The following is a 57321-nucleotide window of genomic DNA, read 5'->3' on the forward strand; positions in this document are numbered from 1 at the left end:
CCCCGCCGAAACGAAATATTTTAAATTATTATACGTTTATAAAGATATTTTCAAGATTTGTTTTTTTGTGCCTTTTCTTCCAATGAAATAAACAGAATCACCAGAAATAGCGCCATTTGAAACCATAAACGGAACTTCATTTTCTTCATTATCTAAAATTTCCTGATAATCAAAATCTCCATTTTGATTAACACGGATAATATTAAGATTGGCTTTTTTGGGACTGGTTTGCCCAAACTGTATTCTGTCGTTGCTCAGTTTTTTTACTTTTTCACCTGTATTGATAAAGAAATAAGCATCGTTGCCAACAGCAGCTGAAGTGTAAGAAATAAAAGATTCGTCTCCAGCAGTTACCTGTCTTTTATTAATATTTCTTGCCCAAACAATTTCACCATTCGAATTAAGTCTTGCCGTAACAATATCATCATAATGATAATTGGTACGCGAATATCCGCCGCCTTGTGGTGATGAATAATAATATGATCTTATATAAAACTCTTCTGCATTAAAAATAATATCTCCGTTTTGAGTTGTAATTATTTTTCTAAAAGAGAGGTTTTTCAACTCTTTATCTTTGTCTTTTCCGTATTTATCAATCATAAATTGCTCAGTAAACGGATTGTATTTGGCTTTTTTCATTTCTAAAGTGACAGGATTTAGCTCGAAATAAGAAATTCCTTTGAATCTATAATCTCGTAAATCTGAATAAAAACCAAGGCATATTAAACGGTCTTCAAAAACAATTGGATTAAGAGATGCCACAAAATGTTCTTTAGAATCAAAAATCTGAGTTTTTTCGTTATCGCCTGTAATTCGAGTTAATTCATATTGGTATTTTCCGCCTTCTTTTTTCTTCTTTTTTTCATCGCTGTATACTTTCCCGAGAACATAAATTGTTTTTCCGTCTTTAGAAACATCAATATTTTCGTAAACAAATTTTCTATCTTTTATCTCTCTTTTAAAAGTATGATCAATGTTTTTCTGAAGCGATTGATCAAACACAAACATTCGATGTGTTTCTGCATTTTTGTCTTTTATATCTACTGTTACCGCAAATGCAGTACGATTTTCGTTAACAATCATGCTTGCTCCAGAATCACCATCAAAAACACCTGTATTAAAAAAAACAAATTGTTTTATTTCATCACTATTTACCCTGAATAATTCAGCTTTTTTAAAATTAAAATCATTGATATTTGCTGACATTGCAGAGCAGATGTAGGCTTTTTGATCTTTTTCATAAATAAAATCGATGATATTTACCTTGTCACCATCCATAATTACTCCTAAAACAGAACTCTGTCTTACCGCTTTAGAATAATTTATTTCATATTCGAATTCTTTAATGAGTTTAAGATTTGAATCGTAATGTTCAAAATAATAACCCGATCCTGAAGAAAAAACACCACCAACGTAAGAACGAATGACTACCACTCCACCTTTCCCATCGTCTTCCACAAGAACGATTGATGAACGTTTATATTCATCTTTAAAAATATCGCTTTTTTTAATTTCAAATGGAATTTTCTGTGCAAAAGAAATAATACTTAGCAAAGTAAGCGCCAAGCAAAGAAGAGTTTTTTTCATGGTTTTATTAGTCTTTTATTAATGGGCAAATATATTTTTTAAACATAAATTCCACAAACATTTTTATAAATAAACGCAAATCTCATCATCATGAAATGAATTTAGAATATTGAGATTTTGTTAAATAAAATTACATGAAAAAGAATCGGCGCGGTGAAACAAAGGAAACCCCCCCAAAAAAAAAAATATTTAAAAAAAAAATATTTAAAAAAAAAATATTTAAAAAAAAAATATTTAAAAAAAAAATATTTAAAAAAAAAATATTTAAAAAAAAAAAAAAATAACCGGCCCGGAAACAAAACCAAACCCCGCCGAAACACAATATTATTTAAAACTAAATTATTTCTTTTCAGTTTCTGCAACTTCTTTTTTATCAGCCATAGCTTTGTCTCCAAATCTAGTGGCTGTAAACTCTCTTGAGATCGCTGCTTTTTCAAATTTCAGTTTTCCGGAAAGCGTTTCAATAACTACTCCGTCTTCCTGAATCTGAGCAATTCTTCCGTGAAGACCAGAAGTAAGTACTACTCTGCTTCCCACTTTCAGCTCTTCCTGAAATTTTTTCTCCTGCTTCTGCTTTTTCATTTGAGGTCTGATCATCAGAAAATAAAATCCAATAACCATTACTCCCATCATCATCAACATGGTTGTTGAATTTCCCTGAGCAGGTGCTTGTAAAAATAATGTTAACATATTCATTTAATTATGGTTGAATATTAGCATTGAATGTCAATTTTATCGGCGCCTTTTCTACGTTAGCAAAAACATCAGCATATTTTTGTACGCTTCCGTCGAAGTTTGTAGAATCAAAGCTCAAAGTAATTTTACCTTTTTTACCCGGCATAATAGGATCTTTTGTAAATTCAGGAGCAGTACATCCGCATCCAGGCTTTACTTCAGAGATAATTAATGGGTTTGTACCTGTATTGGTTACTTCGTAAACGTGGTTTACTTTTGCCCCTTTTTTAATAGTTCCAAAATCGAAATTGCTTTCAGACAACGCAATTGTTGTGGTAGGTTGGTTAGATTTTACAGGAGCTGCAGTTTCAGTTCCGGCAACTGTAGGAGTTACAGGAGAAACTGTAGAATCAGTTGAAGGTGCTGCAGGTGCATTGGTAGAATCTACACCGATTACTTCTGCATTTTGCACTTCTTTATTTTCTTCTTTTTTGCAAGAAACCAATCCGAATCCGATTACAGACAAAGCAATAATTGATAATGTCTTTTTCATATTAAATTAATTTTAATTTATATTCTATTTAAATCTTTACAATATTTATCTAAAATACCGTTGATGAATATATTTGAACGATCCGTAGCAAATACTTTTGCAATCTCGATATATTCATTAATAATAACTCTTGAAGGGGTAAAAGGAAAATTGTCAAGTTCTGAAATAGCCGTCGTTAAAATAACTTTATCCATCAATGCTACTCTCTCCAAATCCCAGTTTTCAAGACGCTCAGAAAGTTTTTTCTCATTGGTTTCCCAGTTATTCAATGTATCTCTAAGAAGCTTGCTTGCGAAAGTTTTATCTTCTTCATCTTTAATCATTTTAATTAAAGTACGGCTTTCTTCATCTTCTTTCAAAAATCCGATTGTCTTTTGAACCATCGAATTTGCAATGTGAATATCGTCTGACCAAGTTAATTCTCTATCACTGATATAATCATGGAAATCATCATTCTCAGCAACATATCTTAAAAATAATTTACCGATAAATTTCTGATCATCTTCAAAAGAATAACCATCTTCCTTCATAAAATCCTGATAACGTTTTCCGGCAGTCATACGCTGAAAAGTTTTCACCAACATATCATCATGCAAGTCCCACTTCAAGTCTTTATGCTGACCAGAGAAAAATAATCTCTCAGGATTTTCCTCAAGCTTTTTTAAAACCTGATTGTTGATAAATTTTTGATTGGGATTGACATCTGAATCAGTCTTAAAATATTTGTTCTTACCAATTTCCATTTGATGTTCTGCAAGATCTTTCAGACCTACCAAAAAATTCAACTGAAAAATATAGAGATTATAGATTTTCTCTATTCCCGAAAACATGTTTTTTTCTAACACATCAAATTTGATCGGATTTTGGTAGTACGAATACACGGATTCTACTACTTTTTCACGGATTTGTCTTCTTCCTAACATTCAAAGAGCTTTTTATGGGTGCAAAGATATGAAATTTAAAATTTATGAAATTCTCAGTCTGCTTCAATTTTTGTAATTTTGTGAAACTTTATGAAAGCACTGAAAACTCTGAACCCTTACTTTTGGAAGCACAAAATATTATTGTTTTGGGGGTTACTCTTCATCATCGCCAGTAATTTTTTTAATATCTATAAAGTACAGTTTGTCGGAAAATCAGTCGATGAACTGACGAAGCATGGAAATTTGGGCTTTAATAAGCAGGTTTTAATCTATGTTGCCATCATTGTTGGCTGTTCACTTCTTACAGGATTTTTCACTTTTATGATGCGACAGACCATCATTGTTGCCTCAAGAAGGATTGAATATGAGCTGAAAAATAAAATCTACAGACATTATCAGGATTTATCGCTTACAGATTATAAGCAGACAACCATCGGAGACTTAATGAACCGATTAAGTGAAGATATTGTTGCGGTAAGAATGTATTTGGGACCAGGTGTAATGTATGTGGTGAATCTCGTTGTTTTATTATTGATTACCAGTTTTTATATGATTAAAACAGATGTTTCAATGACGGTTTGGACGTTGTTGCCGCTTCCTGTTTTGTCTTACATCATATTTAAAGTAAGTTCGATTATCAATAAAAAATCAAAAGTGATGCAGAAAAGCCAGTCTGCAATTTCCACTTTTGTACAGGACAGTTTTTCAGGAATACGAGTGGTAAAATACTTTGCAAAAGAAAAATATATTCAAAAAAATTACGGTATTAAAGTAAGTGATTACCAAGACAAAGCTTTAGATTTAGCAAAAACAGAAGCGTATTTCTTTACGATTATTTTATTTGTAATCGGATTATTGAATGTTGCGGTCATTCTGATTGGCGGACAAAAATATATCGCAGGTGAACTTACTGTAGGTAAAATTGCAGATTTCTTTATGTACATCAATATTTTGATCTGGCCGTTTTCTATGGTAGGTTGGGTAACTTCAATCAATCAGAGAGCAGAAGCTTCTATGCAGAGAATTAATGAATTTTTGGAAAAGCAATCTGAGATTTATAATAAAAACTTTGAAAATTATCCTATTAAAGGAGATATTGAATTTAAAAATGTGTCTTATGTTTATCCGAACACAGGAATTAAAGCATTAGATAATTTGAGTTTTAAAATTGAAGCCGGAAAATCTTTAGCCATTATGGGGAAAACCGGTAGCGGAAAATCGACCATTGCTTTACTTCTATGCAGATTAATCGATCCTACTGAAGGTGAAATTCTAATAGACGGTAAAAATTTAAAAGACCACAATCTTGAAAATTACAGAAACTTCATAGGATATATTCCTCAGGAAAGTTATCTTTTTTCAGATACTATTGAGCATAATATCGGATTCTCTATCGACAATCCTACTCACGAAAAAGTGGTAGAATATTCTAAAATCGCAGACGTTCACAAAAATATTGTTGAGTTTAAAGAGCAGTACAAAACCATGGTAGGAGAACGTGGAGTGATGCTTTCGGGAGGTCAGAAACAAAGAATATGCATCGCAAGAGCGCTCATAAAAGACCCGAATATCATTATTTTTGATGATTCTCTCTCTGCATTAGACACAGAAACCGAGCAGAATATCCTTGAAAATATTGACACCAAAATCAATAATGCAACTTCCATAATCATCACACATAGAGAGTCTAGCGCACAAAGAGCCGACAAAATTCTTAATCTTAGCGAAATTACCAATTCTGCAACCGCATAGTCAAAACATTTGGAATTGTTAAATAAATCATAAAAAAAATTTTGTGATTAAAAGAAATATTTTATATTTGTTCTTAACAAGATTAAAAAAAAATATCTAATAATGAGTGAATACAAGGAACGCCATGAAAATGAAATTTTCACTAAGGTGTTAAAAGCGGGGAGAAGAACTTATTTCTTTGATGTGCGCGAGACTAAAGCAGGAGATTATTATCTTACGATTACCGAAAGCAAAAAGAATTTCGGAGAGAATGGAGAAGCTACATTCGAGAAGCATAAAATTTATCTTTACAAAGAAGATTTTAAAAGTTTTCAGGAGATGTTTAATGAGTCCACAGATTTCATCATTAACGAAAAAGGTGAAGATGTAATTTCAGAAAAGCATGATAAAGATTTTAAAAGCAGAACTTACACTATAGATTCTGACGACGAAGTTTAAATCAAAACATATCTAAAAAAACACAAGCATCTGAAAAAGGATGCTTTTTTTATGGCTGATTATTTCCATTTTATTTTTGGAAATCCATTTACTCTTTTCTTAAACAAAAAAAACACATTTTCAAAAAGAAAATGTGTTTACTGTGGGGTGAATGAGGGGTCTCGAACCCCCGACCTTCGGAACCACAATCCGACGCTCTAACCAACTGAGCTACAATCACCGTTTTTGGTGGTGCAAATATAAGAAAGAATTTTTAATTACCAAACAATTCCATCAAAATTTTTCATTGCAATTAACTTCTCAGACGTAAATCCCTCAGCATAAGCCACTCCCGAAAGTCTCCCCAAATCCTGAGCACGGTACGTTAAGCTTTCATAAAAGTCTTTTGACGTAATCGGAGTTTCAGGTTCCTTAGAAGTTGGATCATAAAATTGAGTTTTAAATGCCATACAAGCTTCCAGCTTTTTTTCAAGATGTTCAGAGATATCAATAACAAATTCCGGTTGAATATGTTTCCACTGAATATAATGGAAAATTTGTTTGGGTCTCCATACTTCCTGAACTTCACCATTCAAAACAGTTTCAATTTTTCGCAGCCCAGCTAAAAAGCACGCATCCGACACTAATTTTGCAGCTTTTGCATGATCTGGATGTCTATCATCAATTGCATTGGCTAAAACGATTTCTGGCCTATATTTGCGAACCATTTTTACAACCTCCATCTGATATTCTTCAGAATTAACAAGGAAACCATCTTTTAATCCTAAATTTTCTCTTGCAGCAACTCCTAAAATTTTGGCTGCTTCAGTTGCTTCCTCCTTTCTTGTCTGATCTGTTCCTCTTGTCCCAAGTTCGCCTTTCGTTAAATCAACAATAACACATGTTTTTCCTTCTGAAATTAATTTAGCAATTGTTCCTCCACATCCTAATTCTACATCGTCTGGATGAGCACCAAAAGCAAGTATATCTGTTTTCATATTTTAATAATAATTTAAATAATGAAATTGCTTCACTTTTTTGATTTTAAAGTCGCAGTTCATCAATTCAAAGATAAGGTTTAAACAAAAACTTCCCAAACATTACGAATGGGAAGTTTTTATATGAATAATTTAAATTTTAAATTACTTATTGATTTCTGCATTTAGTTTTACAGCATCCTGATAAGAAGGATCTAACTGTAAAGATTTTGCAACATAATCTTTTGCTTTTGCAAGATCTTTATCTTTTTCAAGATATGCCACTGCAAAGTATGCGTAAGCAAGAGTTTGTTTGTTAGCCTCCACATCTGCAGGTTTTACAGTTGAAATAAATTTCTCGTAAGAAATTTTTGCAGCATCATTATTTCCTGCTTGCTGATAAGCATAACCTTGGCTATAATATGCAGGTGCCCAATCTGGAAGCAATCCGATCATTTTTTGCCATGTTAAAACAGCTCCATTCCAGTTTTTAGCATCCTGATAAGCATTTGCTAATTTGTATAATGCATCAGAATCTTGTGCGTTTGCAGCAACTAATTTTTTGAAAGACTCAATTTCCGGAGTGGTTGGTCCTGCATCTACAGAAGCCTGGGAAGCCCCTCCTCCGTTGATTTTAGCCAATTCCATATCCCACTTCAATGTTTCATCTTTAGCAGCTTTAGCCAAACCAATTTTTTGTTGAGCTTCTGCCTGTAAAGCTGATTTTTTAGCTGCATCAGTTTCAGTTTTAGCTAATCCTGCAGCAATTAATCCCATCAAACCCTGGTCAGCAGGCTGAACTCTTGATTTTTCAGCTTTAGACACGAAAGCATCCATATTTTGTTTTGCTTCCGCATATTGACCATCACCGTAATTTACGTATGATCTTAGTTTAAATTTAATAGGATCATCAATCTTATCAAAAATTTTATCTAAAATAGCTTTTGAGTTGGCATAATCTTCATTAGTAAAATACAATTTTGCAATTTCTAATTGAGTATAAGGATCTTCATCTGCATACTTTGTATAATTAATCAAATCCTGAGTTGCCTTCTCATTCTGCTGATATTTAATATCATAAGCTGCTAAAGCTTTGTAAGCCGGTGCATAAGTAGCATCTGTTGAAATTGCTTTATCAATACTTGTTTTAGCTTGTTGCCACTGTTGAGCCGCCATCCATAAAGTTCCTATTCTTGTATAAACTGAAGCTTTATTTTTTGCTAATGGCAATGCATTATCATACGCAGTCATTGCGTCTCCCGGAGCTCTTTTTAGTCTGTATGCATCTCCTAAAGTATAGTAATAATAAGCAGGAACTTCTTTTCTAGAAGCTCTTTCAATAGCTTTATTCAAAAATTGAACTGCTAAATCGGGAGAGTTATTTTTTTCGAATAAAGTCAATGCTTCAGCCGCTCTGAATAATACTGCTGCGTCTTTTTCTCTCGAATCTGAAACTATTTTCTGGATTTCTGCAATAGCAGATTTATCACCTTTACCAAGTTTAACTGTAGCTAAACCAATTTGATTTAAATAGCTTTTTTTATCTGCAGCCAAACCTTTATTAAAGTTTTCTGTAGCCTGAGCAAAATCTGGTTCGCCCTGTCTTAAAAAAGTATTTCCTAAATAGAAATAATTTTCTGCTGTAGGTTCTTTTGCAATCATAGACGTGAAATTGGTTTTCGCAGCAGCAAACTTATCGCTATCCATGCTGTTAATACCATCCTGCAATGTCTGTGCAAAGGCAAAATTGGTAAAAAATACCACTGATGCTCCTAAAGCAATCTTCTTTACATTCATAATCATTATATCTTTCATTATTATTTTTAAATCTGTATTCTAAAAAACCGAATTAGAAATACACAATTTTCAGACCAATATAATAAATCGGTTTGAAACATGGTATTTTTTAATATTTTTTAACGCATCTGTACCTCTCTCGGATAAATGTTATAAGGCTGTAAACCTTCCTTTTGAACGATTTTTTGGCCTAAATGGGTACAAGAATATCTTATAAAACCATTTGCAATATTAAAACCGCCTTCATTGGTAAGAAAATACAAAACTCTTGTAAAGGGATATTTCATTTCTCGAAGACCGCTAAAGTCTGGAGAGTAAGATTGACCTTTACTTACAACAGGAAGAATTTTGATCATTCCTCTTAATTTTTCAGCTTCTTTATCGTAAGGTCTACTGATTGTATTTAAACCGATTACCCCAATTTTATTAGGATATTTGTTTAATTCTTCGATAACATTTACACTTCCAGGAATAATTGAGAATTTCAAATCTTTAGGAAGCTTATTCAGTTTTTGAGCGACAAAGTTTAGGTTACTTGAATTTGTTCCGTCAAATACAAAATTCTTCTCATCAGACTGCAATCCAGAAGTAATTTCTTCCATTGTAATACTTGACTTCTCAGAATCTTTTGGAACAAAAAACACGACAGCATCAGCTGCAAAGTTTGCTGGTTCTATCTTCATGTCTACTTTATCTTCATAGGCTTTAACTTCTTCAGGAGATAATACTTTAGACATTACCGCAATTCTTGCTTTATTATTTAGTAAATCAAGAAATCCCAAGTCTTCTTTCTGTGTAACTACTTTTATTTTAGTATCAGGATAGCTAATCATATATCCTTCTGCCAAAGCTTCAGTAACACTTTTAAAAGATTCGTCTGTTAAAATTGTCATTTCGCCTTTGTTATACGAAACCGTATTTTCTACTTTTTTTGAACAGTTCGTCATCAAAACCATGAAAAAAAGCATTGAAAGAAAAGCATTAATCTTCATCTTCGTCAGTATTTCTGAATTTTGCTATTGCTCTCCAAATCCTGAAGATTCCGTAAAGTATTAATACTGCTCCCAGAGAGTATGCATATATTGGCTCGAGGAATTTGTAAACCATCATTACGATTCCTAAGACAACGTAACAAATTCCTGCGACCAAGGATAACCAATTGAACATCATACAACAAAAATATTAAAAAAAATAAAAAGAGAAGCATAAGCTTCTCTTTTTTAATTATTATTTAAAATAAATTAATAACTTATTCTGGCGGTTGCATTGCTAATGGAAGTCTGTATCTGTAACGTACAGTTTGACCATTAATTTTTGCAGGAGCCCATTTGTTTTTAATAGATTTTACGGTTCTTACTGCTTCAGAATTAAAATCTGAGTTTTTACCCGTTACTTTAACGTCAGTAATACTTCCGTCTCTTTCAACTACAAATGTCACTTCTCCTTTCACCACTCCATCTGCACCTTCAATTGCCGATGAATCAAAGTTTTCAGAAACTTTCTTTCTGAAGGCATTAATCCCTCCTGGGAATTCTGCAGTCTGCTCAACCTCACTATACACCTGAGTATCACTCACTTGAGGCTTAACTTCAGCTGTAGAGGTTTTATTACCTGTAGATGGTGGCGGTGGTGGTGGCGTATAAGCAGGAGCTTTTACCCCTTCCTGATTAACCAAACCAGTAGTTGTTTCTAATTGCTTAGAAATTGGAGGTGGCGGAGTCTCAACTTTGGGAGCTTTCACCGGTTCCGGAACTACGTTTTGGATGATCTCAATTTTTTCCTCTTCCACTGGCGGTGGCGGTGGCGGTGGTTCTTCTTCTTTTGGCTGCTCGATGATAGGATCTTCTTCGATAATTTCAACCAAATCAGATTTCACCTCTACAGCTTCCTTTTCATTCATACTCTTAATAGTCATATAAATAAAAGGAGATAAAGCAGTCACCAAGAATAATCCTGTACCGATGATAAAAGACTTTGTCAGTAATCTAGGATACTGATGTCTTAAATCGTAAGCACCATATTCTTTATTTCTATTTTCAAATACAATCTCGTCTAAAGTAAGATTTTGACTGTAAATATTTTCATCTGCCATTGTATTGCAAATTTAAATGTTATATACTTTGTAGTAACAAATTAGTTACCAACTTTCTTATCGTAAACAGCTTTTTCATAAGGCTTCAGATCGGTAACCCCATATCTTTCGCTTTTTGTAATCGCCATTTCGTCAAGAATATCTACAAAGTTTTTATATACTGCATCATCAGTAGGCTTAATAATCACTGTAAACAGATCTTTCTTTTTAGCCCTTGCTTTTGCTTGCTTAATAATCTCTCTAATTCCTTCTCTATCTAAGCTAGTTTCAATCATAGTCTGATCATTAAGACCTGCTTGATCCTGTTGATGCCAAAAAACTCTGTTGTCTTTTCCTAATAATAAAGTAATTGAATTTGATAAGTCAATTTCAGTCGGAGGTTGTTGCTGATTTTTATCTTTCGGTTTTGCCGGAAGACCCAAATCCATCACATTTGGTTTACTAAAGGTTGATGTAAACATAAAGAACATCAATAGTAAGAAATTAAGGTCAACCATCGGAGTCATATCGACTCTGGGGTTGTTTTTCTTGGATCGTACTTTGCCACCTTTGGCACTCTTATCCTGTACTTGTACTTCTGCCATTTCTTCTTCTTAATTATTCGTTAGGTTTACCTTCTTGAGACGTAATCAACCAAAATTTAAGAAAATCAATATCTCTTAAACCCTCAAATAAACTTTTTACTTTAGGATATTCTGTAGTAACGTCTCCTTTGATTGCTAATTTGTAATCAGGATTAACGCTTAAACTTTGCTCTACCCAGTCTGTTAACTGCTTATTTGTACTATCCATAGGAATCCCGGTAGGACTCTTATAATTTTTCTGCTCATCTTCAGGCAAATCCAAATAGCTTCTCAATTGGTTCATAGGAACACCAATCGCTTGTACTTTTTGGAATGAAGCTTTTTGTTTATCATCAAAAGTAACATTGTACTTTTTGCCCATTTTTTCTAAAAGCTTTAATCTCTCTGTTGCATTTTCTACAGGTTGGAAATAAAATTTCCCGTCCGGTGTAGCATTAATAGTCATTAAACTTGCATCAGGAAGTAACTTCTCTGAGATTGAAGATGGCGGTTTGATCTGCTCCACATCAGGCTTTTTGAACTGAGTGGTCATAATAAAGAACGTAAGTAGTAGGAACGTAACGTCGCACATTGCGGTCATATCCGTAACTACACCATGTCTTTTTGGTTTTATTCTCGCCATTATTTATTATCTAATTATTAAAACTTCTTTTTTTGTGTAAAAACACAGGTTCACTATTTCTTAGTGAAATTCTGCAAAAGACTGCTGAATGCTCATAGCGATCTCATCGATCTTATAAGTCAATCCGTCAATTTTAGAAGTAAAGAAGTTGTAAAGGATAATCGCTACTGCAGAAGTACCAATACCTAATGCCGTGTTGATCAATGCTTCAGAGATACCGATTGATAATGCAGCTGCATCCGGAGTACCACCTCCAGCTCCTAAAGCGAAGAATGCTCTAATCATCCCGATTACTGTTCCCAATAGTGCTACTAATGTTGCAACAGTACCTAAAGTAGAAAGAATCATCATGTTTTTCTCTAACATTGGCATCTCAAGAGTTGTAGCCTCTTCGATTGCTTTGTTTAGAGCAACCATTTTCTGCTCTTTGTTAAGAGTAGTATCGTGAGCTAAAGCTTTGTAAGTAGTAAGACCCTCTTTCACAACATTCCCTACAGAACCTTGTTGTCTGTCGCACTCTTCTAAAGCTTCGTCAACTTTATTGCTATTTAATAAACTTCTTACTTTTACTACGAAGTTATCTACGTTACCTGCACCTGAAGCTTTGTTTAAAACAAAATATCTTTCAAATGAGAAAACAATTACAGTAATCATGAATGTTACCAATAATGGTACAATAATACCTCCCATGTAGATCATACCTAAAAATCCTTCAGGATGCATCTCTTTACCTTCAACATCAGAAAACGCTACTGATGCACCTGCCAATCTTGGATCAGCTTTAAAGTTACCCGGGCTACCCAATACGAATAACCAAATACAAATTCCTATAACTAATAGAATAGGAATAATTACAGCTGGATTAAGACCTCCTGCTTTTCTAGCAACTACTTGCTCATCATTTTTTGAAACATTCATTTCCATATTTAACTAAATTATATTGTTTTAAAATTTTAAAGTTGTAAAATAAAGGCAAAATTAATTAAAATCCAATAGTATCAAATAACATTTTGCCTTTTTTTCATAATGATAAATTAATAAGATTCCGATATCGTAATTATATCTAAAAATTTTATTAATATTTATTAATTTTACAAAATACGTTAGAAAATCAAAAATTTAAAACCTCTAAATTTTTGATTTTAGCAATGTTAAATTTCTTTTAAATTACGATATTAACGATTTTTTTTGGCACAACGATGATTTTTTTAGGGGTTTTACCTTCCAAAAGCATTCCCATTTTTTCATTCTGAAGCACTAAATCTTCAACCTCTTTAGCAGATAATGTTGCAGGAAGAGCAATTTTAAATTTCATCTTACCATTTACGCTTACAGGATACTCAATTTCGTCTTCAATCAAATAATTTTCATCCAAAATCGGAAACCTTTCAAACTCAATAGATTCTTTATTTCCTAATAAACTCCACAATTCTTCACAAATATGTGGCGCATATGGAGAAATGATAACGGCTAAAGGTTCTAAAATATTGCGTTTGTTACATTTTAATTTCTGCAATTCGTTGACAGCAATCATAAATGAAGAAACAGAGGTATTGAAAGAGAAATTCTCGATATCGTAAACCACCTTCTTTATTAAGGTATGCAAAACTTTATACTCCGCTTTTGTAGGTTCTTCGTCTGACACCTCAAAAACCTCACCATTAAAATAAAGATTCCAGAATTTTTTCAGGAAACCGTAAACTCCGCTTAAACCTTGAGTATTCCACGGCTTCGATTGCTCCAAAGGACCTAAGAACATTTCATACAGCCTTAAACCGTCTGCTCCATATTCATTACAGATATCATCAGGGTTTACAACATTGTATTTAGACTTAGACATTTTTTCTACTTCACGACCTGTGATGTATTTTCCGTCTTCTAAAATAAATTCTGCATCTGCATAATCTGGTCTCCACGCTTTGAATGCTTCAGTATCTAATTCGTCAGTTGTCCCTTTTAATAAAGATACATCAACGTGGATTGCCTGAGTTTTATAATCTTTCGCTAAGTTTTTCGATACATATTGATTCGTGCCATCAATTCTATACACAAAAGCACTCATTCCCAAAATCATTCCTTGGTTGATCAACTTTTGGAAAGGCTCATCATGATTAATATATCCTCTGTCTTTTAAGAACATATTCCAGAAACGAGAATACAATAAGTGACCGGTTGCGTGTTCGCTACCTCCAATATATAAATCTACCTGTCCCCAATAATCTGAAAGTTCTTTATTGGTGAAAACCTCATCATTTTTAGGATCCATATATCTCAAGAAATACCAAGAGCTTCCTGCCCAACCCGGCATTGTAGATAATTCTAAAGGGAAAATAGTTTGATCATCAATTAAATTGGTATCAACAATTTTCTGATTCGCTTCATCCCAAGCAAAAGTTTTTGCATTTCCTAGTGGTGGATCTCCATCTTCTGTTGGTAAATATTTTTCAACTTCAGGAAGCTCTAAAGGCAATGCAGAAGTCGGCAATGTATAAGGCATTCCATCCTTATAATATATAGGAACTGGTTCTCCCCAATATCTTTGTCTTGAGAAAATCGCATCACGCTGTCTGTAGTTCGTAGTTCCATGACCAATTCCTTTCTTTTCAATAGCATCAATAATCAATGCTTTTGCCTCGTCGTAATTTAATCCGTTTAAGAAATCAGAATTTACACAAACGCTGGTTTTAGAATCAAAAGACTTTTCCTGAACGTCTTCTTCCGTTTCTACAACTTTTTTTATGTCAAGATTAAATTTCTTCGCAAATCTATGGTCACGCTCGTCGTGCGCAGGAACAGCCATTACAGCTCCCGTTCCGTAACCCATCAATACATAATCTGAAATATAGATCGGCATTTTTTCTCCGCTAAACGGATTGATTGCATAAGTTCCAGTGAAAGCACCCGAAACGTTTTTCACGTCAGACATTCTGTCTCTCTCGGTTTTCTTAGAAGTTTCTTCAATATAAGTATCTACTTCAGCTTTTTGTTCAGCCGTGGTAATTGTTTCCACTAAAGGATTTTCTGGAGCCAATACCATAAAAGTCGCACCGAAAATAGTGTCGGGTCTTGTTGTAAAAACCTCAACAATTTCGTCGTGACCATCTACACTAAATTGAACCTGCGCTCCCTGAGATTTTCCAATCCAGTATTCTTGGGCATCTTTCAAAGGTTGTGGCCAGTCTAAAGTTTTTAGACCTTGTAATAATCTTTCAGAGTAAGCAGAAATCCTCATACTCCACTGCATCATTTTCTTCTGGAAAACAGGGAAGCCTCCTCTTTCAGATTTACCGTCTTTTATTTCATCATTTGCCAAAACGGTTCCTAAAGCAGGACACCAGTTCACCGTCGTTTCTGCTCTGTAAGCTAAACGATAGTTTAATAAAATATCTTCTTTATCAATTTCAGAAGCATTTTTCCATTCTTCTGAAGTGAAGTTTAATTCGTCATTTTGATTGGCATTTAAACCTTCCGTTCCTTTTTCTTCAAAGTGCTTGATCAAAGTATCGATAGATTCTGCCTTGTCTGTATCTTTATTATACCAAGAATGGAATAATTCAATAAAAATCCATTGCGTCCATTTATAATAAGAAGCGTCTGAAGTTCTCACTTCCCTACTCCAGTCAAAAGAGAAACCAATTTTTCTTAATTGCTCTTCGTATCTTGTAATGTTTTGCTCAGTTGTAATCGCAGGATGCGTTCCCGTTTGTATTGCATACTGTTCAGCAGGAAGCCCAAAACTATCATAACCAACCGGGTGAAGAACATTAAAACCTTGATGTCTTTTATATCTCGCATAAATATCCGACGCAATATATCCAAGCGGATGACCTACGTGAAGCCCCGCTCCCGACGGATATGGAAACATATCGAGAACATAAAATTTCGGTTTGTCTGTATTATTGGAAGTCTTGTATGTTTGATTGTCTTCCCAGTATTTCTGCCACTTTTTTTCTATCTGCTGATGATCGTAAAACACTTTTTATTATAGATGTTAGATGTTAGACTTTAGATATTAGAATTAATTTCACTATCAATTCTCAATCTAGTTTCACAAAAATAATGATTATAAAATAAATGTAAATTTAATTTTGAATTAATTACAATGTAATCCTCACAAAACAAAAAAAATCTCACCTAAAAGATGAGATTATATAGTAATATGAAATACTGATTATTATTGCGGAATTCTTTTAAAAGTATACGTTGTAGACTTGTAGATTGTAGGATCTGTAGTGTCTTCAATTTTCAGGTTTAAAGTTTCTGCGTCAAGCAAAGTTACTTTACCTTTATCTGCAACCACAGTTCCCTGGTATTTAATTTCGAAGTTTTTCTCAGAAGAATCGTACACATAAGTGAAGTTACGCTCAGATATTGTGCTACAAGTTGGCGTTATTGCTCCCGCCATATCTCTATTGGTTCTTTTACCCGAAGAATTTTCATTAAAAACCCATCTAGATTCTTTTTGACAGTCTGTGTAAACTATTTCGTCAGAAAATCCGACTCCATCAGCTGGAACCTGAGTTTTAACTTCTTTGGTTGGAGACCACGTTCCTACAATAGGAAATACCTGTTCCGGCGCGTCATCGTCGTTACATCCTGTAAAAGCCAATAATGATAATCCTGCAAATAATGCTAATTTCTTCATAGATCAAATTTTTCAAGCGTTAAAATTATGATTTTTTTTAAAAATTCAATCATTTTTTTTGAATTTTGAAGTATAATTTACATTTCCTTAGAAATTCGCCGAAGAAAATCTATTCGCAAAGCCTTATATTTGCAAAAAAAGCACATGCCCGAAGTTTCCATCATTACTCCTTGTTACAATTCTTCTCTTTTTTTAGAAGAAACCATCAGCTCGGTAATGAATCAAACTTTTACCGATTGGGAATGGCTTATTACAGATGATCAGTCGACAGATAATTCCGTAGAAATTATTCAAAAACATCAGGATTTCAGAATAAAATTAATTGTTGCTAAAAAAAACGGTGGGGCAGGTCACGCAAGAAACCTTTCTCTAGAGCAAGCCTCCGGAAGATTTATTACTTTTCTTGATGCCGATGATTTTTGGGAACCCAATTTCCTCGAAGAAATGATTAATTTTATGAAGTACGAAAATGCAGAAATTGCCTATTCTAATTATGCAAGATGTGATGAAAATTTAATTCCGAAAATTGAAGATTTTAAAGCCGACAAAGAAGTTACTTTTAATAATTTGCTTAAAACCTGCAGACTTTCTCTTCTATCATCCATGTATGATTCACAGAGAGTCGGAAAAGAATTTTTCCCGGAAGGAAGCAAAAGAGAAGATCACGTAATGTGGCTGAATTTATTAAAGAAAATTCCCGAAGGAAAACCGCTTCCGAAAACAATGGCGAAATACAGAATGCGTGAAAACAGCATTTCAAGAAAGAAGCAAAATATCATTAAAGACCAGTATCTAGTTTATAAAGATTTTATGAAATTTTCTACGTTAAAATCTCTTTACTACACTGCAAACTGGGCATTAAACGGATTTATGAAATATTCAAAAATATTTAATTAATGGAGTATTCTAAAGAATTTAAAGCAGCATTAAGTCAACTTTCATCAGTAGAAAAAGACCGACTCATTTTCAGATTATTGAGAAAGGATGAAATTTTATCTAAAAAATTATATTTTGAATTAATCGATGAAGAAACCGTTGATCAGAAACGTGATGCGATGGAAGAACTGATTAAAGAAAAAGTAGAATATGCTTCTAAATACATCAGCAATCAAAAATATTTCATTGTACTCATCCGAAAAATAAGTGCTCAGATTACAGAACACGTAAAAGTAACAACCGATAAATTTGGTGATATTAGTTTAAACCTTTTATTGATCAATGAAATTCTGGAAAGCAACGAAAAACTGAGCAGACAGAGATTCAATGATGTCTACAAACTTTATCTTTACATCATCAATAAAATTGTAAAAGCATTAGCTTTAACTAAAAAACTAGATGAAGATTATTGGATGGAAATCGATGAATACCTTTCAGTTGCACACGACAAAATCACCGCTAATATTTATCTTGAAAAACTATTTATCAATAACGGAATAGATTTCAATTGGTTCAACACCGATAGAATTCCGGATCATTTTGATTTAATTATAAAAGATATTAAGAATCAGGGATTTTTAAAGTGATAAAATTTTTTGAAGAATAAGCTCTGACGAATTGGGTTGCTTAGTCACAAATTGCTCAGCATTTTCAGACATCTCTAATCGAATTTTTTCATTTTTAAATAAATCTAAAACAAATTGAGCCGCTAAGTTTTCGTTCTCAAAAGATTTACCGCCTTTAGCTAAAATTAATTGATCTGCTTCAGGGTTTTTCTTGTAATGATTTCCGAAAATCACAGGAACACCAAAAGTTGCTGCCTCCAAAATATTGTGAAGACCTGCATCATGAAAACCTCCTCCTACAATTGCAACATCTGCATAAGAATATAATTTGGAAAGTAATCCTATGCTGTCGATGATGAGCGTTGGAGAGTTTGAGGGTTGGAGTGTTGGAGAGTTTTGCAATTCGCTGTATAAAATTGCAGAGGGAAAAATTTCTTTTAAATTATCTACTCTTTTCAAATCGTGTGGAGCAATAATTATTTTTAAATCTTCATTTTTTTCAGAGATTATTTTTGCAATTTTCTCTTCCGCTTGCCATGAACTTCCAAAAACAATTGCCTTTTTACCGCCGATAAATTCTTCAACGAAATCTACATGATTATTACGAAGCCTTAGTTGTTTTACTCTGTCAAATCGGGTATCTCCGGTTACCGAAGAATTTAGTAGACCAATATGTTTAGCCAAAACATACGAATGCTGTGTCTGATGAAAAAACCAAGTTACATTTTGTTTCAACTGTCTTACAAACCATTTCCCATACGTTGTAAAGAAAGACTGTCTTTCATAAAACAACGCTGAAATCACAAATATTTTTACATTTTTATGTTTAAGTTCTGCCAAAAGATTATACCAATAATCATATTTAACGGTAAAAAAAAATTCACAATCAAATAGAGAAACAAATTCTTTCACCATACTTTTTCTGTCGAAAGGAAGATAACAAACCGCATCTGCAATGTGTTTTTTCTTAACTACATTTTCATATCCCGAAGGAGAAAAGAAAGTAATAAGAATTTTATGATTCGGAAAGTTTTTTTTGAGTTTTTCTAAAACAGGAAGCCCCTGTTCGTATTCTCCAAGGCTTGCAGCGTGCATCCACAAAATTTTATCAGAAGACAAAAATGCAGACTTCACAATCTCCAAAGAACGCTTTCTTCCTTCAACGCCTTTTTTAGTTTTATCATTAAACAACGACAAAACTTTCATTCCGAAAATGAGAAGATTTACAAATATGGTGTATAAGAAAGTCATTAACTTTTCATTAATCCTCTAAAAAACTGAATTCCTCCAAAAATCACCGCACCGTAAGCAATTGGTCCGCCTTTTCCGCTTCCTAACGAAACCAAAGTAACAGCAAGACCGCCTACAAACCACAATCCGCCATACAAAACATCTTTATTGGCCTGTTTTTTTTCTACAACTTCTCTTTGGAACATTTGATCTCGTCTCAATTTCTCAAGCCTTTTATGGTCGTCATTTGATGTTTCTGAAAATGTAGATAAAGTGTTATAATATTCCTGATAATTGGCTACATTTTTACTTTCAAACAATTCCGTTTCAAGCTGCAAAATCGTTTTTCCCTGAGCTTCAGAAAAAGTTGTAATCAGCTTTTCAATTTCTTCATTAATTTGAATTCCTCTTCTTTTGATTTCAGAATATGCCAGAATCACAGTTTCCTCAGTATAATAAATCCAGTTTACCAAAATTTCTGAGAGCTGAAAGCCTTTAGAACTTGAGATTTGAGCTAATGTTTTTGCGGTTTTCATGATTAGTTTTAAAAATATTTTTTGTTTTTTATTTATAAATATAAGCCGAAATTATTGCAGCCATTACGCTGATAAAAATAAAAGGAATAAATAATAAAATATGAACTCTTGCTTTCGAGTCTGAATTAAAACTGTATCGAATTGTATAATCCTGAATATTTAAAAACATCAATAAAACAAGAAATAAAAGCCATTTCAGCAGAAAAATCATGATAAGAAACTGTGTTTTCTGGTTTGCTTCAGTAATCTCAAACGGAAAATTTCCGGTGTCGGGATGTTTTGTTATAAAAAAGAAAACCACATAAAATATGACCGCTAAAACAGGGAGAAAAAAAGCAAATCTTTTCCCTCCAAAATGATCAGGCTTTCCTTCAAAATCAAAATGAGTGGGAAGTTTTTCAGGAAGTTTTTTAAATATTCTTAAAGTATAAATCCATAAAAACAGAATCAATACTAAATTCAGAATATCAAAAACAGTAAGAATTACAGTTTCCATAAGAGTTTAAAGAATGCTTTTAATCACTCTCAGTTTGTGAGTATGTTTATTCATTTCTTTATTAAAAATCCCGCTGGAATCTAATGTGTCTATTCTCACTTTTCCGGAAGCATGAATAATTTTTTGATTGTCGAGCATAATTCCTACATGAATAATTTTACCTTCAGAATTTTCAAAAAAAGCCAAATCTCCTGGCCGGCTTTCTTCTACAAAAGTGAGAGAATCTCCTACTTCAACTTGTTGAGAAGTATCTCTCGGCATTTTCACATTGTGAATTTTATAAACGAGCTGTACGAAACCGGAACAGTCAACTGCAAAAAAGCTTTTTCCGCCCCACAAATAAGGAATGTTCAGAAATTCTTTTGCCGTTAAAGCAATACTTTCACGTATATCATGACTTCTTCTGGATGCAACTGCAGGAAATTCTACTTCAGAACCCATCGAAAGCAAAGTTTTCCCGTCAAGAGTCATTACAGAAGAAAAATCTTCCGTAATTAAAGTCACTTTTCTGTTGGCAAGATATTCTTCTGTAACAGGCTTGATCTGTTTGGTATCCATCCAGCCTTCATAGCCGTCGTAGTGCATTTTTATTTTCGTCCAGTTTTTATTTACTTCCAAAATATCTGCACTTTCGCCATACAAAATTTCAGTAACGATTTCTGCTCTATCCGAATTTTCAGCACGAACAGGCGCAACAGTCACGATACAAATTCCTTTATCCATCAATTTATATTAAGGTTATAGGTCGAGGTTGAGGCTGAGAAAAATACGCTGTAAAATCTTAACCTTAAACTTAGCCTTATTTTATTTCCTTCTTAAGAAGTTTACTCCGTCACGCAAAGGTAAAATAAGATTTTCAAAATCATCATCTTTTGCTACCAAATCGTTAAGCTCTTTAATAATCTGTGTAGATTTTTGCTTTGGATTTTCTTCTAAAACTTTTCCGTACCAAAGCACATTATCAAAGAGAACTACAGAGCCGGATTTTGTCTTCGGTTTGATTAATCTGAAATATTCAGCATAATTTTCTTTATCGGCATCAATGAAAACCAGATCAAAAACCTCATCAGTATTTCGTAGAAATTCTTTTGCATCCTGAATTTGAAAATCAATCTGATTTGAAAATTTACTTTCAGAAAAATATTTTCTCGGAAGGTAAGCCAAATCTTCATTTACATCAAGCGTGGTAATTTTTCCTTCCGGAGATAAACCTTCCGTAAGACAAAGGGTAGCATATCCTGTAAAAGTTCCTATTTCTAATACGTTTTTAGGATTTAGCATTTTAGAAATAATCGTTAAAAGCCTTCCCTGCTGATAACCGGAAATCATATGCGGCTGAGTGGTTTTCTGAAAAGTTTCTCTTCTTAATTTTTTAAGAATTTCGGGCTCAGACGAAGCATGATTTTCCAGATATCGATCCATTTCTGGATTTTTTTCTTCAAAAAAACTCATTCTTTTTTTTATTTGTTCAAATTTAATTAAAATAATTCTGAGTCCTAAACCAAAACAGAATATCCGTAAAAATACGGATTGTTTTCATGACGATAAGCTGATAAATTTGTGGTACTGCAAAATAAAAGAGGTAAGAATACTCAATGAAGATGATGAAAACAAATTTGTTACCCGTGAATGACGTACAAAATTACACGATTACTCAATCGTCATCCGCAAAAAAGAGCTCCCGAAAAAGAAGACGCAGTTTTTTCTTAGGTCAGATTATAAAGCTTCTTAAAAAAGAAGATGTAGTTTGAAAACAAAAATTCCGATAATCGCTTATCGGAATTCTTTATTTAAATTTTGCTTTATTATTTCTTAGGAGTGATATCCATCAATTTCATAAACTCATCCAGCTTAGGCATGATGATGATTTCAGTTCTTCTGTTTTCAGCTCTTCCAGAAACGCTCATGTTTGTCGCTTTAGGATTGTATTCAGAACGACCGCCTGCTGTAATTCTTGCAGGATCTACGCCAAACTGACTTTGTAATACTTTAGCAATCGCTGTACCTCTCAATGCAGAAAGATCCCAGTTGTCTCTCGGTAAGTTTGCAGAGCTTAATGGCGCATTATCTGTGTTACCTTCAATCAATACAGAATATTTATCATAATCGTTGATTACTTTTGCTACTTTACCCAAAACTTCCTGAGCTGCCGGTAAAACGTTGTAATCTCCCGTTTTGTATAATAATTTATCTGACAATGAAATCATCACAACACCTTTAAGAACTTTTACCTGAACATCCTGATCAGTTACATTATCCAAAGATCTTTTTAATTTGTTTGATAACGCTAAATTTAAACTGTCGTTTTTAGCATTTGCAGAAATCAATTGTTTGATATAAGAGTTTGATGCATTGATCTCACCAACCAATTTATCAATATTTGCCGAGCTTTTTCCGGTGTTTGAAAGACAAGCATCCAAAGATGATTTCAAAGCATCGTGCTGACTTTTTAATAAGTTATTTTCCGCCGTCAATGTAGAATTCTGACCTTTCAGATCCTGAATTTCACGTTGTCTCTCACCAATATTTTCAATACACTGTTTGTAGTTGCCACTTAGAGCATCATACTGCTTCTTACTAACGCAAGATGTCATTCCCAACACCACTACTGAAGCTACTAAAATTTTAAAAATCTTCATAAATAAACTTTTTAAACGATTTCAAAGGTAACAAAATTCATTTTAATAATTAGGATTATCTTTGTACAAAAGAAATTCTGAGCATTATGCTTACACAATCCGCATTTGAAAAACAGCTTCAAAATCTCGCTCAATTATCAGATAACCCAACCTATCTTTTAGCGGTAAGCGGAGGTGCAGATTCTATGGTTTTAGCCTATCTTTTTAACGAATTACAAGATTCTGGATGCGAATTTCAGGTTGCGCATATTAATTATAAACTTCGGGGCGAAGATTCTGATTCTGATCAGAAAGTAGTTGAAGATTTTTGCTACAAGAATAATATTAAATTTCATTTATATGAAGTTTCGAAAAAAGATGAGCAGCCGGAAAATTCTATTCAGCTTTGGGCAAGAGAACTTCGTTACCGATTCTTCAGAGAAATTCAGGAGAAAGAAAATCTGGATTTTTTGGTAACCGCTCATCATCTGAATGATCAGCTGGAAACCTTTATCATCAATCTTTCAAAAGCTTCCGGAATTAATGGTTTAAGCGGAATTCCTGCTAATGAAAATAATATTCTGAGACCATTATTAAATTTCTCAAAAGAAGAGATTTACCAATTTGCTGAAGAACACAACATTAATTTCCGTGAAGATCTTTCCAATAAAAAAAGTGATTACCTGAGAAATAAGATCAGGAATGAATTAGTTCCAAAACTTTCTGAAACCAACGATCAGTTCTTAGAAAACTTCAAAAAAAGTATTTCTTTTCTTAATCAGACCAAAGATTTTGTGACTCAACAGATTCAAATCATAGAAAAAGATCTTTCTGTATTTAACAAAGAGTATAAAATCTTATCAAAAGAAAAGCTGGCTCAGGAAAGTGATTTCGTGCAATTTGAGATTCTAAAAAAATATGGTTTTAACCGACCGGAAGAAATTCAGAAAATTTTCTCTGCAGAAAACGGAAGTTCATTTTTTTCAGAAGATTATCATTTAACTGTCGATAGAAAAGGTTTAATTTTAAAAGTAAAAAACTTTTCAAAAGAAATAAATCCTGAAATAATCTTAGTTGAAAATTTTGACTCTCACCAAGATCAGACATCTATCAATATTAAAAATTATATTGAAGATGGTAAATCTTTTAGTTGGGTTTTTGATACCGACAAACTTCAGTTCCCTTTATATCTGAGGAAACAAAAAGATGGCGATGAGTTTTATCCTTCGGGTTTTTCCGGAAAAAAGAAGGTGTCTAAGTTTTTCAGAGATGAAAAATTATCCGCTTTAACTAAAGAAAAAATATGGATTTTGTGCGATGCCAAAGATCAAATTTTAGGAATCGTTCCGCTAAGACAGGATCGCAGATCTGAGGCAGAAGTTAATACACAAAAAACAACCACAGTACAATGGATAGAAGAACAGCCAATTCTTTAGCCATAGAAGATTTCCAAAAAAACAGTAATGTAGCTTTCGGTATTTTGTACCAAAATTATTTTGTTTACGTAAAAAAATATATTCTTAATAATAAAGGAAATTCTGAGGATGCCGAAGATATTTTTCAGGATTCGCTGCTTATCCTTTATGAAAAACTGCATCGTGATAATTTTGAAGCCTACACTTGTTTGGGAAATTATATTGTAGGAATTTCTAAAAATTTATGGCTGAAAAGATTAAAAAACAGGCATTTTTATATCGAGTTTCCCGATACTTATTTCATAGAAAACCAGCAGGAAATTAACCTTGCGATCGAAAACGAAAAATATTATTGGGAAAAACTGACGGGATATATTAAAGCCATCTCTTCACATTGCCAGAATTTAATTCAGGATATTTTTATAAAAAATAAAAGCATTGAAGAGATTCAGGATAAATATAAATATTCCAGCAAGCATAATGCGCAAAACCAAAAATACAAATGCGTAGAACAGATCCGGAGAATAAAAGATAAAAATTTTCAAACTGAAAATCAATAAATTACAAAAAATCATCTGAAGAACGGGTGATTTTTTTCTTTTTAAAAGAACTTAATAAAAACAATCGTTATGTTCAAAACAATTATATTCAGCACATTAGTGTTTTTAGGGATTTTTGTAAGTGCACAAAAAGAAAAAGGCATCAATTTTCAAAATGTAAATCTTGAAGCCGCAAAAAAAATTGCCCAGAAAGAAAACAAACTTATTTTCATTGATTTATTTACAACCTGGTGCGGACCATGTAAACTGATGAAAAAAAATACCTTTACTGATGAAAAAATCGGAGAACTTTTCAATAAAAGCTTTGTAAATCTTGCGATTGATGCCGAAAAAGATAAAGACGGACTTGAGCTTGTAAAAAAATATAAAATTGTAAATTATCCTTCGTTTTTATTTTTAGATAAAAATGGAGAGTTGATTCAATATGATTTCGGATATTATAATGCACAACAGTTTTCGGGAGTTGGGATGGCTGTTTTAGATAAGGCTTTTTCAAAAAACACGGTTAAAACAATCGATCAGGTAAAAGGAAAAATGGTGGGTGATAAAATTGCCGATTTTTCTGCTAAAGATCATTTAGGAAAAACATTTACTTTATCAAAAGAAAAGGAGAAAATCGTTTTGGTTTTCATTCGTGGGCAATGGTGTCCTTACTGTAACAAATATGTGGAAAGTCTGCAAAATATTTCACCTGAACTGAAAGCAAAAAATGCAAGACTGGTTATTATTTCGCCAGAAAAACTTGAGTTTATTGAAAAAACCATCGCCAAAACAAAAACAGATTATACCGTTTTGTACGATGAAAATTATAAAATTGCCGAAATGTTTGATGTACTTTACACTCCGGAGCAGAAAACGCTTGATTTTTACAATTCAAGATTAAAAGGCGATTTTACAGACAGCAGATCTGATAATTCTGGAAGACTTCCGGTTTCGGCAACGTTCATTATTAATGAAAATAAAGAAATTTCGTGGAGACATTTTAATCCTGATTATAAAGAAAGAGCTTCACTGGAAGATATTCTGAAGCAACTATAATATTGTTTAAATTTACCCTTTGTACATTTGAATCTTTGTCTTTCTAAAATAAGTGAAACGGCTTTGTTTAACTTTATTTCAGTACTTTTTATAATTCCTTGTGTATCCTTGCGTTTTTTAAATCGCAATGAAAGACAAAGTTTTTACAGTAAATATTTTTTTAAGGTTAACAATGGCATTTCATTTAGCAAAGAAATACAATTATTTTATTATAAAATTGTTATGATGTCTGTAAAGTGTGTAACAGGTTTATATTTTAGTTTATCACATCATTTTAATTTATCCCACATGAAAAATCAATATTTCTACAGTTTTTGCTTCCTTTTGTTTGCGATGGCTACAAGTTCATTAAAAGCTCAAGGTTGTAGCGATGCAGGGTTTTGTACTGTAAACAGTTTGAAACCTCATCAGAATGATTCTATTTCTGTGCAAAAAAATCAGTTAAAAATTGGTTTTTCTGTCGGGAAAGCAGATAACGAGATTACGGCTTACAGTCAATACGCAGAATATAACAGACAGATCAATTCTAAATTTGCTATTAGTGCTAAACTTGCCTCTCTTTCACAGGCTGGAAACAATGTAAGCACTTTCGGTTTATCAGACATATATTTGAGTACAAATTATCGTTTAAATAAAAATCTAAGCTTTACTTTAGGTACAAAAATCCCTTTAACAGACGGAAATAAATATAAAAACGGCGGAGCTTTACCAATGGATTACCAAGCCAGTCTAGGAACGTTTGATCTTATTGTTGGAGCGGGATATCAGATAAAAAAACTACAGTTGGTTGCTGCTTTACAACAGCCATTGACCCAAAATAATAATCAGTTTGTTGCAGAGAATTACCCTGTAAGTTCTTCATTGAGAAATTTTCAGACAACCAAAGATTTCAAGCGCAATGGTGATGTTTTACTCAGAGTATCTTATCCTTTCAAAATAACTGACAAACTTCAGATTACTCTTGGATTGTTGAATATTTATCATCTTTCGAATGATCAATTCACCGATACGTTTGGAACAGAACGAGTAATTGACGGTTCTCAAGGTTTAACGGTTAATGGAAATCTGTTTTTTGATTATAATTTGAATGAAGTTCATGCGCTTCAGCTTAGTTTAGGAGCTCCTTTTGCCGTGCGAGACGTAAGACCAGATGGTTTAACACGAAGTTTTATCGCCAATCTTGAATACAGTTTTAAGTTTTGAAACTATATAAAATCAATAAAACTTATACAAAATCTGATATATAAAAACACTTATTATGCAGCTTTTAAAACAAACTTACTAACAAATATCTTTTATACATTAGATTCTTAAGTAAAAAGAAAGTTCCTTAGTTTTTTTAGGGACAAAAAATTAGCTATTTTAGCGAAGCAAAAAAATACGTCGATAATTGATGGAAGCAACGCTGTTTCAGGTATCACTTCCTTGATAAAATAGGCGATACGCAAAAGATGAGAAATCTAGAAAGGTTCTCACAATTTTTAATGAAAAAGTACAATGAAATTTAAAAACTGGTTTTTACTAATTCTCCTGTTTTTTGCAACAGGAATTAATGCACAGATCAAAAATCCTGTAAAATTCAAATTCACGGTCAACGAATTGGGTAATAACCAATACGAAGCTGTTTTGAATGCTACATTGGAAAGCGGATGGCACATTTACTCGAGAGACATCCCTGAAGACACAGGGATCCCAACAGAATATGTGGTTTCAGGAAAAAATATAGAACTGATTGGAAAATTTCAGGAAGTAGGAAAAAAGCATGAAGAATTTTCTGAAGCTTTCGGTGGAACGATTATTTACTATTCAAACTCTGCAGGTTTTAAGCAAAAATTTAAACTAAAAGACCCAACAAAAGCCGGAGATGTAGTTGCAGAAATCACATATCAGACTTGTGATGACAGAGTTTGTCTGGCTCCGAATACTTTAGAATTCAATAAAAAAATTACTCCGACCGGAGCAACAGAAGACGCAACAACTGATGATAAAACAGAAACTGCAAAAGATTCTGTAAAAGCTGTTGAAACTATTGTACAAAATCCTGTAAAAGGAGATTCTACAATCGTTGAGACTGCAAAATTAGATCCTAAACAATTAAAAGTAGCTTCGATTGATATTTCAAAACCATTAACAGATTGCGGAACCGGTTCATCGAAAATTGATGAAAATTATTGGACGTATCTTTTATTAGGTTTCATTGGTGGTTTGATCGCTTTATTGACGCCATGCGTTTTCCCGATGATTCCATTAACGGTTTCTTTCTTTACAAAAGGGAATAAAAACCCGGCAAAAGGAAAAAGAGACGCTTTGGTTTATGGATTTTTTATCCTTTTAATCTTTGTTTTATTAAGTCTTCCCTTCCATTTAATTGATGGAATTGCAGGAAATATTTTCAACGAAATTTCTACCAACGTTTGGCTCAATATCGTTTTCTTCATCATCTTTATTTTCTTCGCAGGAAGTTTCTTCGGATATTATGATATTACTCTACCAAGCTCTATTGCCAACAAATCTTCAAAAGCAGAAGAAGCAGGCGGAATGATTGGTATTTTCTTTATGGCTTTAACTTTAGTAATTGTTTCTTTCTCTTGTACAGGTCCTATTTTGGGAAGTTTACTGGGAAGTGCCATTACAGGTTCTGCAAACGTTCCGATGTTGTTAACATTTGCTTTGGCTGGTTTCGGATTGGCTTGGGCGATTGTTTTCGGATTATTGGCTTTATTCCCGCAAGCTTTACAAAGTCTTCCAAAATCTGGAGGTTGGATGAATACGGTGAAAGTTGTTTTAGGTTTTGTGGAATTGGCTTTGGCTTTAAAATTCTTATCAAAAGCAGATTTAGTTTCTAAAACATTCTTAATTAAAAGAGAGCTTTTCATCTCGATCTGGATCGTAATTGCTATTGGATTGGTTATTTATTTATTCGGATTGATAAGATTTCCACATGACGATAAGAAGCCGAAAATTTCTATTACAAGAAAGATCATCGGAGTTTTAGGAATTGGTTTTGTTGTGTATTTAATTCAGGGATTAATTCCTGCAGAACGACCAAAACTGTCATTATTAAGCGGAATTTTACCTCCATTGAATGTAAGTTATTTCCATGATGAAAAAGACGGAATTCTAGGAATGCATCCTGAACATGATTTCTTTAATGCTATAGAACTTGCCAAAAAAGAAAACAAACCAATTCTGATTGACTTTACTGGTTACGGTTGTGAAAACTGTAGAAAAATGGAAGAATTCGTTTGGAGTGAACCGGATATTTTACCAATTCTTCAGAACGATGTTGTACTTGCTTCTCTTTATGTAGACGACAAAGAAGAGCTTCCTGAAGACCAAAAAACCAAAATCGATTTGGGAGATGGACAGGTGAAAAAAGTAAAAACTATTGGTGACAGATGGAGCTTGTTCCAGACCGCTAATTTTAATAATAATTCGCAACCACATTACGTTCTTCTAACTCCGGATGGAAAAGTGATTAATACTCCGGTTTCAGGTTATATGGAAAAAGAGAAATTTAAAAAATTCCTGGAATGTGGTGTTAATTATTTTAAAAACAATAAATAGTTTCACCAAAATATATTTAAAACTCATGCTGAAAAGTGTGAGTTTTTTGTTTTTAACCAGGCTGAATTCAAGTTTCTAAATTATTCATTAAGATATGAATAAATTTATTTAAATTTGATTAACCAACCTACAATCAATCGCTTATGAAATATTTAAAATTTACTCTTTTATTTTTTTTACTTTCATCTTTTACAAAAGCTCAGATCCCCACAATACAATGGCAAAAATCTTTTGGCGGATCAAATAATGAAACCGCAAAATCTATTGTACAAACCTTGGACGGTGGGTACATCACCGCCGGATTTTCAAAATCTTCCGATGGAAACGCAACCACAAATCATGGAGATAATGATTTTTGGGTAGTAAAAATGGATGCTTCAGGAGCTTTGCAGTGGCAAAAGTCTCTTGGCGGATCTGGCGACGATCAGGCAAACTCAATCTGCACTACCTCAGACGGAGGATATGTTGTTGTAGGATTTACCAACTCCTCTAATGGAGACGTTACCCTAAACAAAGGATCTTCAGACTACTGGATTGTAAAACTAGATGCACTCGGAAATATCGTATGGCAAAAAACATATGGAGGTCAAGCTCCAGACATTGCAACCTCTGTGAAGAAAACTACTGATGGAGGATACATCGTAACCGGATATTCTAGCTCTAGCAATGGAGACATTACCGGAAACCATAGTCAAAACACAACCGATTACTGGGTGGTAAAATTAGACTCTTTAGGAAATTTACAATGGCAAAAATCTCTTGGTGGAGCCAGTAATGAAAGAGCTTTTGAAATTCAACAGACCAATGACGGTGGTTATATTGTAGCAGGAGACACCTATTCTTCAAACAGCGGAGACGTATCTAGTACCGCCTCCGGATCAGGACGAGATTTTTGGATTGTAAAGCTCGGAAGTACTGGTAATATTATATGGGAAAAACGTTTCGGAGGTTCCGGAGAAGAGAATGCTTACTCCATAGATCAAACTTCAGACAGCGGGTACATCGTGTCGGGTACTACCACTTCTACAAACGGAAATATAAGCTTTAATAACGGGCAAGGAGATTACTGGATCATTAAGCTCGATGCGTCAGGTAATCTACAATGGGAAAAAGCTCTGGGAAGCATTACCTATGATCAAGCATATTCAGTAAAACAAACACCTGATGGAAACTATGTTGCTACAGGATACCTCTCATCAAATACCGGCGTTGCAGAATCTGAGCCGTTAGCTTCTACACAATATTGGGTAGTAAAATTAGACACTTTAGGAAACTTGCTATGGCATAAATCTTATGGTGGAAGTGGAAACGAGGCAGCATACAGCATTATTTCCACCTCAGATGGCGGATTGGCTGTAGCAGGATCATCAAACACAAATCCCGATAGCGGAGATGTTACAGGAAACCACGGTCTGCTTGATTTTTGGATTTTAAAGCTAACCGGATCTAAAGAATTAGGAATCATGGAGAATAATACTCCTGAAAAACCAATAATATACCCAAACCCAGCAAAAGATTTTGTGAATATAGATAATCTTCCGTCTGAAAGTACAATAAGCATTACTGATGCATCAGGAAGAAAAATTTCGTCAAAAAAATATTCCGAAAAAAATATTTCAATTAATACTTCTGCTTTAACCAACGGAAACTACATTATACAAGTTGAAAATAAGGGGACAACTCTATTATCTAAGAAAATTATTATTTCAAAATAATACATTTTCAATGAAAACCAGAATTCATTTGTTAAATTTTTAACATTATTATAAATTAGGTACAAACTTTGCATCGAATCATTTTAAAGTGAAATATAATTTCATTGATTCTAAAAATTCGTTCAACATTTTAAAAAACTGAATTATGGCTGAAGTTGTTACAAAAGAAAAATCCGGAGGCAAGCAAAACAAGAAACCTATCAAAATCGATATGACGCCGATGGTCGATTTAAATTTTTTATTATTGATGTTTTTCATGTTTACATCAAGTTTTACAAAACCTAATGTGATGGATTTGGGGTTACCAGCAAAAGGAACTGATGCTCCTATTGGTCAAATAGGAGATCAAAATCAAATTACTTTTATCATTGGAGAAAACAACAGGATTTTTTATCATCAAAGCAATGAAAAAGATCTTACAGAAGCAGGTTTAAAAGAAACAGATTACAACGGATTGAATGTTTCAAAAATAATTTCAAATGCTTATGAAAAAGCTCCTAAAAAAGAAATTTTCACCATTATTGTAAAACCTACCGATGATGCCAATTACAAAAATTTCGTAGATATGATGGATAATATTTCGATCTCAAAAAAAGAACGATACGGAATAAGCGACATCAAACCCTGGGAAAAGAAAGTTTACGAAAACGTAATAAAATAATACTTTAAGCAATATAGCTTCATAGTTTTAAAATAACTTATTTCTATCTTTTCGCCACGAATGCACAAATCTTATTCAGTAAAACATTAGTGTATTCGTGGCGAATAAATTTTAAAACCTTAGAGCATTTTTATAATGCTCTTTTTTTATAAATTTGAGCGTAAATTTCAAACCATGATGAAAAACATTTTAATTTTAGCCGGAATGGGAATCCTGAGCTTTTCATGTTCAAAAAAAGAAACTACAGAAGTCAACAGTAAAGTTGACAGTACAAAAATCGTAGATTCCATCAATGCTGCAAGAACAAAACTGAACGACAGCATTAAAGCCAAAAACAGCGAAAACCGCTTCAAAGATTTCAGCGGAAGTCACAAATTCTTTTACCAGAATGACAGTTCACCTAAATACTCAGGATCTGTAAATTTCACAAAAATTGAAGGTGAAAGAGATAACTATAATGTTTCAGGAAGTATTAAATCAGGAAATAATTCAATTAACATTAAAGGTTTTATACAGGTAGTTTCTGCAAAACATATGAATTTCACCGGAGAAATCACCCAAAAAATCCCTGAAAACGACAACGGAAAACCTTACACAAGAAAAGGTATCAAAACTTTCGCATCTAAAGATGGCGGAAAAACCTACAGACTTCAGGATATGGTAAATGGTTCGGGATTTGTAGATTATATCGACATTCAATATTAAAATTTTAAGGTTATGCTCAATTTTGAAAAAAAAGGACAAGGGAAAGAGACATTAGTTCTACTTCATGGTTTCATGGAAAACATTTCAATCTGGAGCGACTTTGAAAAATATCTTTCCCAAGATTTTACTTTACTAAAAATAGATCTTCCCGGACATGGAAAATCGGATATCTTAGCAGAAGTTCACACCATGGAAATGATGGCTGAAGAAGTAAAAAAAGTTTTAGACCATCAAAATTTAAAAAATATCCATTTGCTCGGTCACTCGATGGGCGGTTACGTTTCTTTAGCATTTGCCGAGCAGTTTTCTGAATATTTAAAGAGTGTGACTTTATTTTTCTCTACTTATTTTCCGGATGATGAAGAGAAAAAAGAACAGCGCAAAAAAAGCTACAGAATCATAAAAGATGCCTTTGCTCATTATGCAAGAGCTGGAGTTCCCAATTTATTTAACCCTAACGAAAGAGACGTTCTGGAAGGTAAAATAGAGACCGCTTTGGAAGTTGCGCTTTCCACAAATAATCTCGGAGCTTTAGCCTGCGTAAAAGGAATGGTGGAAAGAACAGATAAAAAATATGTTTTAGAAAATCTGGATTGCCGAATTTTGGTTCTTGCCGGAAAACACGACAATGCAGTAAAAACTGAAAATACAATCAATCATCTTCCCGATCGTACCAATATCAAATCTTATGTTCTGGATTGCGGACATAACGGTCATTGGGAAAAACCTTCTATCTGTGCTGAAATTATCAATACCGAACTCCTTCATCATTTGCCAAAAAAATTGGTTCTTTAAAAAACATTTATCAATATTAGATACCATTTCTATATAAAATCATATCTTAGTAAGGCTTAAATTTTTCAATGAATTTATTTTCTTTCAAAAAAAAGAAACCCATTATAGGACTTACACTTTCCGGCGGCGGAATGCGCGGAATTGCCCACATTGCCGTTCTAAAAGCTCTGGAAGAATACAATCTTAAACCAGACATCATTTCGGGAACAAGTGCAGGTTCGATTATCGGAGCATTTTACTCGTTTGGGAAAACGCCCGATGAAATGATGGAAATTGTAAGAGAAACTACCTTTTTCTCTCGTTCTTATCTTAAGCTGTCTAAAAATGGGATTTTCAGTTCAAAATTTATTCTAAAACTTTTTACCGATCATTTTCCTGAGGACGATTTTAAAGTCTTAAAAATTCCTGTTTACGTCGCTGCCACAGAAATGACTCATGGTATTGTTGATTTTTTCTCTGAAGGAGAACTTTTCGGCCCTCTTTTAGCCTCTTCAAGCGTACCTTTTGTTTTACCTCCTGTAAAAATTGGTGAAAAAATTTATGTGGACGGCGGAGTTTTAGACAACCTTCCGATAGAACCGATTGTTGATAAATGCGATTTCTTAATTGGCTCTCACGTAAACTCCATCAGTTATGACGGATTGGAAAACATGAGTTTGATGAAAGAATTTGACCGTATTTTACATTTAGCCATTGCAAAATCTGTTTACTCTAAAGCAAGTCATTGCGACATATTTTTAGACCCGCCCAAAATGACAAAATTCAGCCTTTTCAATAAAAAGTTTCTGGATGTGATGTTCCAGGAAGTTTACGAATATACGTGCAATGACCTTGAAGAAAGAGGCTATAAGAAGTTATGAGTTTTGAATTATTAGTTATGAGTTTTTGCAACTAACTAACTACAAATTCTCCTCCGCAATTCTACTTTTAAAAGTCTCAATCGTATCTGGCAAAGATTCCATCGATTTTCCTCCTGCAGCATTGATGTGACCTCCCCCATTGAAATATTTTCTTGAAAACTGATTAACATCTACATCATCTTTACTTCTGAAAGAAATTTTAATAAAATCTTCGTAAAGATCTTCCATGAAAAACGCAGCCATTTTTACTCCAACAATACTCAGCCCGTAATTTACAAAACCTTCTGTATCACCTTTCTGGAAGCCATACTCCTGAAGTTCTTTTCTCGTTAAATACAAAACCGCAACTTTTCCGTCATTCACTACTTCGATTCTTCCTAAAATCAAGGCTAATAAATGCAAACGTGAAACGGTATTCGTGTCCCAAGTATTAGAAGTAATCACAGACGGATCTGCACCTTTTTCAATTAAATTAGCAACAATTCTATGCGTAGTCGCACTTGTAGAACGGAAACGGAAACCACCTGTATCAGTCATAATTCCGGTATAAAGGCATTCTGCAATATCTTGATTAACCAATTTTTCATCATTCATCGCTTCAATGAAATGATAAACCATCTGACAAGTCGCAGGAATAACCGTATCGGAATACACAAAATCAAAATCTTCAGGTTGTTGATGGTGATCAATAAGAATTTTCTTTGCTTTCGCTCTCATCAACCAGTCACCCAAAATCCCGATTCTCGCAGGAGAGTTGAAATCTAAACAGAAAATGACATCTGCTTCATTAATAATATCAAAAGCTACTTTTCTTTTGTACTCACCAATGATATTTTTTTTTGCTTCAGGCATCCATTTCAGAAATTTCGGGAAATCGTTGGGAACAACGACCTCAGCTTCCAAACCTTTTGCTTTTAAGTAATGTTTTAAACCTAAACTTGATCCAATAGCGTCTCCATCCGGATTGTAATGGGTAAGAATAACAATTTTATTTTCCGGTACAAGAAGCTTGTTGATTTCTAAAAGTTCTGAAGGTGTAAACATTTTTTTTTAATTTGAGTTTCCAAAGATAAAGGTTTTAAACGGAATGAATAGTAAATATAGAATAGTACAGAGCTAGTTTTTTAATAAATCTCTTTATAAATTGATTAAAAATATTTCAAAAAAAGAAAGGTAATATTTGTATCTATTAAAAAAATTAATATCTTTGCAACCTGAAAATTAATAGATAATTACGACTTAAACATATAGTAATGAGTAAAAGAACATTCCAACCATCAGAAAGAAAGAAAAGAAACAAACACGGTTTCAGAGAAAGAATGTCTACGCCAAACGGAAGAAGAGTTTTGGCAGCGAGAAGAGCTAAAGGCAGAAAAAGCCTTACAGTAAGTTCTGCAAGAGCTAAGAGATAATATTCTTTAGTCAAAATATACAGATCATGCTTGAAAAGTACTTTTTCAGGCATTTTTTGTTGTTAAAATATATTAATTTTTAGGTTTATAGAATATCTTTTTTTATTTTTAAAATCTGAAAAAAGCGCTTCCCGAAAAGCCTATAAAAATTGAATTTATGCCACATACACATATCACCGGAGACAGTATTGTAAGTCTGCAACATGCAAAGATTGCTCAAAAAAGTTTCACGGTACTTTCTGACGTTAACCTTAATATAAAGAAAGGAAGATTCTGTTATCTTATCGGAAAAACAGGTTCCGGAAAAAGCTCTCTTTTGAAGACTCTTTACGGACATATTCCTTTAGTTGCAGGAAAAGCCGAAGTGGTAGGTTTTGATTTGGCTAAATTAAAAGCATCTGATATTCCTAACCTTAGAAGAAAGTTAGGAATTGTTTTCCAGGATTTTCAATTGCTTTCCGATAGAACGGTTGAAAAAAATTTAAAATTTGTTTTGGAAGCTACAGGATGGAGCGACAAGCACAAAATTGACGAACGCATCAACGAAGTTCTTTCAAGTGTAAACATGAAAGGCAAAAAGCATAAAATGCCACACGAACTTTCTGGCGGAGAACAACAGCGTATCGCAATTGCAAGAGCGCTTTTAAATCACCCTGATCTTATTTTAGCAGATGAGCCAACAGGAAATTTAGATCCTGAAACTTCTAACGAAATTATGACGCTTCTGAAAAAAGTTGCTGAAGACAATCATGCCGCTGTAGTAATGGCGACACACGATTATCACATGATTCAGAATTTCCCGGGAGAAGCAATCAGATGTGAAGACGGAAAAGTTTCTGTATTGGATACGTCTGAATTGTTTGAATAAAATGATTAAAAGATTTAGAAATTGAGAGATTAAGATATTACTAACTTCTAAAATCTAATTTCTAACTTCTTTAAAAACATGAAACTCCTTGGTGAGTTCAAGATATTGGTCCGAGTATTGTCTCGGACTTTTTTCTATAATAAATTCAGATTCTTCCAATTCTTTTTTCGTTAAAGAAAATTCCAGGACTAATCTTTTTACTTTTGAATTTTCGATTCCTTTAACATTGACTTGTCGAACAAGAAATAATTGATTTTCATGAGCAATTCTAACAAAATCACGTCCAGCTTCAGAAGGAATAATCACAGATAAAATACCATTTTCAGAAAGCAATTCTGAAGATTTTGAAATCAGTTGCAAAAAATTTAATTCAACTGTTTGTCGCGCCAATTTATCTTTATCAGAATCAGATTCTTCAAAATAAGGCGGATTTGAAATAATCAAATCAAATTTTTCTTCAGACTGAAACGCTTTGAAATCTTGGAGAATATTTTTTAATCTTAAATGAAATGGTGAATTTTTAAAATTGCTTTTAGTAAGATTTACCGCTTCTTCATTAATATCAATTCCTAAAAAATTTGCCTGAGAATTTCTTTGTGCTAACATTAATGAAATCAAACCCGTTCCCGTTCCTATTTCCAATACTTTAGAAACATCATCCACATTCGCTAAAGAACCCAGCAAAACCCCATCTGTTCCTACACGGAAGACGTTTTGTGACTGCTGAATTTCGAATTGTTTAAATTTAAAAGACTTCACTATAAATTGGTCGGTAAAGTAATCGTAAATGTAGAACCTTTTCCAACGATTGATTTCACAGAAATTTCACCTTTGTAGTCTTCCACCATTTTTCTGACCATCGATAAACCAAGTCCCATTCCACTGTTTTTAGACGTAAAATTGGGTTCAAATATTTTCTCGAACATATCTTCAGGAATTCCGATACCGTTATCCTCAACAGAAATAATAACCCTTCTCTGATGCTGCTCAATATCGACATTCACCAAAAGATTTCGATCATCACTTTGCGCCTGTTTCGCATTGGTAACCAAATTGGTAATAATTCTAGAAAGGAAAACACGATCCATGGTAATCATAATATTGCTCTTATTCGCATGAACGAATATCTGATCGTCGTTGAAAACCCTTAAAATATCTTCTATTTCACTATTCAAATTAATAACTTCGTTATTCTTTTCGGGAAGTTTTGCAAATTCAGAAAAAGCTGAAGCCACAGTTGCAATAACATCGATCTGATCGACCATTGTTTTACTCATCTGCTTTACCCTTTCGGTAACATTCGGATCTTGTGGATCAAATTTCCTTTCAAAATTCTGAATGGTCAATTTCATTGGAGTCAGTGGATTTTTCACTTCATGCGCCACCTGTTTTGCCATTTCACGCCACGCCTCTTCAGAAGCTTTAAAACGAAGTCTTTCTTTCTGATCCTGAATCTGAAGAATCATCCTGTTATAAGCTCTCGCCAAAGCATTCAGTTCATCATTTTTATAATATTTAATGGGGCGCATCTCATTCTCAAAAAGAGTGATACGGGTAATCATATCTGAGAATTTGGTGATATTTTTTGCTAAATTATTCGAAGTAACCCAACTGAGCCAAATACTGAAAACAATAATAATAAAATCTATCAAAAGAATGTAAATCACATACTTATGCAAAACCTCCATATATGCAGACTCATTATGATATAACGGAATATAAATAATCCCCACCGGTTCCCACATATTGTTTTTTAAAACAAGATAAGACGAAGTATATACCGCATCTTTGGAAGCATCGTACCCGCGAATATCGTACCTTGTTTCTTTTGACAAGATTTTGTTCACAATATCCATAGGAACTTTTTTGCGGTCAACGAGATTTAAATCTTTATTTGACAGTAAATAATTACCTTTCAGATCATAAACAATAATATCGTGCTGATTAATATCTGCGATTTCAAATATTTTATTTCCCAAAACTTTCTTTAGGTCTTCGGTTTGTACAGAAGTACGGCTCAAAGCATAATCGAAATACGCCATTACCGCATTGGTTTTTTCCTGCATATCAATTTTGCTCTGTTGCAGGGCATTATTCCGCAACACAAAATAAGGAACCAACGAAGATGCAGCAACACTTAAAAGACATATTAACAAGAATCCGAAAAACACACGGTTTCTTAAGCTATATCCTTTATATTTATCAAATGCCATTCTGCCTGTTAATTAATTTTGAAATGTATTTACCAATAATATCAAACTCCAGATTTACTTTATCGCCCACCTGAAGCGTATTCATATTGGTAAATTCCCAAGTATACGGGATGATTGCTACAGAAAACTGAAACTCTTCACTTTTAGCTACTGTTAAACTAATTCCATTAACTGTGATTGAACCTTGAGGAACCGTAACAAAATTACCTTCTGAATTATATTTTACAGTAACAAAATAACTGCCATCTTTGTTTTCGATGCTTACAATTTCTCCGGTTTTGTCTACATGACCTTGTACAATATGCCCATCAAGCCTTCCATCCATCTTCATACAACGCTCCAAATTAACAACGCTTCCCACTTTCCATTTGCCTAAATTTGTTTTTTCTAAAGTCTCATTAATGGCAGTAACCACATACTGACTATCTTTTATCTCAACAACCGTCAAACAACAGCCGTTATGGGCAAGACTTTGATCGATCTTTAGTTCGTTTGTAAAAGGACAACTTAGTGTAAAGTCTATATTCGTTCCGTTTTCCTGTATTTTCTCAATAACCCCTACTGCTTCAATAATTCCTGTGAACATATTATTTTTTGCTAAATTTGTAAAATTATAATCTTCAAAGATAATCAAAATGAGCCCAAAAAACCATAAAGTACGAGTAGGAATTTCAATTGGAGATTTCAACGGCATCGGCCCCGAAATCATCATGAAGTCTCTGACGGACAAAACCATTACAGATTTTTTTACTCCAATTATTTTTGGATCGGGCAAACTTTTCACTTATCAGAAAAATCTTTTTAAGCTTAATTTAAATTTTAATTACATCACCGAAGCTTCACAAGCCCAAAATGGGAAGCTGAATATGGTGAACCTTGTGAAAGAAAATTCTAATGTAGAGCTGGGAAAACCTACAGAAGAATCTACCAAAATGGCAATAGACTCGCTGGAAGCAGCAACTGAAGCTTTAATGAAAGGCGAAATTGATGTTTTGGTAACTGCACCTATCAACAAAGATGAGATGGTAAAAATGGGTTTCAAACATGCAGGTCACACCGGTTATTTTGAAGAAAAATTTAATAAAAAAGGCTTAATGTTTTTGGTGTCGGAAGACTTGAAAGTAGCAGTTTCTACACATCATATCCCGATTTCTCAGGTTGCTGAAAATATTTCTAAAGAAAAAATTAAAAAACAGATCCGCGCTTTAAACCAAACTTTAATTGAAGATTTTGCGATCAGAAGACCAAAAATTGCTGTTTTAGGCTTAAATCCACATTCAGGCGACGGCGGAGTTATCGGAAATGAAGAAATAGAAATTATTTCTCCGGCAATAAAAGAGCTTTCAGACAACGGAATTCTCGCTTTTGGTCCTTTTCCTGCAGACAGCTATTTCCAGCCTTCAAAATATAAAAACTACGATGCCGTTTTAGCAATGTATCACGATCAAGGATTAGCGCCTTTTAAAACTTTAGCGTATGAAGAAGGGGTAAATTATACCGCCGCACTTCCTTTTATCAGAACCTCTCCCGATCACGGCGTAGCCTATGATATTGCAGGAAAAAACGTTGCTGATGCGCAAAGTTTTATGGAAGCAATTTTCACAGCAATTAAAGTTTTCAACAATCGAAATGATTATAAAGATTTGATGAGCAATCGCCTACAGCCAAGAAGGATGCCATCCGACAACGGAATTGACGAAGATCTGCCAATAGAAAGTGAAATGTAAAATCTGTAAACGAATTAAAATTAATTTGTTATGAATTTTATTTGTAATATTAAAAAAAATGCATATTTTTGCACACTCATTTTATGGACAAGTTAAGGAACTACGACGTAAGCTTTTCAGGGTTAAAAACCGGTAAGCACGAGTTCAAGTTTGAGATAGATAAAGAGTTCTTTCAATTATTTGACACTGATCAGGAATTTACAAATCCTAAAATTGCAGTTGATGTTTTACTTGATAAACACACTACTTTTTTAGAATTTGAAATAAAAGTAGATGGTACAGTAGAATTGGTTTGTGACATCACCAACGAAGATTTTACTTACCCTATCGAAAACCAAATCGGTATTTTGGTAAAGTTCGGAGAAGAATATGATGACAGCGAAGAAGATGTTATCACCATTCCTGCAAACGATCACGCTTTTAATATTTCGCAATTGATATATGAAAACGTGGCACTTTCAATACCTATGAAAAAATTATCACCTAATGTAAGTGATGAAGATTTGGAAATCCTTGAAAAATTCAGTCCAAAAGAAATAGAAGACGAGGAAGAACATGAAAGCGATCCTAGATGGGACGCATTAAAAAATTTAAAGAATAAAAATTAAATAGTTTAATGATGAGATGATGAATCTCATCACTCATCAATTAAAAAAGTTATTACAAAATGGCACATCCAAAGAGAAGACAATCGTCTACAAGAAGAGATAAGAGAAGAACTCATTATAAAGCTGTAGTTCCTCAATTAGCAAAAGATGCAACATCAGGAGAAATGCATTTATACCACAGAGCTCACTGGCATGAAGGAAAACTTTACTACAGAGGTAAAGTAGTAATGGAAAAAGAAGTAGCTACTACTGAAGAAAACTAAGAGTCGCTTTTCATCGAAAAACACTCGTTTTAATACAGAAACCGCCCAATTTTTATAAAATTTGGCGGTTTTTTGTTGTTTTTTGTGTTTTTTTGGTATCTTTGACAGCAAATCAAATATCAAATTTATGGACATTAAAGACATACAAAATCTTATCAAGTTTGTATCTAAAGCTGAGGTTTCAGAAGTAAAATATAAAACTAAAGATTTCGAAATTACTATTAAAACTCCACTAGGTGGTAACGAAGTAAGCTATGTTGCTCAACCGGCAATGTATCAGCAAGCTCCACAACAAGTGGCTCCAGGTCATGCTCCTGCTCCAGTTTCTGCAGCTCCAGAAAAAACAGAAGCAGCTTCTGATGATAGTAAATATGTAACTATTAAATCTCCAATGATCGGAACTTTCTACAGAAAACCATCTCCAGATAAAGATGTTTTTATAAATGTAGGTGACGAGGTTTCTAACGGAAAAGTAGTTTGTGTAATCGAAGCAATGAAGTTATTCAACCAAATTGAATCTGAAGTAAGCGGTAAAATCGTTAAGATTTTAGTTGATGATGCTACTCCTGTTGAATACGACCAACCATTATTCTTAGTAGATCCATCTTAATTAGAAGTTAGATGTTAGACATTAGATGTTAGATTAAATTCTACATTAAAATAACATTATCTAATTTTCAAATTATCTAATTTTCAAATTGAAGAAGATGTTCAAAAAAATATTAATCGCCAATCGTGGCGAAATTGCAATGCGTATTTTACGTACTTGTAAAGAAATGGGAATCAAAACGGTTGCAGTATATTCTACTGCCGATAAAGACAGTCTTCATGTAAGATTTGCTGACGAGGCTGTATGTATTGGTCCTGCAATGAGTAAAGACTCATATCTTAAAATCCCTAACATTATTGCTGCTGCAGAAATTACTAATGCAGACGCCATTCACCCAGGGTATGGTTTCTTATCTGAAAATGCTAATTTCTCAAGAATCTGTCAGAAAAACGGCATCAAATTTATTGGTGCTTCTCCTGAGCAGATTGAAAGAATGGGAGACAAAGCAAACGCAAAAGCGACCATGAAAGCTGCAAACGTACCTTGTGTACCTGGTTCTGACGGTTTAATTGAATCTTACGAGCATGCGGTAAAAACAGCAGAAGAAACAGGTTATCCGGTAATGATTAAAGCTACTGCAGGTGGTGGAGGTAAAGGAATGAGAGCTGTTTGGAAAGCTGAAGACCTTAAAGAACATTGGGAATCTGCAATTCAGGAAGCTGTTGCTGCCTTCGGAAACGGAGGAATGTATATGGAAAAACTGATTGAAGAGCCAAGACATATCGAGATTCAGATTGCAGGTGACCAATTTGGTAAAGCTTGTCACCTTTCCGAAAGAGACTGTTCTGTACAAAGAAGAAACCAAAAATTAACTGAAGAAACTCCTTCTCCATTCATGACTGACGAGCTTCGTGAGAAAATGGGTGAAGCAGCAGTAAAAGCAGCAGAATTTATCGGTTATGAAGGTGTAGGAACAATTGAATTCCTTGTTGACAAACACAGAAATTTCTATTTCATGGAAATGAATACAAGAATTCAGGTTGAGCACCCAATTACTGAGCAGGTTATTGATTATGACTTGATCAGAGAACAAATTCTTTTGGCAGCAGGAACTCCTATTTCAGGAATCAACCATTATCCGAAATTGCATTCAATTGAATGTAGAATCAATGCAGAAGATCCTTATGCTGATTTCCGACCATCACCAGGAAAAATCACAGGATTAAACATTCCTGGAGGACACGGAATCAGAGTAGATACTCACGTTTATTCAGGATACACTATCCCTTCAAACTACGATTCAATGATTGCAAAATTGATTACAACGGCACAAACCCGTGAAGAAGCAATTGCAAAAATGAAGCGTGCTTTGGAAGAATTCTATATTGAAGGAGTAAAAACTACAATTCCTTTCCACAGACAGTTGATGGAAGATGAAGCTTATCTTTCAGGAAACTACACTACAAAATTCATGGAGAGTTTTGTAATGGATAAAAAATATGATAATCACTAAGATTATTTTAAAATACATATTGAAAACCGCTTTACTTCAAGCGGTTTTTTTATTTAAAAAAATTTAAATTCATTTCAAAAGATATAAAAACTGCAAGTCATAATTTGTTTGAGCAATATTTTCTAAAGGATTATTTCATACCATCAAAACACACTTGAATACATCTAATATTCAGCATCATTATTCTGTTGAACCATCTGGTTTATTATACTTAAATTTGTAAAAAAGCAAAAAAAATATGTCAATAGCAGAACAAACAAAAAACTCACAATATTTCATTGAACTCGAAGAAAAACATGGTGCACACAATTATCATCCGCTTCCGGTGGTTTTAGATAAAGGTGAAGGTGTTTTTGTTTGGGATGTAGAAGGTAAAAAATACTACGATTTCCTTTCGGCTTATTCGGCAGTTAATCAAGGGCATTCTCATCCAAAAATCGTTGATGCTTTGGTAAATCAAGCTAAAAAATTAGCTTTAACTTCCAGAGCTTTTTACAATTCAAATTTGGGAGAATACGAGAAAAAAATTACTACTCTTTTCGGATTTGATAAAGTTTTACCTATGAATTCGGGAGCTGAAGCTGTAGAAACAGCAGTAAAATTAGCCAGAAAATGGAGTTATGAAGTAAAAGGAATTTCAGAAAATGCAGCAAAAATCGTAGTTTGTGAAAACAATTTTCACGGAAGAACGACAACAATCGTTTCTTTCTCAAACGATCCTGATGCCAATAAAAATTATGGTCCTTTCACTCCGGGATTTGTGAAAATTCCTTACAATGATCTTGCAGCTTTAGAAGAAGTTTTAAAAAATGACGCTCAAAATATTGCAGCATTTTTGGTTGAACCGATTCAGGGAGAAGCTGGAGTTTACGTTCCTGATGAAAATTTCCTTAAGAACGCTTTAGAACTATGTAAAAAATACAATGTTCTTTTCATTGCAGATGAAGTACAGACAGGAATTGCAAGAACTGGTAAATTGATTGCTTGTCACCATGAAAATGTACAACCCGATATTTTAATTTTGGGAAAGGCACTTTCAGGCGGAATGTATCCTGTTTCTGCAGTTTTGGCGAATGATGAGATTATGAATGTTATCAAGCCTGGTCAACACGGTTCTACTTTTGGAGGAAACCCAATTGCTTGTGCTGTTGCCATTGCAGCTTTAGATGTTGTAGAAGAAGAAAAACTTTCTGAAAGAGCTGAAGAATTAGGAAAACTATTCAGAAGCGAAATTGAAAAGCTAATTGAAAAATCAGACCTAATTACCAAAGTAAGAGGAAAAGGTTTATTGAATGCAATATTAATCAATGATACTCCTGAAAGCTCTACGGCTTGGAATCTTTGTTTACAATTAAAAAAAAACGGACTTTTAGCTAAACCAACCCACGGAAACATCATCAGATTGGCTCCACCTTTGGTTATTACAGAAGAACAATTATTAGATTGCGTGAAGATCATTGAAAAGACAATTTTGGATTTCAAAAAATAAAATCAAATATTTTTTTAAATTTATAACACTCTAAATCAGAGTGTTATTTTTTTATTTAATAAATCGAACAAACGATTGTTTAACTTTTGCGTTTACTTTTCATCTAACTTTTTATAATGTGAATGGTATGGAAGATCCAAAAATAAGCGCTTTGTTAATTGTCTTTAATGAAGAGAAAAATATTGAAGAAGCTTTAAACTCGGTAAAATTTGCCGATGAAATTATTGTATTGGATTCTTTTAGTACAGATAAAACAGTTGACATTATAAAAAATAAATATCCAAAGGTAAAGTTCTATCAAAATAAATTTGAAGATTTTACCAAACAGCGTAATCTCTGCATTTCTTATGCAAAAAACGACTGGATTCTATTTTTAGATGCCGATGAGCGAATTACTCCAAAATTGAAAAATGAAATTTTAAAAGAAATTAAAAAACCTGTTACTCAAAACGCCTATTTTTTTAAACGAAAATTCTTTTTCATGGGTGAAAAAGTAAATTATTCGGGTACTCAGAATGATAAAAATATTCGTCTTTTTAAAAAAGAAGTAGCTCATTATGATGAAAACAAAAGAGTACATGAAGGGTTGAGCAATGTCGACAATCCGGGAACTTTAAAAAATTATCTTCTTCATTTTTCATTTGATTCTTATGAAGCTTATTACAAAAAAGTCATTCATTATGCCAAATTAAAGGCAAAAGATTTGCATGAAAAAGGCGTACATTATCAAATAGCAAAACAATTATCGAAAAGCGCATTTAATTTCTTTAAAATGTATATTCTAAAACTGGGTATTTTAGATGGCAAAAAAGGGTTAATCCTCTCCTATTTAAGTGCTTTAAGTTCTTTTAAAACCTATGAATTTCTAAAAGAGGAATATGCATAACAATTCTTTTTTATAGGATTTAAAATTCTGAAAATAAACTGTATTTTTGCATCAGTAAGTCATCCATCTATGAAGCTTTCTGTAGCAATAATTACGTTTAACGAAGAAAGAATAATCGAAAAAAATCTAAATTCAGTTCATGATTTAGCCGACGAAATTATTATTGTCGACAGTTTTTCTAAGGACTGTACAGAAGAGATTTGTTCTAAATTCTCGAAAGTAAAATTTATTCAGCAAAAGTTTTTAGGTTTTGGAAAACAGAAGAATTTTGCAATTGAACAATGCCAATCTGAATGGATTCTGTTCTTAGATTCAGATGAAATTCCTGATGAAGAGCTGAAGAATTCAATTAAAAAAACAATCTCAGAACCGCAAACCGAATTTAATGTTTATGATGTTGAATTCAACAATATTTTTTTAGGTGAAACGCTGAAATACGGAGGTTGGGGAAATATAAAAAGGGAAAGACTTTTCAGAAAAGGTTATGGTAAATATTCTGAAGACATTGTACACGAATCATTTATCACAACCGAAAACAAAGGTAAACTGAAAGGAAAAATCAATCATTATACTTACAAAGACATTTATCACCACATCGAAAAATCTAATAAATACACCTCGATGATGGCGGAAAAGATGTATAAAAATGGCAAAAAATCAAACATTTTTAAAATTCTTTTTAAGCCTATGTTCCAGTTCTTCAAATCTTATTTTTTACGTTTAGGATTTCTTGACGGTTTGGTTGGCTATTATGCGGCAGCAACAGCGGCTTTTTATACCTTTCTTAAATATAAGAAACTACACGAAATTCATAAATTCAGATAGAATATGATTCCGTTTTTTAAAAGAATTTTAGGGTTTTCAAACAAAGAAAGCATTCGGATCTTGATGTATCATCAGGTTTTACCACAATCTATCGCTTATAAAAATGATTTGATTGTTACGGTTGAAAATCTTGAAGATCAACTGATTTATATCAAAAATAATTTCAAAACTGTATTTTTTAAAGATTTGGAAGCGTCAAAATCTATTGAAAATAAAATTATTTTAACCTTCGATGATGGGTATTACAATAACTTACAATATCTTGTTCCACTCCTCGAAAAACACCAATTAAAAGCGACAATTTTCATTCCTACAGAGTTTATACAAAACAATCTGAATGGTGAAGAAAGAGTCTACATGAATTTTGATGAAATAAAATCTTTGAACCCTGATTTAGTGGAAATTGCTTTACACAGCCATTATCACAAGAATTTTTCGCAATTGACACTATCAGAAGCGGAAGCAGATCTTCTAAAAAACATTGAAATTTTAGAACAGAACGAAATCAATTTCACAAAAGTTTTGGCTTATCCTTACGGCAAATTTCCAAAAGAAAAAGAGCGCAAAAAAGAATTTTTCAAAATGCTCGACAGAATCGGAATTATTTCTGCAATGAGAATCGGAAATAATGTGGCATCTTATCCTTTTAAAAAGAGATTTGAAGTCAACCGTATTGACATTAAAAATGGTGATTCTTTAAAAGTCTTTAAATGGAAGCTTAGATTTGGGAAAACAAAGCTTTAATCTAAAAGTCTTTTGTATAATTCTTCATAAGATTCAGCCATGCTTTTATAACTGAATTTTGAAGCTCTTTCTTTCAATTTCGCGATATAATTTTCCTTATCTGCATTAAACTTTTCAATACCTTCATTATAAATTTTCTTCATAGAATCAGCCGAAAAATCGTTAAAGTAAAAAGCCAAGTCTCCCCCGATTTCAGGCAGACTTGTTAAATTGCTTAGAAAAACAGGCTTTCCAAAGAACATCGCCTCAACCGGAGGAATTCCAAAACCTTCTGCCAATGAAGGATGACAATAAGATTCGCAATGCTGAAGCAGAAAATATTTCTCATTATTCTCCACACTTTCTAAAATATGAACCTTTTTTTCTAATCCTAAATTTTTAACTTTTTCAAGGAATTTTTCTTTGTATTCAGACTTTGCTGAAGAAGTGATTAAAACCAATTCTCTTTCATTTCCAGTGATGAGATTGAGCAAAACTTCCTGATTTTTCTTTGGAAAAAGCACCCCAATATTGAGTATAAATTTTCTGCCGATAAACTCATATTTTTTTTCAGAATTAAAGGTTTCGTTTTCAGGAAAAGTCAATCCATTATAAATCACGTCGACTTTTACATCGTTCTTTAGGGAAAACAAATGCTTATTTTTAAGGAAATCATCCTTTACAAATTCTGAAATGCAGACGATAGCATCTGCATTTCCTATATTTTTCTGAACGAGTTTCTTAGATTTTTCAATTTTTCTGGCAGAACTTTTATCATGAAGAAAGTTTAAATCGTGCAGTGTAACTACTTTTTTCTGATTTGATTTTTTTGAATGAAAATAATCTGATAACTGATGCGTTACATGAATCAATGAGAAAGGTAAAGTATTTATTTTAATTTTTTTCTGCCAGAATTTCCAGTTAATGATCTTAAAATCAGACTGGGTTGCCGGAATATTTTTCTCTGGTCCGTAAAGGGTATAATTGAAATGGCACAATTTTTCGTCTAATCCTCTGATTAATGAAATGCAAACATTTGCAATTCCTGATCTTGGATATTTAAGTCGCTCAACATCGATAAGAATATTCTTTTTCATGAAAAATACGGGCTTTTTCCCAAAAATAGAAATTTAAACTTTAAAATCTTTACTTTTGTTTTATGAAAATTTGTTTAATCAGTTTTGATTTCTGGCACTATGATGAACATATCGTAAATAAACTGAAAGAGAAAGGTGTAGAAGCGTACCACATCAACATCGGAGCTTTTACGCACAAAAATTTTGGAGCGAGGGTAAAAAATGCAATGAGCAAAGTTTTTATCGGAAAAAATCTGAAGCATGAGAAAAGACAAGAATTTATCATCGATTCTCTCAAAGAAATAGGAAAGCAAGACCAAATCTTAGTTATCAATCCTGAAGGTATAGAAGAGCATGTGCATGAAGTGATCAGAAAGTATGCAGACCGAAATATTGCCTATTTATACGACAGCATGTCGAGAAATCCTGCTCAACATATTTTACATTTTTTTGACACTGTTTTCTCTTTTGATGATGAAGATGTGAAAGAATATGGATTTAAAAAAATAACTAATTATAATTATCTTAAATATTGCCCTTCTGAAGAGCAAAACCCACATCTTGATCTTTTTTACATCACTTCGTACGATACGCAGCGATTACAAAAACTTAATATTTTAATTAACCAGATTGATAATTTAAACATCAATTTCAAAACAATTGTTGCCGGAAAAAAAAGCTGGAAGAATAAAATCACTCAGATTGTTGATTCAAAAAACATCAATATTATTAAGTTCAGAACCAAAAATATACCTCAGCAATCATTACCGAAAATATACAAAAACACAAAAGTGATTCTCGATCTTCAGCGAGATAATCAAATGGGGCTTAGTTTCCGTATTTTTGAGGCGATGGCTTTGGAGAAAAAATTCATTACTGATAACCGTACTATTAAGAATTACGATTTTTATAATCCAGAAAATATTTTGATTCTTAATGATGATTTCAGTAATATTGAAAAGTCTTTTTTTGAAACCGATTATCAAAAACTTCCGGACGACATTTATTACAAATACACCTTAGATAATTGGGTGAATACTGTTTTTAATTTAAGCTAAATGACAAAAATTTCTGTTGCACTTTGTACTTATAACGGTGAAAAATTTATTCGTGAACAAATTGATTCTATTCTAAACCAATCTTTGAAAGTAGATGAAATTGTAGTGTGCGACGACGGATCAACAGATAAGACCCTTAGTATTTTAGCTGAATATGAAAATAGATTTCCCGATATTTTCAAAATTCATATCAATGAAAAAAATTTACGGAGTGTAAAGAACTTTGAAAAAGCAATTTCACTTTGTAGCGGCGAAATTATATTCTTAAGCGATCAGGATGATGTTTGGGAAAACAATAAAGTAAAAATTTTCATTGATTTTTTTGAAAATAACCAAAGTATTGATGTTGTCTGCTCAAACGGATTTATCATCGACGAAAGCAGTTCGCAGCAAAATCTGTATACTGTTTGGGATGTCCCCAATTTTTTAAGCGAAAACAAAAAAGAAATCGACTATTTTAAAATTTTCGCTACCATTGGAAATTTTGCAACGGGAGCTTCAATGGCTATGAGAAAATCGTTTATTAATCAGGCTTTGCCTTTTCCAACGGTTGAGGGTTTGCATCACGACGAGTGGATTGCCTTGGTTTCTGCTGAACAGAAAAAATTTGCCTTTATAAATGAAAAGCTCATCTCCTATCGTATTCACAGCGCACAGCAAGTCGGAGGAATTTCTTATTCTAAAGATAAGGCTTCTAAAGAAAAACTGATCAGCCGTTTTGATTATGCTAAAAAACCTAAGATTTTCAGAGATTTTAAAATAAAGCTGAGAACGCTTAATGATAAAGAACGAAAATTTTCTGCTTATCTTGAAAATGATTCTAATGAACATGTAAAGAAGTTCTTGAAAGAAGTTCAGCATGAAAAATCAGCTTTATACCAAAAACTAAAATCTGAACATTTTACTCTTTTCTTATTCTTTAAATATTTTTACCGATGAACAGAATCCTCATCATCATGCATAATTATGCAGGACTTTCAGACCTCATCAAAAAAAATCTTGAGTATCTGCATTATGACAATGTAGATTTTTTGCTGTATTCTGATGAGAAATTTAGGTATAAAAACTGGCGTGAGCAACTTAATAATGTTTACCGAAAAACAGTTTTAGGAGATAAAAAGTACAAAGAAATTCTAAGGAAAGCTTTCATAGAAAATACATTGTTAGAAAAGGCGAAAAGATTGCCCGAATACGAAACGATTCTAGTGATGACTACCGATTTTTTTTCGGAAGAATTTTTAAACATCATTAGAATAAAAACTAAAAAATTAATCGGGAATCATTGGGACGGTCTCAACAGAACGCCGAATGTTTATTCTAAACTTAAATTCTTTGACAGGTTTTTCGTATTTGATAAAAATGATGTTGATGAAAAGAAAAACATTTTTTTTCTGAGCAATTTCTTTTTTAATTTTGAAGAAGATAAAGCCCAATCAACCATCAAAAATGATGTTTTCTATATTGGAACGTATGTGGAAGAGCGATTTAAAACATTAAAAGAAATTTCAGCAATTTTAAGCCTGAAACAAATTACACAAAAAATACTGCTTTTCAGTTGGAACAAAAGAGAAGCTGAAGGAGAAATTCATTTTACCAATCAGTTTTTGACTTATGATGAAAATATGAGTTGGGTTAATAGCTCAAAAGCTCTTTTAGACTTAAAACTAAAAGAACATAACGGATTGTCTTTCCGGTTTTTTGAAGCGTTGAAATACGAAAAGAAAATCATTACAGATAATCCGGATGTAAAAAATTACGATTTTTACAAACAAGAGAATATCTTTATTATCGGTGAAGATTCTGAAGAAAATCTGAATAATTTTATTGAAAATCCTTATCAGGAAATTCCTGCAGAAATCAAAAATAAATACAGTTTTGAAAACTGGTTTAAAACACTTATTTCTTAAGACATGAGCGAAAAAATCTCCATCATCATTCCTTACTACAAAGGCGAAGATTATATTAATGAAACTCTTAAAAGTGTTTATCTTCAAACCTATCAGGATTTTGAAGTTATTGTTGTGAATGATGGTTCTGAAAAAGCAGCTTTAGATTTAATTGAAACAAACGAAGCTTTCAAAAATCTAAAAATCATTCATCAGGAAAATCAGGGCCAATCTTCTGCCCGTAACAATGGAGTAAAATATGCTTCAGGAAAATATATTCTTTTTCTGGATTGTGATGACCTTATCGACAAAACATTTTTAGAAAAAACACATCAAATCCTTTCAAAAAATAAAGAAATAAGAATCTGTTATACAAAAGGAAAATTCTTCGAAAAAACCGACAAAGAATGGGTTTTGCAACCGTTCAACACCTTTGATTTCTTAATTGAAAACTGCATTCCGATTACCGCTCTTATTTACAAAGAAGATTTTGAAAAAGTGGGTGGTTTTGATACTCAATTAAACTACTACGAAGATTGGGATTTCTGGATTTCTTTAGTTGAAATGGGCGTAAAAGTTCATAAAATTGATGAGTTTTTATTTTTCTACAGAATAAGAAATACAACAGATTCGCTGACCAATACAAGCATCGATAACAGCTCGAGACTGTCTGATAATTTCTTTGAGATTTATAAAAAACATTATACTTTTTACAAACAAAATGGATTAGATTTTCATAACATTATGAGCTTAATCCGTGAGAATAAAAAGTATAAAGCTAAATATTACAATGAATGGTACCGAAAATTGATGTATCAGTTTTTTAAGCCTAAAAAGTACCAAAAGATTTATAAAAATTAATTCCCAAAGCCTAAATACTGAAGCATCTTTTTAATATTCTGCTCCTGAGTTTCTATAGAGAATTTAGAAAGCGGCAAAAGACTGTTTTGATGTAAAGTCTGCCAAAGATTTTCATTATCATACAATTCAAGAATTTTATCTGCGAAATTTTGAGGATTTTCATCTGAAATCAAAGCTGTTTTTGCGTCTTCCAGACTCATTCCTTCCGCTCCTATTCCGGTTGTGATTACAGGTAATTTAAATTCTAAAGCCTGTCCGATTTTTCCTTTAACTCCAGCACCGTAACGAAGCGGGGCTACAAAAACTCTGGAATTTTCAAACCAAAAATCTACAGTTTCCTGATACCCTAAAATCTGAAAACGATCAGAATGGTATTTTTCTTTTAAATCGGCAGGAAAATCTGGTCCTAAAATCGATATTTTAATATGATTATTTTTCGCCCAAACTAATGGCAAAATTTGGTCATGTAAAAATTTCACTGCATCAATATTCGGCAAATGATTGTAACCGCCGATGAAAAGCAAACCTTCTCTTTCAGAAAAACTTAATGGAACATTATCTACAGGCTTGTGAATATTACTTACCGTGAAAATTTTATCTTTTTTGACTCCGTTTTCAGACACTGTGTTTTTTTCTTCATCACTGATAGAAATCACAGCATCTGAAATATTCATTCCTGCATATTCTTTTTCTTTAAAGAAACTTATTTCTTTTTCTCTTTCATTAGTCACCACGTCGATATAATTATTCTCACGCTCCATTCTCAGATAATGAAGATCAACCATATCATAAATGATTTTTTGACCGTTTATTTTCCCATTGATTAAATTATACCAATGATTAAAACCTAAAGGTCTGAAAATCCAAACTACATCAACGTATGACAAAGCATTCACAATCTGATCTTCTACTCTGATGATTTTATTTTGGGCATTTACATAATCTCTGCAAATTTCGACACCTGCATTTTGAAAATAAGGAATATAATCTGAATCTTTAGTTTCATCAAAATGTTTAACTGCCAAAACAATATGATGTCCGTTTTTCTGAAGAATCTTTATAATTTCCATAAACCTTCTTGAGCCGGAATCCTGATCAGGTTTTGGCATATTTTCCTCTAAAAAAAGAAAATTTGGAGTTTTGTAATGAGAACTATAATTGGTTTTCTCGCTTTTTACATTTTTTTTATCTGTAAAATAAGAATTCCAATGGTTTGCAAAATCTACTTTATCATTGCTATTTACTGTTTTAAAAGAATTATTAAAACAGCTAACTTCTGAAAGAGGTTGATAATAAGTATCTAAATTTCCTTCTTTTTTTAGCTTTAAACGCAAATCAGCTTCTGCAAAATATAGTGAAGAATAGGTTTCATTCAGTAAATTTAAGTCTCCGTTTTTATTAATTTTAGAGAACAACAAGCTTCCAGCGCAAAAATCTACTTTTCTTACAAAATTAAATTGGGGAGTATCAATTGCTTCAGATTTACCTAATTCAACGATTTCAGAATTTTCAAAAACTAAATTTCCGGCGCTGACAATATTATTCTCAGCAGAAATCATTTTAGAACCTACCGCTCCCACATTTTCTTTGGTATTAAAAACCTCAAGCAAAGTTGACAAATAATTTTCCTGAACCAAAGCATGAGATTCTAAAAGATAGATAAATTTTCCTCTTGCCTTTTCAATTGTATGATTTATAACTTGAGATAAACCATCGCTTTCTTCCTTGTTGATGAGGGTTATTCCTTTTACATTTTCTAAATATTGTTGAACTTCAGAGCTTTTATCATGAATAACAAAAATTTCTTTGGAAATATTTTGGTCATACTTTTCAATATGATGAAGACAATTAAGAACCATTTTCAAATCATTACTTCCGTGAATAATAATTGAAACTTCAGGATTGATTTCTGTAGAAAAATTAAAGGGATGACTCTTAAAAAAATCAAGATTTTGAAGATTGGCAGTCACCTTTCTTTGATTTTTGATAAATTGATAATCCTTGATTTTATTTTTAAAAAACCTTTTAATTCCCATTTTAAATTTATTATTTTGTCTAAGTTTTTTGCGAAAACGAATTTAAGCATTTATTTCCTCAACTTTCAAAAGACTCTCATCTTAAACAAAATCATTAATGAATTTTTCTAATAAAAACTTATTATTTTTCTTTCCGGAAAGCCCTTTCTCCAAAAGAGCAGGAAATGTTTTGCGTACTTATACCAACCTTAAGCAACTGAAATCATTAGGTTTAAATATTGATCTTGTTGGTGTAGAAGATTATTACAATAGCTTCGGAGATACTGCTGAAGGAATTGATTCTGAAATCATTAATGAAGTTTTTGTTCTGAAAACCAAACCACCAAAGAAAAAGCTAACCTTTCAATATTGGAAATATAAAATTCAGAAAAAATTTAATAAAGAAAATTCCAATCAATATCTTACTCAATATTTAAAAGATAATTTCACAACTATTCTTGACAAGAAGAAGTATGATTATATCTTTATTAATTATGAATTCTGGACAGACCTCATCCGCAATCAGGATTTGAAAGGAGCAAAAACCATCGTTGACACCCACGACTGGATTACTTTGAATGAATTTTATAACAACAAAGACCTTGATTTGGGGAAAAGATTTGGGGAAGAAATTAATAATCTTTCGTTTTATGATAAAGTGGTTACCATTTCGCAGGATGAATATTTTATTTTCAAAAGTTTTTTAGGTGATAAAGTGATTAATATTCCGCCAAGTTTTCCGGAAAATTTCGAAGATACAAATACCGAAAAAAAATACGATCTTATATTTGTAGGCAGTGACAATCCTTTTAATGTATTATCGATCAACTGGTTTGTTGAAAAAGTTTTGCCTATTCTTCCTAAAGAAATAAAAATTTGTATTATCGGAAGGATTTGTAAACACGTTCCGGATCATGAAAGCATTGAAAAAGTTTTTTTTGCAGATGATTTAGAGACATATTATCATGCAAGCAAAATTGCAATTTGCCCAATGCTGAAAGGAACTGGTATAAAAATTAAAGTTGTAGAAGCCATGTCTTTTGGCTTACCAATTGTAGGAACAGAAAAAGCAATTGATGGTTTTTCAGACAAAAAAAATAACGGTTGTAGGGTAAGTGATGATGAAAAAGTATTTGCGGATATTATCAAAAATCTTTTAACCAATTCATCAGACTACGAAAAACAAAAACAGGAAGCCATCCATTTTTTCAAGAATAATTTTTCTGAAAAAAAATCGGTTGAGCTTTGGAAAAAAACTTTAAACATCTAAAAACGATCACATTAAAGGAAATTTAATCCTGAATAATGTTTTCATAAATTTTAATAAGATTTTCTGCACTTTTTTCCCACGAAAAAAGTCTTGACCGCTCCAAACCTTTTCTAGAATATTCTTGTCTTAAAGATTCATTTTGATATAAACTAAGCATAACTTCCTGCAATGCATTATTATCTTGAGGATCAAGGGTAATTCCCGCATCTCCCACCACTTCTGGTAATGAAGAAGTATTTGACGTAACCGTAGGAACACCGCATTGCATAGCTTCTAAAGGAGGTAAACCAAAGCCTTCGTATAAAGACATATAATAAAAAGAATGAGCGTGGCTATATAAACTAGCCAAGTCTTCATCAGGAACTCTTCCCGTGATGATAATTTTATGTTTTAATTCTTCAGCATTATTGTATTGCTCGAAAATCTTGTCGTAATCCCAACCTTTTGCTCCTACAAGAACTAAACTTAAATCATCAATTTTATTTTCTTTAATCAACTGAAGAAAATTTCGAATTACAAAATCTACATTTTTGCGGGGTTCTAATGTACCCACACTCAGAAAATATTTCTCTGGTAAATTATATTTCTCTCTAATGATGTTGAATTTTTCTACATCCTTACAAACGTAGAAAAGTGATTTTGAAGCCGCTAATAAATTAACAAAAATTTGATCCGGATTCAGATGAGGAGCAAATTTCAGCAAGTCTTTCTTAGTATTTTCAGAAACACAAACCACATGATCGTCTTTTCCAATACTTTCAATAATTTCCTTTATAAAACCAGAAGTAAAATGAAGGTCAGGCAACAAAATAGGAATCAAATCATGAATTGTTACAACATTTTTTAAATTGGGAAACTTTCTGATTTCTTTATTAATAGGATAATAAAAAGAATGAAAAATCTGAGCTTCTTTAAGGGTTTCAAAATAGGTGTTGGCAAAGTTGGAAACTCCAAGCTTTTTGTACAGTTTTCTAAATAATTTTTCTTTTCTAAGAGGTAAAAATTTTCTTTTATCTCTATGATTCGCAGCTTTTATTTTTATGGAGTTCTCATTAAAAAAATTGTCTAATTCTCTCGTACTCGTTTCATAATTAAACAGGCTCAGATGAGCATAGAAGGTCTCTACTGAATTATTTTCGCCAAGGGCTTTGAATAGCTCATAAGTAACACGGAAAATTCCGGTACGGTTATCTTTATAGAAATCTGCAATAACATCAGCGTCTAAGATCACTTTCATCGGTGTCAAAATTTGATTTTTTAATTATAAACTAATTTTTTTCTGATACCATTTCAAGTCACGATTCCAGTTCGATTGAAGAACAATACCTAAATAATTCTCTTTAATTGAATCTCTTGTATGGCCTTCTTTTATAAGATCCTGAAACTGCTTCTTATAATGGAAAACTTTAAACAAAGGTTCTTTGGGAAATAAAGGAATAATTCGGCTCTTCAAAAGCCACTCACCATACCATGTAAATTCACTGGGAAACTCGTGAATAAGATCCGGATAATTGATATTGTTTGCGTCTAAGTAATTTTCTTGAAAATCTTTCCAAACTTTGTTTGACCAGATCGTTGGTGAAGGACCATAATCGTAGCAGATCCCCTTGCGTCCGAATTTAGCCATTACTTTTCTACTTATATCTTCAAAATATTGTTTAGGATCATCTTTAAAATGCTTACGATTATTACTCAACCAAGAAAACATCTCTTTCTGTTGATGAATGATCGTATAAGGAACATCATCCTGAATAAA

General features: G+C 32.8%; 59 protein-coding genes and 1 tRNA gene (1 of these 60 only partly in view). 31 read left to right on the plus strand and 29 right to left on the minus strand.

What is annotated here, in order from left to right:
* Positions 1-36: 36 nt before the first annotated feature.
* Complete coding sequence (locus OEW74_RS11245; RefSeq protein ID WP_265428584.1) at positions 37-1587, minus strand: hypothetical protein; 1551 nt, start codon at positions 1585-1587, stop codon at positions 37-39.
* A 134-nt stretch (positions 1588-1721) separates the two neighbouring features.
* On the opposite strand from OEW74_RS11245, the gene OEW74_RS11250 reads away from it, so the two are divergent.
* Positions 1722-1871, plus strand: a complete 150-nt coding sequence (locus tag OEW74_RS11250; protein ID WP_265428585.1) for a hypothetical protein — start codon at positions 1722-1724, stop codon at positions 1869-1871.
* Between the two features lie 55 nt (positions 1872-1926).
* Here OEW74_RS11250 and yajC read toward each other — a convergent pair whose 3' ends face one another.
* Genes yajC through nusB form a run of 3 tightly spaced genes read right to left on the minus strand, consistent with a single transcriptional unit; the run spans position 1927 to position 3738 of the window.
* A complete protein-coding gene (gene yajC, locus OEW74_RS11255; RefSeq protein ID WP_265428586.1) occupies positions 1927-2283 on the minus strand; it encodes a preprotein translocase subunit YajC in 357 nt (118 codons plus the stop codon).
* 4 nt (positions 2284-2287) lie between these two features.
* The gene (locus OEW74_RS11260; RefSeq protein ID WP_265428587.1) at positions 2288-2815 is read right to left on the minus strand and encodes a DUF1573 domain-containing protein; all 528 of its coding nucleotides are present in this window, start codon (positions 2813-2815) and stop codon (positions 2288-2290) included.
* Positions 2816-2832: 17 nt separating this feature from the next.
* Positions 2833-3738, minus strand: coding sequence for a transcription antitermination factor NusB (nusB, locus tag OEW74_RS11265; RefSeq protein ID WP_265428588.1), 906 nt, complete (start codon positions 3736-3738; stop codon positions 2833-2835).
* Positions 3739-3828: 90 nt separating this feature from the next.
* Here nusB and OEW74_RS11270 point away from each other — a divergent pair, with 90 nt between their 5' ends.
* The gene (locus OEW74_RS11270) at positions 3829-5490 is read left to right on the plus strand and encodes an ABC transporter ATP-binding protein (RefSeq protein ID WP_265428589.1); all 1662 of its coding nucleotides are present in this window, start codon (positions 3829-3831) and stop codon (positions 5488-5490) included.
* 102 nt (positions 5491-5592) lie between these two features.
* The gene (locus OEW74_RS11275) at positions 5593-5928 is read left to right on the plus strand and encodes a DUF3276 family protein (protein ID WP_029295477.1); all 336 of its coding nucleotides are present in this window, start codon (positions 5593-5595) and stop codon (positions 5926-5928) included.
* Between the two features lie 143 nt (positions 5929-6071).
* On the opposite strand, the gene OEW74_RS11280 is transcribed toward OEW74_RS11275, so the two are convergent.
* The 11 genes from OEW74_RS11280 to OEW74_RS11330 form a co-directional block, all read right to left on the minus strand.
* Positions 6072-6148 (minus strand) — tRNA-His (locus OEW74_RS11280).
* Positions 6149-6185: 37 nt separating this feature from the next.
* Complete coding sequence (bshB1, locus tag OEW74_RS11285; protein WP_265428590.1) at positions 6186-6905, minus strand: bacillithiol biosynthesis deacetylase BshB1; 720 nt, start codon at positions 6903-6905, stop codon at positions 6186-6188.
* Positions 6906-7049: 144 nt separating this feature from the next.
* Positions 7050-8699, minus strand: a complete 1650-nt coding sequence (locus OEW74_RS11290) for a tetratricopeptide repeat protein (protein WP_265428591.1) — start codon at positions 8697-8699, stop codon at positions 7050-7052.
* 101 nt (positions 8700-8800) lie between these two features.
* Entirely contained in the window at positions 8801-9673 is an 873-nt protein-coding gene (locus tag OEW74_RS11295; protein WP_265428592.1) for a PstS family phosphate ABC transporter substrate-binding protein, read from the minus strand.
* The gene (locus tag OEW74_RS11300; RefSeq protein ID WP_265428593.1) at positions 9663-9851 is read right to left on the minus strand and encodes a DUF308 domain-containing protein; all 189 of its coding nucleotides are present in this window, start codon (positions 9849-9851) and stop codon (positions 9663-9665) included. Before OEW74_RS11300 ends, OEW74_RS11295 begins: the two co-directional genes overlap by 11 nt.
* 79 nt (positions 9852-9930) lie before the next feature.
* Positions 9931-10773: an energy transducer TonB gene (locus tag OEW74_RS11305; protein WP_265428594.1), complete on the minus strand. Its 843-nt coding sequence runs from the start codon at positions 10771-10773 to the stop codon at positions 9931-9933.
* A 41-nt stretch (positions 10774-10814) separates the two neighbouring features.
* Positions 10815-11357, minus strand: a complete 543-nt coding sequence (locus tag OEW74_RS11310; RefSeq protein ID WP_265428595.1) for an ExbD/TolR family protein — start codon at positions 11355-11357, stop codon at positions 10815-10817.
* Between the two features lie 13 nt (positions 11358-11370).
* A complete protein-coding gene (locus OEW74_RS11315; protein WP_265428596.1) occupies positions 11371-11979 on the minus strand; it encodes an ExbD/TolR family protein in 609 nt (202 codons plus the stop codon).
* 60 nt (positions 11980-12039) lie between these two features.
* Positions 12040-12903, minus strand: a complete 864-nt coding sequence (locus OEW74_RS11320; RefSeq protein ID WP_074232066.1) for a MotA/TolQ/ExbB proton channel family protein — start codon at positions 12901-12903, stop codon at positions 12040-12042.
* 238 nt (positions 12904-13141) lie between these two features.
* Positions 13142-15955, minus strand: a complete 2814-nt coding sequence (leuS, locus tag OEW74_RS11325) for a leucine--tRNA ligase (RefSeq protein WP_265428597.1) — start codon at positions 15953-15955, stop codon at positions 13142-13144.
* Between the two features lie 198 nt (positions 15956-16153).
* A complete protein-coding gene (locus OEW74_RS11330) occupies positions 16154-16624 on the minus strand; it encodes a lipocalin family protein (RefSeq protein ID WP_265428598.1) in 471 nt (156 codons plus the stop codon).
* Positions 16625-16768: 144 nt separating this feature from the next.
* On the opposite strand from OEW74_RS11330, the gene OEW74_RS11335 reads away from it, so the two are divergent.
* A complete protein-coding gene (locus OEW74_RS11335; protein ID WP_265428663.1) occupies positions 16769-17521 on the plus strand; it encodes a glycosyltransferase family 2 protein in 753 nt (250 codons plus the stop codon).
* Complete coding sequence (locus OEW74_RS11340) at positions 17521-18147, plus strand: deoxyuridine 5'-triphosphate nucleotidohydrolase (RefSeq protein ID WP_265428599.1); 627 nt, start codon at positions 17521-17523, stop codon at positions 18145-18147. The genes OEW74_RS11335 and OEW74_RS11340 overlap by 1 nt, the downstream gene beginning before the upstream one ends.
* Here the strand turns inward: OEW74_RS11340 and OEW74_RS11345 are convergent.
* From OEW74_RS11345 to OEW74_RS11370, 6 genes are all read right to left on the minus strand, one after another.
* Complete coding sequence (locus OEW74_RS11345) at positions 18139-19377, minus strand: 3-deoxy-D-manno-octulosonic acid transferase (RefSeq protein WP_265428600.1); 1239 nt, start codon at positions 19375-19377, stop codon at positions 18139-18141. The genes OEW74_RS11340 and OEW74_RS11345 overlap by 9 nt on opposite strands.
* The gene (locus tag OEW74_RS11350; RefSeq protein WP_265428601.1) at positions 19377-19892 is read right to left on the minus strand and encodes a hypothetical protein; all 516 of its coding nucleotides are present in this window, start codon (positions 19890-19892) and stop codon (positions 19377-19379) included. The genes OEW74_RS11345 and OEW74_RS11350 overlap by 1 nt, the downstream gene beginning before the upstream one ends.
* Positions 19893-19920: 28 nt before the next feature.
* Positions 19921-20388 (minus strand): DUF1648 domain-containing protein, encoded by a 468-nt coding sequence (locus OEW74_RS11355; RefSeq protein WP_265428602.1) that lies wholly within the window; start codon positions 20386-20388, stop codon positions 19921-19923.
* Positions 20389-20394: 6 nt separating this feature from the next.
* Positions 20395-21111, minus strand: coding sequence for a C40 family peptidase (locus OEW74_RS11360; protein WP_265428603.1), 717 nt, complete (start codon positions 21109-21111; stop codon positions 20395-20397).
* Between the two features lie 81 nt (positions 21112-21192).
* Positions 21193-21840: an O-methyltransferase gene (locus OEW74_RS11365; RefSeq protein WP_265428604.1), complete on the minus strand. Its 648-nt coding sequence runs from the start codon at positions 21838-21840 to the stop codon at positions 21193-21195.
* Positions 21841-22193: 353 nt separating this feature from the next.
* Positions 22194-23027, minus strand: coding sequence for an OmpA family protein (locus tag OEW74_RS11370; RefSeq protein ID WP_265428605.1), 834 nt, complete (start codon positions 23025-23027; stop codon positions 22194-22196).
* Between the two features lie 86 nt (positions 23028-23113).
* Here OEW74_RS11370 and tilS point away from each other — a divergent pair, with 86 nt between their 5' ends.
* From tilS to OEW74_RS11420, 10 genes are all read left to right on the plus strand, one after another.
* Positions 23114-24442, plus strand: a complete 1329-nt coding sequence (gene tilS / locus OEW74_RS11375) for a tRNA lysidine(34) synthetase TilS (RefSeq protein ID WP_265428606.1) — start codon at positions 23114-23116, stop codon at positions 24440-24442.
* Positions 24415-24981: an RNA polymerase sigma factor gene (locus OEW74_RS11380; protein ID WP_265428607.1), complete on the plus strand. Its 567-nt coding sequence runs from the start codon at positions 24415-24417 to the stop codon at positions 24979-24981. Before tilS ends, OEW74_RS11380 begins: the two co-directional genes overlap by 28 nt.
* A 69-nt stretch (positions 24982-25050) precedes the next feature.
* On the plus strand, positions 25051-26019 hold the full coding sequence (locus OEW74_RS11385) for a redoxin domain-containing protein (RefSeq protein WP_265428608.1): 969 nt from the start codon (positions 25051-25053) through the stop codon (positions 26017-26019).
* Between the two features lie 288 nt (positions 26020-26307).
* On the plus strand, positions 26308-27222 hold the full coding sequence (locus tag OEW74_RS11390) for a hypothetical protein (RefSeq protein ID WP_265428609.1): 915 nt from the start codon (positions 26308-26310) through the stop codon (positions 27220-27222).
* A 294-nt stretch (positions 27223-27516) separates the two neighbouring features.
* The gene (locus tag OEW74_RS11395) at positions 27517-29586 is read left to right on the plus strand and encodes a protein-disulfide reductase DsbD family protein (RefSeq protein ID WP_265428610.1); all 2070 of its coding nucleotides are present in this window, start codon (positions 27517-27519) and stop codon (positions 29584-29586) included.
* A 143-nt stretch (positions 29587-29729) separates the two neighbouring features.
* Positions 29730-31301, plus strand: coding sequence for a T9SS type A sorting domain-containing protein (locus tag OEW74_RS11400; RefSeq protein ID WP_265428611.1), 1572 nt, complete (start codon positions 29730-29732; stop codon positions 31299-31301).
* Between the two features lie 145 nt (positions 31302-31446).
* Entirely contained in the window at positions 31447-31962 is a 516-nt protein-coding gene (locus tag OEW74_RS11405; RefSeq protein WP_265428612.1) for an ExbD/TolR family protein, read from the plus strand.
* A gap of 177 nt (positions 31963-32139) precedes the next feature.
* Positions 32140-32667: a hypothetical protein gene (locus OEW74_RS11410; protein WP_265428613.1), complete on the plus strand. Its 528-nt coding sequence runs from the start codon at positions 32140-32142 to the stop codon at positions 32665-32667.
* 12 nt (positions 32668-32679) lie between these two features.
* Positions 32680-33462 carry an alpha/beta fold hydrolase gene (locus OEW74_RS11415; protein WP_265428614.1) on the plus strand — a complete coding sequence of 261 codons (783 nt, stop codon included), beginning with the start codon at positions 32680-32682 and terminating at the stop codon, positions 33460-33462.
* Between the two features lie 68 nt (positions 33463-33530).
* On the plus strand, positions 33531-34322 hold the full coding sequence (locus tag OEW74_RS11420; RefSeq protein ID WP_265428615.1) for a patatin-like phospholipase family protein: 792 nt from the start codon (positions 33531-33533) through the stop codon (positions 34320-34322).
* Between the two features lie 39 nt (positions 34323-34361).
* Here OEW74_RS11420 and OEW74_RS11425 read toward each other — a convergent pair whose 3' ends face one another.
* Positions 34362-35366, minus strand: coding sequence for a DHH family phosphoesterase (locus tag OEW74_RS11425; protein ID WP_265428616.1), 1005 nt, complete (start codon positions 35364-35366; stop codon positions 34362-34364).
* Between the two features lie 209 nt (positions 35367-35575).
* Between OEW74_RS11425 and rpmH the strand changes: the two genes are divergently transcribed.
* Entirely contained in the window at positions 35576-35734 is a 159-nt protein-coding gene (gene rpmH / locus OEW74_RS11430) for a 50S ribosomal protein L34 (RefSeq protein ID WP_034679005.1), read from the plus strand.
* A 157-nt stretch (positions 35735-35891) separates the two neighbouring features.
* Positions 35892-36602: a cell division ATP-binding protein FtsE gene (locus OEW74_RS11435; protein ID WP_265428617.1), complete on the plus strand. Its 711-nt coding sequence runs from the start codon at positions 35892-35894 to the stop codon at positions 36600-36602.
* A 54-nt stretch (positions 36603-36656) separates the two neighbouring features.
* Here OEW74_RS11435 and OEW74_RS11440 read toward each other — a convergent pair whose 3' ends face one another.
* Genes OEW74_RS11440 through OEW74_RS11450 form a run of 3 tightly spaced genes read right to left on the minus strand, consistent with a single transcriptional unit; the run spans position 36657 to position 39401 of the window.
* The gene (locus OEW74_RS11440) at positions 36657-37361 is read right to left on the minus strand and encodes a tRNA1(Val) (adenine(37)-N6)-methyltransferase (RefSeq protein ID WP_265428618.1); all 705 of its coding nucleotides are present in this window, start codon (positions 37359-37361) and stop codon (positions 36657-36659) included.
* A complete protein-coding gene (locus tag OEW74_RS11445; RefSeq protein ID WP_265428619.1) occupies positions 37361-38815 on the minus strand; it encodes a sensor histidine kinase in 1455 nt (484 codons plus the stop codon). The genes OEW74_RS11440 and OEW74_RS11445 overlap by 1 nt, the downstream gene beginning before the upstream one ends.
* Positions 38805-39401, minus strand: coding sequence for a riboflavin synthase (locus tag OEW74_RS11450; protein ID WP_265428620.1), 597 nt, complete (start codon positions 39399-39401; stop codon positions 38805-38807). Before OEW74_RS11450 ends, OEW74_RS11445 begins: the two co-directional genes overlap by 11 nt.
* A 49-nt stretch (positions 39402-39450) precedes the next feature.
* Here OEW74_RS11450 and pdxA point away from each other — a divergent pair, with 49 nt between their 5' ends.
* From pdxA to OEW74_RS11495, 9 genes are all read left to right on the plus strand, one after another.
* Positions 39451-40542, plus strand: coding sequence for a 4-hydroxythreonine-4-phosphate dehydrogenase PdxA (gene pdxA / locus OEW74_RS11455; protein WP_265428621.1), 1092 nt, complete (start codon positions 39451-39453; stop codon positions 40540-40542).
* Between the two features lie 83 nt (positions 40543-40625).
* The gene (locus OEW74_RS11460; RefSeq protein ID WP_265428622.1) at positions 40626-41150 is read left to right on the plus strand and encodes a YceD family protein; all 525 of its coding nucleotides are present in this window, start codon (positions 40626-40628) and stop codon (positions 41148-41150) included.
* A gap of 59 nt (positions 41151-41209) precedes the next feature.
* Entirely contained in the window at positions 41210-41413 is a 204-nt protein-coding gene (gene rpmF / locus OEW74_RS11465; RefSeq protein WP_066674711.1) for a 50S ribosomal protein L32, read from the plus strand.
* A 127-nt stretch (positions 41414-41540) separates the two neighbouring features.
* The gene (accB, locus tag OEW74_RS11470; protein WP_175621780.1) at positions 41541-42023 is read left to right on the plus strand and encodes an acetyl-CoA carboxylase biotin carboxyl carrier protein; all 483 of its coding nucleotides are present in this window, start codon (positions 41541-41543) and stop codon (positions 42021-42023) included.
* Between the two features lie 97 nt (positions 42024-42120).
* Positions 42121-43476 carry an acetyl-CoA carboxylase biotin carboxylase subunit gene (accC, locus tag OEW74_RS11475; protein WP_265428623.1) on the plus strand — a complete coding sequence of 452 codons (1356 nt, stop codon included), beginning with the start codon at positions 42121-42123 and terminating at the stop codon, positions 43474-43476.
* A gap of 238 nt (positions 43477-43714) precedes the next feature.
* On the plus strand, positions 43715-44965 hold the full coding sequence (rocD, locus tag OEW74_RS11480; protein WP_265428624.1) for an ornithine--oxo-acid transaminase: 1251 nt from the start codon (positions 43715-43717) through the stop codon (positions 44963-44965).
* A gap of 127 nt (positions 44966-45092) precedes the next feature.
* A complete protein-coding gene (locus tag OEW74_RS11485; protein WP_265428625.1) occupies positions 45093-45851 on the plus strand; it encodes a glycosyltransferase family 2 protein in 759 nt (252 codons plus the stop codon).
* Positions 45852-45920: 69 nt separating this feature from the next.
* Positions 45921-46676 carry a glycosyltransferase family 2 protein gene (locus OEW74_RS11490; protein WP_265428626.1) on the plus strand — a complete coding sequence of 252 codons (756 nt, stop codon included), beginning with the start codon at positions 45921-45923 and terminating at the stop codon, positions 46674-46676.
* Positions 46677-46679: 3 nt separating this feature from the next.
* On the plus strand, positions 46680-47420 hold the full coding sequence (locus OEW74_RS11495; RefSeq protein WP_265428627.1) for a polysaccharide deacetylase family protein: 741 nt from the start codon (positions 46680-46682) through the stop codon (positions 47418-47420).
* Here OEW74_RS11495 and OEW74_RS11500 read toward each other — a convergent pair.
* Positions 47417-48496 carry a glycosyltransferase family 4 protein gene (locus tag OEW74_RS11500; protein WP_265428628.1) on the minus strand — a complete coding sequence of 360 codons (1080 nt, stop codon included), beginning with the start codon at positions 48494-48496 and terminating at the stop codon, positions 47417-47419. The genes OEW74_RS11495 and OEW74_RS11500 overlap by 4 nt on opposite strands.
* 62 nt (positions 48497-48558) lie before the next feature.
* Between OEW74_RS11500 and OEW74_RS11505 the strand changes: the two genes are divergently transcribed.
* Genes OEW74_RS11505 through OEW74_RS11520 form a run of 4 tightly spaced genes read left to right on the plus strand, consistent with a single transcriptional unit; the run spans position 48559 to position 52280 of the window.
* Positions 48559-49533 (plus strand): hypothetical protein, encoded by a 975-nt coding sequence (locus tag OEW74_RS11505; protein WP_265428629.1) that lies wholly within the window; start codon positions 48559-48561, stop codon positions 49531-49533.
* Positions 49534-50472 (plus strand): glycosyltransferase family 2 protein, encoded by a 939-nt coding sequence (locus OEW74_RS11510; RefSeq protein ID WP_265428630.1) that lies wholly within the window; start codon positions 49534-49536, stop codon positions 50470-50472.
* Positions 50469-51440: a hypothetical protein gene (locus OEW74_RS11515; protein ID WP_265428631.1), complete on the plus strand. Its 972-nt coding sequence runs from the start codon at positions 50469-50471 to the stop codon at positions 51438-51440. The genes OEW74_RS11510 and OEW74_RS11515 overlap by 4 nt, the downstream gene beginning before the upstream one ends.
* A 3-nt stretch (positions 51441-51443) precedes the next feature.
* Complete coding sequence (locus OEW74_RS11520) at positions 51444-52280, plus strand: glycosyltransferase family 2 protein (protein ID WP_265428632.1); 837 nt, start codon at positions 51444-51446, stop codon at positions 52278-52280.
* Here OEW74_RS11520 and OEW74_RS11525 read toward each other — a convergent pair.
* Positions 52277-54316, minus strand: coding sequence for a glycosyltransferase (locus tag OEW74_RS11525; RefSeq protein WP_265428633.1), 2040 nt, complete (start codon positions 54314-54316; stop codon positions 52277-52279). The genes OEW74_RS11520 and OEW74_RS11525 overlap by 4 nt on opposite strands.
* Before the next feature lie 97 nt (positions 54317-54413).
* Here OEW74_RS11525 and OEW74_RS11530 point away from each other — a divergent pair, with 97 nt between their 5' ends.
* Complete coding sequence (locus OEW74_RS11530) at positions 54414-55565, plus strand: glycosyltransferase (protein ID WP_265428634.1); 1152 nt, start codon at positions 54414-54416, stop codon at positions 55563-55565.
* A gap of 22 nt (positions 55566-55587) precedes the next feature.
* Here OEW74_RS11530 and OEW74_RS11535 read toward each other — a convergent pair whose 3' ends face one another.
* Positions 55588-56802, minus strand: coding sequence for a glycosyltransferase family 4 protein (locus OEW74_RS11535; RefSeq protein WP_265428635.1), 1215 nt, complete (start codon positions 56800-56802; stop codon positions 55588-55590).
* Between the two features lie 24 nt (positions 56803-56826).
* Positions 56827-57321 carry the 3' portion of a DUF6492 family protein gene (locus tag OEW74_RS11540; protein ID WP_265428636.1) on the minus strand. It continues 327 nt past the right edge of the window, so the window shows 495 of its 822 coding nt (coding positions 328-822); the start codon falls outside the window, past its right edge; its stop codon occupies positions 56827-56829.

The organism is Chryseobacterium sp. YIM B08800 (genome assembly GCF_026163565.1).
GTDB lineage: Bacteria > Bacteroidota > Bacteroidia > Flavobacteriales > Weeksellaceae > Chryseobacterium.

Coding starts and splice junctions, on each gene's coding strand:
- tilS (WP_265428606.1), top strand. CDS start 23,114: ATGCTTACACAATCCGCATTTGAAAAACAGCTTCAAAATCTCGCTCAA.
- OEW74_RS11385 (WP_265428608.1), top strand. CDS start 25,051: ATGTTCAAAACAATTATATTCAGCACATTAGTGTTTTTAGGGATTTTT.
- OEW74_RS11530 (WP_265428634.1), top strand. CDS start 54,414: ATGAATTTTTCTAATAAAAACTTATTATTTTTCTTTCCGGAAAGCCCT.
- OEW74_RS11415 (WP_265428614.1), top strand. CDS start 32,680: ATGCTCAATTTTGAAAAAAAAGGACAAGGGAAAGAGACATTAGTTCTA.
- rpmH (WP_034679005.1), top strand. CDS start 35,576: ATGAGTAAAAGAACATTCCAACCATCAGAAAGAAAGAAAAGAAACAAA.
- OEW74_RS11350 (WP_265428601.1), bottom strand. CDS start 19,892: ATGAAAACCGCAAAAACATTAGCTCAAATCTCAAGTTCTAAAGGCTTT.
- accB (WP_175621780.1), top strand. CDS start 41,541: ATGGACATTAAAGACATACAAAATCTTATCAAGTTTGTATCTAAAGCT.
- rpmF (WP_066674711.1), top strand. CDS start 41,210: ATGGCACATCCAAAGAGAAGACAATCGTCTACAAGAAGAGATAAGAGA.
- OEW74_RS11420 (WP_265428615.1), top strand. CDS start 33,531: ATGAATTTATTTTCTTTCAAAAAAAAGAAACCCATTATAGGACTTACA.
- yajC (WP_265428586.1), bottom strand. CDS start 2,283: ATGAATATGTTAACATTATTTTTACAAGCACCTGCTCAGGGAAATTCA.
- OEW74_RS11330 (WP_265428598.1), bottom strand. CDS start 16,624: ATGAAGAAATTAGCATTATTTGCAGGATTATCATTATTGGCTTTTACA.
- nusB (WP_265428588.1), bottom strand. CDS start 3,738: ATGTTAGGAAGAAGACAAATCCGTGAAAAAGTAGTAGAATCCGTGTAT.
- OEW74_RS11365 (WP_265428604.1), bottom strand. CDS start 21,840: ATGAGTTTTTTTGAAGAAAAAAATCCAGAAATGGATCGATATCTGGAA.
- OEW74_RS11505 (WP_265428629.1), top strand. CDS start 48,559: ATGAAAATTTGTTTAATCAGTTTTGATTTCTGGCACTATGATGAACAT.
- OEW74_RS11245 (WP_265428584.1), bottom strand. CDS start 1,587: ATGAAAAAAACTCTTCTTTGCTTGGCGCTTACTTTGCTAAGTATTATT.
- OEW74_RS11290 (WP_265428591.1), bottom strand. CDS start 8,699: ATGAAAGATATAATGATTATGAATGTAAAGAAGATTGCTTTAGGAGCA.
- OEW74_RS11270 (WP_265428589.1), top strand. CDS start 3,829: ATGAAAGCACTGAAAACTCTGAACCCTTACTTTTGGAAGCACAAAATA.
- OEW74_RS11425 (WP_265428616.1), bottom strand. CDS start 35,366: ATGTTTACACCTTCAGAACTTTTAGAAATCAACAAGCTTCTTGTACCG.
- OEW74_RS11305 (WP_265428594.1), bottom strand. CDS start 10,773: ATGGCAGATGAAAATATTTACAGTCAAAATCTTACTTTAGACGAGATT.
- OEW74_RS11310 (WP_265428595.1), bottom strand. CDS start 11,357: ATGGCAGAAGTACAAGTACAGGATAAGAGTGCCAAAGGTGGCAAAGTA.
- bshB1 (WP_265428590.1), bottom strand. CDS start 6,905: ATGAAAACAGATATACTTGCTTTTGGTGCTCATCCAGACGATGTAGAA.
- OEW74_RS11340 (WP_265428599.1), top strand. CDS start 17,521: ATGGAGTATTCTAAAGAATTTAAAGCAGCATTAAGTCAACTTTCATCA.
- OEW74_RS11400 (WP_265428611.1), top strand. CDS start 29,730: ATGAAATATTTAAAATTTACTCTTTTATTTTTTTTACTTTCATCTTTT.
- OEW74_RS11390 (WP_265428609.1), top strand. CDS start 26,308: ATGAAAAATCAATATTTCTACAGTTTTTGCTTCCTTTTGTTTGCGATG.
- OEW74_RS11355 (WP_265428602.1), bottom strand. CDS start 20,388: ATGGAAACTGTAATTCTTACTGTTTTTGATATTCTGAATTTAGTATTG.
- OEW74_RS11460 (WP_265428622.1), top strand. CDS start 40,626: ATGGACAAGTTAAGGAACTACGACGTAAGCTTTTCAGGGTTAAAAACC.
- rocD (WP_265428624.1), top strand. CDS start 43,715: ATGTCAATAGCAGAACAAACAAAAAACTCACAATATTTCATTGAACTC.
- OEW74_RS11370 (WP_265428605.1), bottom strand. CDS start 23,027: ATGAAGATTTTTAAAATTTTAGTAGCTTCAGTAGTGGTGTTGGGAATG.
- OEW74_RS11295 (WP_265428592.1), bottom strand. CDS start 9,673: ATGAAGATTAATGCTTTTCTTTCAATGCTTTTTTTCATGGTTTTGATG.
- OEW74_RS11500 (WP_265428628.1), bottom strand. CDS start 48,496: ATGAAAAAGAATATTCTTATCGATGTTGAGCGACTTAAATATCCAAGA.
- OEW74_RS11360 (WP_265428603.1), bottom strand. CDS start 21,111: ATGGATAAAGGAATTTGTATCGTGACTGTTGCGCCTGTTCGTGCTGAA.
- OEW74_RS11450 (WP_265428620.1), bottom strand. CDS start 39,401: ATGTTCACAGGAATTATTGAAGCAGTAGGGGTTATTGAGAAAATACAG.
- OEW74_RS11345 (WP_265428600.1), bottom strand. CDS start 19,377: ATGACTTTCTTATACACCATATTTGTAAATCTTCTCATTTTCGGAATG.
- OEW74_RS11485 (WP_265428625.1), top strand. CDS start 45,093: ATGGAAGATCCAAAAATAAGCGCTTTGTTAATTGTCTTTAATGAAGAG.
- OEW74_RS11535 (WP_265428635.1), bottom strand. CDS start 56,802: ATGAAAGTGATCTTAGACGCTGATGTTATTGCAGATTTCTATAAAGAT.
- OEW74_RS11490 (WP_265428626.1), top strand. CDS start 45,921: ATGAAGCTTTCTGTAGCAATAATTACGTTTAACGAAGAAAGAATAATC.
- OEW74_RS11275 (WP_029295477.1), top strand. CDS start 5,593: ATGAGTGAATACAAGGAACGCCATGAAAATGAAATTTTCACTAAGGTG.
- pdxA (WP_265428621.1), top strand. CDS start 39,451: ATGAGCCCAAAAAACCATAAAGTACGAGTAGGAATTTCAATTGGAGAT.
- OEW74_RS11315 (WP_265428596.1), bottom strand. CDS start 11,979: ATGGCGAGAATAAAACCAAAAAGACATGGTGTAGTTACGGATATGACC.
- OEW74_RS11495 (WP_265428627.1), top strand. CDS start 46,680: ATGATTCCGTTTTTTAAAAGAATTTTAGGGTTTTCAAACAAAGAAAGC.
- OEW74_RS11405 (WP_265428612.1), top strand. CDS start 31,447: ATGGCTGAAGTTGTTACAAAAGAAAAATCCGGAGGCAAGCAAAACAAG.
- OEW74_RS11250 (WP_265428585.1), top strand. CDS start 1,722: ATGAAAAAGAATCGGCGCGGTGAAACAAAGGAAACCCCCCCAAAAAAA.
- OEW74_RS11520 (WP_265428632.1), top strand. CDS start 51,444: ATGAGCGAAAAAATCTCCATCATCATTCCTTACTACAAAGGCGAAGAT.
- OEW74_RS11525 (WP_265428633.1), bottom strand. CDS start 54,316: ATGGGAATTAAAAGGTTTTTTAAAAATAAAATCAAGGATTATCAATTT.
- OEW74_RS11300 (WP_265428593.1), bottom strand. CDS start 9,851: ATGATGTTCAATTGGTTATCCTTGGTCGCAGGAATTTGTTACGTTGTC.
- OEW74_RS11435 (WP_265428617.1), top strand. CDS start 35,892: ATGCCACATACACATATCACCGGAGACAGTATTGTAAGTCTGCAACAT.
- OEW74_RS11395 (WP_265428610.1), top strand. CDS start 27,517: ATGAAATTTAAAAACTGGTTTTTACTAATTCTCCTGTTTTTTGCAACA.
- OEW74_RS11260 (WP_265428587.1), bottom strand. CDS start 2,815: ATGAAAAAGACATTATCAATTATTGCTTTGTCTGTAATCGGATTCGGA.
- OEW74_RS11515 (WP_265428631.1), top strand. CDS start 50,469: ATGAACAGAATCCTCATCATCATGCATAATTATGCAGGACTTTCAGAC.
- OEW74_RS11380 (WP_265428607.1), top strand. CDS start 24,415: ATGGATAGAAGAACAGCCAATTCTTTAGCCATAGAAGATTTCCAAAAA.
- accC (WP_265428623.1), top strand. CDS start 42,121: ATGTTCAAAAAAATATTAATCGCCAATCGTGGCGAAATTGCAATGCGT.
- OEW74_RS11320 (WP_074232066.1), bottom strand. CDS start 12,903: ATGGAAATGAATGTTTCAAAAAATGATGAGCAAGTAGTTGCTAGAAAA.
- OEW74_RS11335 (WP_265428663.1), top strand. CDS start 16,769: ATGCCCGAAGTTTCCATCATTACTCCTTGTTACAATTCTTCTCTTTTT.
- OEW74_RS11410 (WP_265428613.1), top strand. CDS start 32,140: ATGAAAAACATTTTAATTTTAGCCGGAATGGGAATCCTGAGCTTTTCA.
- OEW74_RS11445 (WP_265428619.1), bottom strand. CDS start 38,815: ATGGCATTTGATAAATATAAAGGATATAGCTTAAGAAACCGTGTGTTT.
- OEW74_RS11510 (WP_265428630.1), top strand. CDS start 49,534: ATGACAAAAATTTCTGTTGCACTTTGTACTTATAACGGTGAAAAATTT.